The sequence below is a fragment of the Bradyrhizobium sp. UFLA06-06 genome (assembly GCF_054820065.1).
On record NZ_JADFUD010000070.1, the window covers coordinates 1 to 42,286 of the forward strand.

Below are 42,286 nucleotides of genomic sequence, written 5' to 3' on the forward strand. Positions count from 1 at the left end.
GTTCGTCGGCAGCGTCAGATGTGTATAAGAGACAGGTCCAGAACGGGCTCGCCTCGGGCAGCGGCTCGGTCTCGAAGACGTCGAGCGAGGCGGCGCCCAACGTGCCGTCATCGAGCGCGCGCAGGATGTCGGCCTCGTTCTGCAAGCCGCCGCGGCCGGCATTGATGATGACGGGCGCGCCGAGCGGGCTCTCGCGGTTCAGCTTCGCGAACGCGTCGCGGTTCAGCACATGCCTTGTGTCCGGCGTCAGCGGCAGCAGGCAGACCATGATGTTGGTCTCGCGCAGGAATGCGTCGAGCCCGTCCGCGCCGTGATAGCAGGCGATGCCGTCGATCCGCTTCTCGCTGCGGCTCCAGCCGACGACGCGAAAGCCGAGCGCGCGCAGTGCCTGCGCCGAGGCGGCGCCGAGCGTGCCGAGCCCCATCACGCCGACGGTGATCGCGCTCGCCGCCCATTGATAGTCCGGAGCCCAGCGCTTCACCCGCTGCGACTCGCGCAAATAGAGCTCCTGGCGGTGATGCATCAGTACATGCAGCACGACATATTCGGTCATGCGGTCGGTGAGATCGGAGACCGCGACCCGCACCAGCGGCACATCCGGCAGCGAGCGATCGGCCATCAACGCGTCGACCCCGGCGCCGAGATTGAAGATGACGCGCAGGTTCTTGAACGCCGCGAGCTCGCCCGGCCTCGGCTTCCACACCGCGGCGTAATGCACCTCGGCGGGATCGAGCGCGCCGTCCGGCAGCAGCACCACGCGGCGGTCCGGGCAGACCGCGTCGAACCGCGCCTTCCAGCGCGCCGACGACCAGTTTTCCGAGCCGCCATTGATCAGCAGCGCGAGTGCGCCCTTACCCATCCCGATACCTCCAACATCAATGTGATGTATGTCACATAACGGGTCGAGCCCGCACTCATCTCCTGCCATCAACAGGGGAGAACTTCCATGCGCAAACTGATCCTGATGTCGGCTTTCATCCTCGCTGCCGGCGCCACGGCCCACGCCGATCAAAGCCGAGGCTTCGTGCTCGCAAACGCTGATGCGCCGGCGCAGGCGCAACCGGCCGTTGCTCCAGCGCAGGGCGAGGCCCAGCGGGCCCCATCACAGGCCCAGGCGCAACCCGTGGAGTCCCCGCGGCAGCAGGCGTCCCGTCCGGTGACGAGGAGCCACGTCCGCCATCGCGAGAGCGATGAAGCCGAGGCGCGCCGGATCGCCGCCCGCTACGGCGCTTATTGGTAACCGCACGTTCATCGTCGCGGCGACGTCCTGACATGCCGTCGCCGCGGCTGAGGTCCAGTTTGTCGAAGCTCGTGATGGAGCCTCGATCAAAATCCATCGCCGGCATCCGGAACCTAAATTTCTTTCGCGCCCCCTGTCGGCAGCGGGCATAATCGTTCGTTCTTGCAATGAACGGAGATGCCTTTTCGATGCTGTACGCCATCCTCTGCTATCATGACGAAGACATGGTCGGTTCCTGGAGCAAGGAACACGACGCCTCCGTCATGCAGAAACTGTCCGTCGTGCAGGACAAACTCGCCAAGCAGGGCAAGCTCGGCCCGGTGGCGCGGCTGTTGCCGACCACCGCGGCGACCACGCTGCGCAAGGAAAATCCGCCGCTGGTGCTGGACGGCCCGTTCGCCGAAACCAAGGAGCAGCTGCTCGGCTTCTATCTGGTCGAGGGCAAGAACCTCGACGAGGTGCTGGACATCGCGCGCGACCTCGGCGAGGCCAATCCCGGCGGCACCTATGAGATCCGCCCGGTCGGCTACTTCAATCAGGGGGGTACCAAGGCGTGAGCGTGACCGACACCGCCTGGATCGATGCTGCGTTGACGTCCGCGCGTCCCCAGGCGGTCGGCGCCCTGCTGCGCTACTTCCGCAATCTCGACACCGCCGAGGAGGCGTTCCAGAACGCCTGCCTGCGGGCGCTGAAGAGCTGGCCGCAGAACGGCCCGCCGCGCGATCCCGCGGCGTGGCTGATCATGGTCGGCCGCAACGTCGCGATCGACGAGGTCCGCCGCAACAAGAAGCAGCAGCCGCTGCCCGACGACGACCAGGCGATCTCCGACCTCGACGACGCCGAGGACGAGATCGCCGAGCGGCTCGACGGCTCGCACTACCGCGACGACATCCTGCGGCTGCTCTTCATCTGCTGTCACAAGGATCTGCCGGCGACGCAGCAGATCGCGCTCGCGCTGCGCATCGTCTCAGGTCTCACGGTGAAGCAGATCGCGCGCGCCTTCCTGGTCTCGGAAGCGGCGATGGAGCAGCGCATCACGCGGGCCAAGGCGCGCGTCGCCGATGCCAACGTGCCGTTCGAGACGCCGGGTGCGGTCGAGCGCAGCGAGCGGCTCGCCTCGGTCGCGGCGATGATCTATCTGATCTTCAACGAGGGCTATTCGGCGAGCGGCGACACCGCCGAAATCCGCGCGCCGCTGTGCGAGGAGGCGATTCGCCTCGCCCGCCTGCTGCTGCGGCTGTTCCAGAGCGAGCCCGAAATCATGGGGCTCACCGCGCTGCTGTTGCTGCAGCACGCCCGCGCCGAGGCGCGCTTCGACGCCGACGGCCAGGTGATCCTGCTCGACGACCAGGACCGCAGCCTGTGGAATCAGAAGCAGATCGCCGAGGGCCTCGCGCTGATCGACAAGGCGATGCGCCACCGCCGCAGCGGTCCCTATCAGGTGCAGGCGGCGATTGCAGCGCTGCACGCCCGTGCGGAGAAGCCCGAGGATACCGACTGGACCCAGATCGATCTGCTGTACGGCGCGCTCGAGGTCATGCAGCCGTCGCCGGTGATCACGCTCAACCGCGCCGTTGCGGTTTCCAAGGTGAAGGGGCCGGAAGCCGCGCTCGAGATGATCGAGCCCCTGGCGCCGCGGCTTGCCAACTACTTCCATTATTTCGGCGTGCGCGGCGCCTTCCTGATGCAGCTCGGCCGCAACGAGGAGGCCCGCATCGCCTTCGACCGCGCCATCGCGCTCGCCAACACCACCGCCGAAGCCGCCCACATCCGCATGCATATCGACCGCCTGATGCGCGACAGCCAGCCGCGCAACGCGAAGGCGGGGAAATAGTCGTCAGGCTGTCGCGCGGCCGTCATGTGCGGCCCTGAGCCCGTATCGCTTCCTCCCCGAAAGCGATGCTTCCCTCGAAGCCCCGATTGCCGCCCGGCATCGAAACGCCGCCGCTGCTGCCATTGCCTGCTTCCCTGCGGCGCACCTCCGCAGTAGCCTGCGTGAATTGCACACAAAACCATTGCCCGGAGAATGAAATGATTGATCGCCCGCTCGATAAATCGGTGCATTCAGCGCAAGGCAATCGCCAAATAAATCGCCGCGATCTCCTGTTGAACGGCAGCTCGGTCCTGGCCATGCTTGCGTTGGCCTCAATTGCGCCTGCGAACCCCACGTCTGCCGCCGCGCAATCGACCGCGCCGCGCCCGCACATCGTTTACATCGTCGCGGACGATCTCGGATGGAAGGACGTCGGACTTCACGGCTCCGACATCAAGACCCCAAATATCGACAAGCTTGCGCAGGACGGGGCCCGGCTCGAGCAATTCTACGTCCAGCCGATGTGCACCCCAACCCGCGCAGCATTGATGACCGGCCGCTATCCGTGCCGCTACGGCTTGCAAACCCTGGTCATTCCGACGCCCGCCAAATACGGCTTGCCAACCGATGAATGGCTGCTGCCGCAGGCGCTCAAGGAAGCGGGCTACAGGACCGCCATGGTCGGCAAGTGGCATCTTGGGCACGCCGACCGCAAGTTCTGGCCGCGTCAACGCGGGTTTGATTACCACTATGGATCGATGGTGGGCGAGGTCGATTACTTCACCCATTCATCGGCAAATGTGCGCGACTGGTATCGCAACGACAAGCCGGTGAACGAGCCGGGCTACGTCACTCAATTGTGGGGCGCGGATGCCGTCGCGCAAATCGACGCCCATGATCCAAAGACACCGCTGTTTCTGTATCTAGCCTTTACCGCTCCGCACTCGCCCTACCAGGCTCCGAAGGAATACATCGACAGGTACCGTCACATCGAAGATCCGACGAGACGCACCTACGCCGCCATGATCACGTGCATGGACGACGAGATCGGCAAGCTGGTCTCCGCGCTCGAACGGAAGAAGATGCGCGAGGACACCTTGATCGTCTTCATGAGCGACAATGGCGGCAACCAGACCGCGCTCCTTGCCGGGGATGCCGACGTGTCGAAGCTGAAGCTGCCGGCCGACAACGGTCCTTACCGCGGCGGAAAAGGCATGTTGTACGAAGGCGGGACGCGCGTCGCCGCGTTCGCGAACTGGCCCGGGCAAATCAGCGCCGGCGAGGTGAGGGGGATGATGCACGTCGTCGACATGTTCCCGACGCTCGCCGGCCTCGCCGGCGCCAACCTCGCCAAGCCAGGCAAGGGAAAGCCGCTTGATGGGCTGGACGTCTGGGCCACCGTCAGCAAAGGCGCCCCCTCGCCCAGGCAGGAGGTGGTCTACAACATCGAGCCATTCCGCGGCGGTGTGCGCGCAGGTGACTGGAAGCTGATCTGGCGGACGCCGCTTCCTTCGGCGATCGAGCTGTACAATATCCCGCAAGACCCATCGGAAAAAACCAACCTGGCCGAAAGCAACTCTCAGAAGGTCAGGGAGTTGCAGTCCCGCATCGAACAACTCGCCAGGGAGAGCGCCAAGTCTCTGTTTCTTGCCGATGCGTTCGCGGCGGTCAAAGGGGCGGCTCACGGGCCGCCTTCGCTGCCCAGCGAGGAAGCCTTTTTCACGCAAGGTGACTGAGGGCGAGGGGCCGCGGGGCCGACCCCGTTGAAGGGGCAAACCTCTTTGGATCTGGCCGGATGCTCGTGACTCGAGCTCCCGCACCGGGAGCCTCGATCATGCGTTGCGACGACATGCAAAAATCTTCACCGGGGTTGTCGGCCACGCATTCCGCCGTTCGTCATGAAGGCAGAGAGCATCACCAAGCGTTACGGAGCCTGTCATGCCGACGATCGTCGACACCGAAGTCTCAAAGCCCGCCCGCATCACCGGACGCGTCATGAGCGGCGTGGTCGTCCTGTTCCTGCTGTTCGACGGCGCGATCAAGCTGGTGCCGTTGTCGGTCGTCACCGAGACCATGGACAGGATGGGCTTCGGCGCGAGCGATGCGCTGGCGCGCAGCCTCGGCATCATCACCATCGTCTGCACGCTGCTCTACTCGGTGCCGCCGACCTCGATCCTCGGCGCGATCCTGCTCACCGGCTATCTCGGCGGCGCGATCGCATCACATGTGCGGATCGGCAGCCCGCTGTTCACCCACACGCTGTTCGGGCTCTATCTCGGCCTGATGTTGTGGGGTGGGCTCTATCTGCGCGACGGCAATCTGCGCGCGCTGCTTCCGTTTCGCCGCTGAATTTTTCTTCAATCGATCCCTGTGGAGCCCGTCATGTTCGAGACCATTGCCATCATCGCGATTGTCCTCGGCGTCGCGATCGCCGTCATCCTCGTCCTCGCGGCGACCAAGCCGGGCACGCTCCGCGTCACGCGTGCGATCAGCATCAACGCGCCGGCCGAGCGGATCTTTCCATTGGTCGACGATTTCCATCAGTGGACGCTCTGGTCGCCCTACGAGAACCGGGATCCGGCCATGAAGCGGATCTATGGCGGCGCCGGGCGCGGGCAGGGTGCGGTCTACGCCTGGGACGGCAACAAGAATGTCGGCGCCGGCCGCATGGAGATCCTGCAATCCTCCGCGCCGTCGAAGATCGTCATCAAGCTCGACTTCATCAAGCCGTTCGAAGGCCACAACACCGCCGAGTTCACAATGCTGCCGCAGGGAGATGCGACCAGCGTCACATGGACCATGTATGGTCCGGCCGTCTTCATGTCGAAGGTGATGCAGGTGTTCATGAACCTGGATCGCATGATCGGCAGGGATTTCGAGGTCGGTCTCGCCAATCTGAAGAAGCTGACTGAAAAGTAGCGCGTTTTCGCGCGAAGTGGTTACCGGTTCGCGTCAAGAAAACGTGTCAAGATAACAATCCAGAGCCTTCGTTCCGATACCATCGGGACGAGGCTCGAATGACCCAAGGGAGCATGCGATGCAGGTCAACCCCTATCTCTCCTACGACGGCAATTGCGGCGCCGCGCTGAAATTCTACGAGAAGGTTCTCGGCGCCCGGATCGAGGACACCTTCCCCTACGGCGAGGGCAGTGCGGAGATGCAGACGCCGCCCGGCTGGAAAGACAAGATCATGCACGCCCGCCTCACGATCGACGGCGAGATCATCATGGCGTCCGACGCCCCGCCCGGCCACTTCCAGAAGCCGCAGGGTTTTCACGTCGCGTTGCAGGTCGAGGATCCCGCGGAGGCCGAACGCCGCTTCAAGGCGCTGTCCGAGGGCGGCACGGTGACGATGCCGTTCGGCAAGACCTTCTTCTCCAACGGCTTCGGCATGTGCGTCGATCAGTTCGGCATCCCCTGGATGGTGAACTGCCCGCAGGGGATGTAACCCCGAGCAGCCTGATTGCCCCGTCATCCCCGCGCAACGGCTCCGCCGTTGTCGCTGGAGGTGGCCGCTTCTTCAGCGGCCCTCGAAGGATCGACGGCCACCGGCGGGGCCGTTCATCCTTCGAGGCTCGCAAGGGCTCGCACCTCAGGATGACGGTCCGGTAGCGTCGGCGGGTCAAGAAAGACGCAATCCACGCCGCTACCTGCACCGCGGATAAATCGCCGCGAGCTCGCGGCCGCGCAGCAATAGCAGGCGCGAGGTCAGGCCGCCGCGGCGGACGATCCAGCCGCGCACCGGTGCCGGATAGGCTTGCAGCACCGCCACGGACGCTTCCGGCTCTGCATAGGTGCGGCCGCGCCGGTCAATCGAGCGCGCGGCGTGGAAGCCGAGCACGGCGCGCCGCGTCACGCAGATGCGGTCGCCCGGCACCATCGAGAGCACCAATGTGCAGGCCGACAGGCAGGGCCCGTCGATCACGACGCGCTCGCCCGATTCGCGCACCTTGTCGAACAGTTCGATGAACGGGCCGACCTGCCCGCCGGGGCTGGCGAGGATACGAACATCGGCTTGCGCGCAGCTAACCGTTGCGCAGAGAGCTGCCGCCGCGACAAGTATTTTCATGCGCGCAATCCCTGCCACGATGCGATCGAGGTGCCGCCGCATCTGAAGCCGCAAGGCTCGCGCCGGAATAGGGCATCGTCAAGACCGATGTCCCGGTCGCGACAGCAGGTGGCTCAGGCCGCGCGGTTCTTGAGCGCCCCCACGATCGCAGTGAGCACGGCGCCGGCAACGCCGCCGCCCGCGACCTGGCCGATGATGCTGCCGATATCAGGCGTCGCGCCGGAATTGGCGAGCAGGGGGATCAGCATGCCCAGAAGCTGTCCGCCTGCGCCGCCGCCGATGGCGCCTGCGATGGTGTTACCGAGCGTGCCGAGATCGATGTTCTTGGCCGCTCCCGCCGCGACATTGCCGCCGACGGCTCCGCTGATGACTTGAATGATCAGATTGATGAGAACGCCCGACATGAGGTGATTTCTCCCCGGTATCTGGTTCAGCACGGCTGAGACGCCGGTCGGCGTCTCACCGCCGCGAAGGTTAGGCCTTAAGCGCGTAGAGGTCATGCTGCGCACGCGAAGATTGCGGCCCGTGCCGACGCTATGCACCGGCTTTTTGAGGGAACCCTCCGGCTCTCCCGAGAGCCTCAGCCCGCGCCGGAGACGCCGGCCTCGGCAAAGGTCGCCATGCCGCCATGACAGGCGAGCGCCGCGCGCAACAAAAGGATCGCAACCCCCGCGCCGGAGCCTTCGCCGAGCCGCATGTTAAGATCGAGCAAGGGGGCGAGTTCGAGCTCGCGCAGCAATTCGCGGTGGCCGAGTTCGGCCGACACATGTCCGGCGCGGCAATGCGCGAGGCCGTCGGGTTGAAGCCGCGCCAGCGGCAGCACCGCGGCTGTCGCCACGAAGCCGTCGAGCAGCACCGGAATGCAGCGTGCGCGCGCCGCCAGCACGGCGCCCGCGATCGCCGCGAGCTCGCGTCCGCCGAGCGACATCGCGGTGACGAGCGGATCGTCGATCACGCCGCGATGCAGCTTGAGCGCCGCATCGATCGTGGTGCGCTTGCGTATCAGCCCGGCATCGTCGACGCCGGTGCCGCGGCCGGCCCAGCGTACGCCGCGCCCGCCCATCAACGCGGCGCACAGCGTCGCGGCGACCGTGGTGTTGGCGATGCCCATCTCGCCGACCACGAGCAAATCGCATTGCTCGGGCACCGTGCGCCAGCCGGTATCGAGCGCGACCAGGAAATCGGCGGCGTCCATCGCCGGCCCGGTCGTGAAGTCGCGGGTCGGGCGCGCCAGCTCGAGCGGCTCGACGCGCAGCTCGGCACCGGCAAGCTTGGCGATCTGGTTGATCGCAGCGCCGCCGGCGGCGAAGTTCGCCACCATCTGCGCGGTGACCTCGGAGGGATAGGCTGAAACGCCGCGCTCGGCGATGCCGTGATTGCCGGCGAACACGGCGATGGTGACGTGATCGAGCCGGGGCATCTCGCGCCGCTGCCAGCGCGCCAGCCAGATCGCAACCTCTTCCAGGCGGCCGAGGCTTCCCGGCGGCTTGGTCAGGTTCTGCTGACGCTGCGTGGCGGCCGCGGCACTGGCCTCGTCGCCCTGCGGCAGGTCGCGACAAAAGCCGCGGATGTCGTCTAGAGTACTGAACTGCATGCGATTCCCTCGTCGAGCGGGCCGCAAGCTAATGCATGATCCGGAAAAGTGTGAAGCGGTTTTCCTCGCGACAAATGCGTAGCATTTGCGCGGAGATCATGCCCTAACAGGAAGCTAAAGCGCGATGAGATCGAGCCCGATCTCGTCGCGCTTTAGCCCAATTTCCAGGCCTTCACCATGAATCAATGGCTCGACGAACTCAGGACCGCCACCGCCTTCCTGACCCGCTTGCCGATGCCGCATCCGGACGGCGCGCGGCCGGAGAGCTTTGCCCGGGCGCAGCGGCTGTTTCCCCTGGTCGGGGCCGCCATCGGGGCGGCGATCGGCCTGTTTTGCCTGCTGCTGCGGGCGATCGGTGTGCCGGATCTGGCCACCGCCGCGCTCGCGCTCGGCGGCGGTGCGCTGCTCACCGGCGCGCTGCATGAGGACGGGCTCGCCGATGTTGCCGACGGGTTCGGCGGCGGCCGCGATGTCGCGGCCAAGCTCGAGATCATGCGCGACAGCCGGCTCGGCACCTATGGCGCGCTGGCGCTGGTGGTGAGCTTTGCCGCCAAGCTCGCGGCTCTCGCGGCAATTCCGAATGGTCTCGTTGTGCAGAGCCTGATATCTGCGCACGCGCTGGGCCGCGGCGTGCTGCCATGGATCGCGATCAGCCTGCCCTATGCGCGCAAGGACGGGCTCGCCGCCAATGCCGGTAGGCCCGATGGGACAATTGCCGTGGTCGCGGCTGGCCTGGCGCTGCTGATCGCAGTCCTCGCCTTGCCGTTCGGCAGCGCGCTGCTGGCGGCGATCGTGGCCGGTGCGAGCGCACTGATCATGGTGCTCGTGGCAAAGCGGCAAATCGGCGGCCAGACCGGCGATGTGCTCGGCGGCGCCGAGCAGGTCGCGGAGACCGCGATCCTGGTGCTGCTTGCGGCGCGGTTAGGTTAGGGCGTCGATGGACAGTGAAACGCGTCTTTGGCTGATCCGCCACGCGCCGGTCGACGGCCCGCGCGGCGTGATCCATGCCCCGGATGCGCCCGCGGACCTCAGCGATGCCGCGGCATTCGCGTCGTTGCAGGCGCGGCTGCCGGCTCACGCTCTCGCGGTGTGCAGTCCGGCGCGGCGCACCCGCGAGACCGCCGCAAAGCTCGGCCTGACGGCAGCGGAGGACCACGCCTTTCGCGAGCAGGATTTTGGCGACTGGACCGGCCGGCGCCACAGCGAGATCGAAGCCGAGCTCGGCGCGGCCTATCGCGCGTTCTGGCAATCGCCGGGCAACAACCGGCCGCCGGGCGGCGAAAGCTTTGCCGATCAGATCGTGCGAGCGCGGGCAGGGCTCGCGCGCCTGCCGGCCGGCGACGTCGTGCTGGTCGTGCATTCCGGCACCATCCGCGCGATCCTGGCGATCGCGCTCGAGCTCGCGCCGGAGCTCGCGCTGCGCTTCGTCATCGATCCGCTGTCATTGACGCGGATCGACCGGCTGGCTGGCGCGTGGCGCGTGGTCGCTGTGAACGGACGCTAAGACAATTGCGCTAATGTTAGTTCCGTCATCCTGAGGTGCGAGCCTTGCGGCGCAATTGCGCCGCTGGGCGAGCCTCGAAGGATGAATCGGCCACCAGCCGGGCCGTCGACCCTTCGAGGGCCGCTGAAGAAGCAGCCACCCCAGCGACAAAGGCGAAGCCTTTGCGCGGGGGTGACGGTGATAGATTGAGCGCGTAGCGTCGGTTCTGTCATTGCGAGGGGCGATGGACTGCTTCGCTTCGCTCGCAATGACGGGAGGACTTGCGTGTCCTCAGCCATTCCGTCGCGCGCCGCGCAGGGTCGGCAGGCCGATGCCGGCGGCGTCGAAGCCGCCGTCGACGGCGAGGATCTGTCCGGTGATGTAGCTGGCGCGATCCGAGCACAGGAAGAAGATCGCTTCCGCCAGCTCCTCCTCCAGCCCATAGCGGTTGAGCGGGATGGCGTCATGATAGTCGGCGCGGATCTCCGGCGTGTGGACGGCCTTGGCCATCGCGGTCTCGACCGGGCCGGGCGCCACGCCGTTGACGCGGATGCCGAGCGAGGCGAGCTCGACCGCGAGCTGCTTGGTGAGATGCGCGAGGCCGGCCTTGCTGGTGCCGTAGGCCGAGCGCAGCGTCGAGGCGCGCACCGCCGAGATCGAGGTGATGTTGACGATCGCGCCGGCTCCATGCTCGCGCATTATCGGCGCGGCCGCCTTGGTGCACAAGAACGGGCCGGTGAGGTTGACCGCCATGATCCGGCTCCAGTCGGCGTCCGAAGTCTCCAGCACCGGCGTGAACACGGCAATGCCGGCATTGTTGACCAGCGCGTCGAGCCGGCCGAACCGGTCGGTGATCGCAGAGATCGCGGCTGCCACACTAGCGGCATCCGATACGTCGCAGGTGAGCGCCAGCGTGTCGTCGGGCTGTCTCAGCGCCGCGACCGCCGCGCGCAGCAATTCGCCCTCGATATCGAGCAGCGCGACGCGCCAGCCGTCGGCGAGAAAGCGTTTCGCCGCGGCAAGCCCGATGCCACGCGCGGCGCCGGTCACGAGTGCGACTTTGGGGGAGGCGGAATTCATCGGATGGTCCATCGGTTCGGGCAGGAAGTCCCGACCGTCTGCGACCTTTACTCCGACGTGTCAACCCGACGGCGACACGCGGCATGCTCTCTCTCCGTCACCCTGAGGCGCGAGCGCAGCGAGCCTCGAAGGGTGTACGGCCACCAGCCGGGGAGTGTGGAGTATCGGCTTCCGACTGCACGCCCGACCCTCTCGCCGTCATCCTGAAGAGCCCGCAAAGCCGCGCGTCTCGAAGGATGCACGGCCCCCAGCCGGGGCCGCCCATCCTTCGAGGATCGCACCGTGGCTTACGCTGCGAGTTCGGCAGAGGCGCGCTGCATGTTGGTGGACATGTCCTGCGTCACGATGCTCTGCTCCTCGACCGCGGCGGCGGTGGAGGTGATGTATTCGTTGACGCCGGCGATCGCCGCCTTGATCTCGGACAGCGAGCTCACCACTTCGGCGGCGATCGAGTTCAGCGCGTCGATTTCAGAGGAGATCGTGTCGGTCGCCTGCTTGGCCTGATTGGCGAGGCTCTTCACCTCGGAGGCGACCACCGCGAAGCCGCGGCCGGCTTCGCCGGCGCGCGCCGACTCGATCGTGGCGTTGAGCGCCAGCAGGTTGATCTGCCCGGTGATGCTCGAGATCATCTCGACGATGCCGCTCATCGCCTGAGCTGCGGCATTGAGCTTCTGCGCCTGTCCGTCGGCAGCCTCGACCCGGCCGGTGGCGACCGCGGCGTTCTGCTTCGACTTGGTCATGGTTTCCGAGATCTCGCGGATCGAGGCGCTCATCTCCTCGCTGCCGGCGGCGACCGCCTCGATCAGGCCGCGCGCGCTGTCTGCCTTCTTGCGGCCGATCGCCTGCGCGGTGATGTCGGTGGCGTACTTCACCACCTTGTAGGGCTTGCCGTTGAGATCGAGGATCGGGTTGTAGGAGGCCTGGATCCAGATCTCGCGGCCGCCCTTGGCGATGCGCTTGTATTCGGCGGCCTGAAATTCGCCGCGGTTCAGCGCCCCCCAGAACTCGCGGTAGCCGGCCGCGCTCGCCTCAGCGGGCTCGACAAACATGCTGTGATGCTTGCCCTGGATGTCGGCAAGCGAATAGCCCATCGCGGCGAGGAAGTTCGGGTTCGCGGTGCGGATCGTGCCGTCCATGTTGAACTCGATCACCGCCTGCGACTTGCCGATCGCATCGATCTGGCCGTCATTGTCGGCGGTTTTCACCTTCTGCTGGGTGACGTCGGTGGCGAACTTGACGACCTTGAACGGCTTGCCGCGGTCGTCGAGGATCGGGTTGTAGGTGGCGAGGATCCAGATTTCCTTGCCGCCCTTGCTGAGCCGCTTGAATTCGCCGGCCTCGAACGTGCCCCGGTTCAGCCGTGCCCAGAAGTCGCGATAGGCCGCGCTGTCGCGGTCGGCCGGCGGCACGAACATGCTGTGGTGCTTGCCCTGGATCTCGGCGAGCGAGTAGCCGAGCGCGCTTAGAAAATTCTCGTTGGCATTGACGATGGTGCCGTCCATGTTGAACTCGATCACCGCCTGCGCCCGGCCGATCGCGGCGATCTTGCCGGCCTCCTCCATGCTGTGAATCTTCTGCGCCGTGATGTCGGTGGCGAACTTGATCACGCCGACCGGCTTGCCACTTTTGTCCAGGATCGGGTTGTAAGAGGCCTGGATCCAGATCTCGCGGCCGCCCTTGCCGATGCGCCTGTATTGCGCGGCCTGAAACTCGCCGCGGTTCAGGTTGGCCCAGAACGCGCGATAGTCCTGACTGTCGCGAATGGCCGGATCGACGAACATGCTGTGGTGCTTGCCCTTGATCTCGTCGAGCGTGTAGCCCATCGCATTCAGGAAGTTCTCGTTGGCGTCGACGATGGTGCCGTCGAGCTTGAACTCGATCACCGCCTGCGACTTGCCGATCGCGGCAGTCTGCGCCAGCGCATTCTCGATCTTGGCCTTGTTGCTGAAACTGAACATCAGGGCTCCGTGAAGGTCCAAATGAAAGGGATAGGGAAAAGCGGATCGCGGCAACTCACGGAAAGGTTGCAGCGAGCCGTTTAGCATCGGTAAAGCCTGCTGCTCGCGCGCGCCTGGCACGAACTGCACAATGCGCCGATGCACCCGCGCATCTATTTCAACTTGCGGCGTATTTTTTCAGTATGCACGTTATCATCCGTATCTGCATGCGATGTTCACCGTAATCTTACGGGCGAAAATCGAGGACGACTTTGGTCTGATGCGGATGATCGCAACGCGTTCACTTCAGCAGCGCTGATAGGCCTATTACGAAGTTTGATATTACCGGCCGCTTCGCCGATCGATCTCGCTCTCTGATTCGCGTCCTCGACGAAGGCGCGTCGAGGTTCGAGTATCTGCTCACCGCGATCGCAAAATAATCGTGGCACGAGATGTCGGCCGGGCGGCCTCCGATTCGTCCTCCGGGCACTGGTTCCATGATGGAGTTCCGATGTCGCTCACCCTGCATTACCACCCGCTGTCCTCGTTCTGCTGGAAGGCGCTGATTGCGCTCTACGAGAACGGCACGCCGTTCAAGCCGAACAAGGTCAATCTCGGCGATCCCGCCGAGCGCGCGGCGCTGCTCGCGCTATCGCCGATCGGCCGTTTTCCCGTGCTCCGCGACGAGACGCGGGGCGAGACGGTGCCCGAATCGAGCATCGTCATCGAATATCTCGACCGGCATTATCCCGGTGCCGTCAGGCTGATCCCCGAGGATCCGGACCTCGCGCTGCAGACCCGGCTGCGCGACCGCTTTCTCGATCTCTATGTCCATCTGCCAATGCAGAAGGTGGTCGGCGACCGCCTGCGGCCTGCCGATCGCAAGGACCCCCATGGCGTCGCCGAGGCGCGGGCGCAGCTCCGCACCTCCTATGCGATCCTCGATCAGCAACTGATCCTTGATCAGCAACGCGCGCAGGGCGGCTGGATGATGGGCGAGCATTTCTCGTTGGCCGATTGCGCGGCCGCGCCGACGATGTTCTACGGCAACAAGGTCGAGCCGTTCGGAGATGGCCATCGGCAACTGGCCGTCTATCTCGAGCGGCTGATGGCGCGGCCGTCCTTCGCGCGCGTCCTGAAGGAGGCCGAGCCCTATTTCGGCATGTTCCCGCAGGAAACCTGAAGCAAGCCGGCCTCCGATCCGGTTCCAAAAATAAATTGTGGCGTGATGTCGCTTTCGCGCCGTCTCGCTCGTCATCTCCCTGAGGCCCGGGTTTCCGGAGCGCTGGCCGCTCCGGAGGCCCGGGCAATACGTGTGGGAGACGACATGGCTGCAGCTGGCAACAGGGCGGAGATCATCCGCTCCCTTTTCGCCGCCTACCTCGCCGATGACCGCGCGAGTGTCGAGGCGGCGTTCGCGGAGGATTTCCGCTTCTCGACGCCCTATGGCGAGAACATCGACAAGCCGACCTATTTCGCCGAGTGCTGGCGCGACTCCGGCTGGATCGGCCGCCACGAGATCGAGCGCATCATGGTCGACGGCGTCGAGGCCTTCGTCACCTATCGCTGCGTCGCGCGCGACGGCAAGAGCTTTCGCAACACCGAGTTCTTCGTGTTCGACGGCGACAAGGTGTCGCGCATCGACGTCTATTTCGGCCCGTCGCACCAGGACGGAGAGCTCGTCAGGCAAGAACGCTGAGGGCTGTGGCGCGCGATGCAATGACCTCCGAAATAATTTCGCAAACCCTGTCGGCGTGGCAAGCCCCGCGTCGTCCTTGAGACGAGCACCGGAGATACCGGCAAAGCAGCTGAACAAGACAACGGAGCAGGACGATGAAGTTCATGGTGATCGTGAAGGCGAGCAGGGATACCGAGGCCGGCGTGATGCCGAGCACCGAACTGCTCGCCGCGATGGGCAAGTTCAACGAGGAGATGGTCAAGGCCGGCGTCATGCAGGCCGGCGAGGGCCTGCACCCGACCAACAAGGGCGCGCGGGTCAAATATGCCGGCGGGCAGAGCACCGTGAGCCACGGACCGTTCAGCCTGACCGGCGATCTCGTCTGCGGCTTCTGGCTGATCGAGACCAAGTCGCTCGATGAAGCGATCGACTGGATGAAGCGCGCGCCGTTCGACGTCGGCTCCGAGATCGAAATCCGCCAGGTGTTTGCCGCGGAGGATTTCGGCGAGGCGCTGACGCCCGAGCTGCGCGAGCGGGGAGAGCGCCTGCGCGCACAGGTGGGCAGGAAATGACACCCGACGTCATTCCGCGATATCGCGCCGGCGATGCGCTCCGAATACATGATCTCCGTCGCAAGTCGTGGATTCCGGGCCGGCGCCGTGTGGGGCTTCCCGGCATGACGAGGGTGAAGATTGCGAGTGATTCAACAGGCAAGGAAATCCGACCAATGCGTTTCATGATGCTGATGATCCCGCTCGGCTACGAGTCCGCGCCGGCCAAGCTCGAGCTCGACCCCGAACGGGTCGCCGCGATGATGCGGTACAATCAGGCGCTGAAGGACGCCGGCGTGCTGATCACGCTGGAAGGCCTGCATCCGCCGGCTGCAGGTGCGCGCGTCAAGTTCGACACCGGCATGCCGGTCGTGATCGACGGCCCGTTCACCGAGGCCAAGGAAGTGATCGGCGGCTTCTGGATGATCGAGGTCGCCTCGCGCGCCGAGGCAATCGAATGGGCCAGGAAATGCCCGGCCACCGCGAACGAGATGATCGAGATCCGCCAGGTGCAGGAGATGGCCGATTTCTCCGAGGAGGTGCAGCAGGCCGCCGCGACCTTCGAGCATCCGCAGGGCGGCTGGGGCAAGGCGCTGCGCTGACACCGCATGATCCGGCCTTGCAACACGTAGCGATGCCGCCGCACGGCGTCATCGCGCCAGCAAACGATCGTCAAACCAGCAACGACTACAATGGAGACGCAAGATGAGCACCAACACCTTCCTCGCCGTCTATCTCGGTGGCGGCAGCACCGGCTCGCGCATGGCCGCCTGGAACGCGCTGCCCGAGGCCGAACGGCGCGCCAAGGAGCAGCAGGGCATGGCGGCCTGGGGCGCCTGGGTCGAGAAGCACCATGACGTGATCGTCGAGATGGGCGGACCGCTCGGCAAGACCAAGAAGGTCGGGCAGGGCGGCGTCACCGACATCGCCAATCTGATGACCGGCTTCACCGTGGTGCGCGCGCCCTCGCATGAAGCGGCGGCAAAGCTGTTCGAGAACCACCCGCATTTTTCGATCTTCCCGGGCGAAGCCGTGGAAATCATGCCGGTGCTGCCGATCCCCGGGCGATAGGCAATCGTTTCCGGCCATGGGCTCCCTGAACCTCTCCCGCTTGCGCGCGGGGAGGTCGTCGCGCGCAGCGCGGCGGATGGAGGCCCTCTCCACTGTGTAACTCGCGGAGAGGCCTCCGCTCGCGATTGGCGAGTCAGGTCACGCCGGCCCGAGCAAATCTGAAAGCCCTGAAGTGGAGGTCTTGCGCCATGGCGAAGCTCGTCTTCGGACTGAACCAGTCGCTCGACGGCTATGTCGATCATCAGGCGATGGTGCCGGACACCGGGCTCTTTCGTCATTTCATCGAGCAGGTGCGCGGTGTGGCCGGCATGTTGTATGGCCGGCGCATGTACGAGGTGATGCGCTATTGGGACGACGACCTTCCTGATTGGGATGCGGAGGAGCGCGACTATGCGGCAGTGTGGCGGAGACGGCCAAAGTGGGTCGTGTCGCGCTCGCTGAAATCCGTCGGACCCAACGCGACACTGGTCGAGGGGGACCTTGAGGCGGCGGTGCGCGGGCTGAAGGCCCGGCTCGACGGGGAGATCGAAGTCGCCGGGCCGGACCTGGCGGGGACTCTGACCGAGCTTGGCCTGATTGACGAGTATCGACTGTACCTCCGGCCCATCGTGCTGGGGCGCGGCAAGCCATTCTTCGTCGGGCCCCGCGCGCCGCTCCGCCTGGTGGCAAGCGACCGGATAGGCGAAAAAACGATCAGGTTGACCTACGTCCCCGCCTAGTCATGCAACGCGCCTGACGGCGTTGCGCGGAAGCCCCCGACTGACTGGTCCGTTAATCTTGATTGACGCGCCGCCGCCCCGCTAGTGACCTTTACCGCCGGCTCATGTAAAAGCCGTTCACATGAGCTGGCGCAAGGACCAAGGCCGCGCCGAGCGCGGCTATCATCACGGCAATCTCAAAGAGGCGTTGCTGCAGGCCGCCCTCGACCTGATCTCGAAGAAGGGGCCGGCCGGCTTCACCTTCGCCGATGCCGCGCGGATGGCCGGCGTCAGCCCCGCCGCGCCGTACCGCCACTTCCGCGACCGTGACGAGTTGATCGCCAGCATCGCGCAACGCGGCTTCGAGCAGTTTGAATCGCTGCTGACGCAGGCCTGGGACGACGGCCGCCCCGACACCGTCACGGCGTTCGAGCGCGTCGGCAAGGCCTATCTGGCCTTCGCCCGCGAGGAGCCCGCGTTCTATTCGGCGATGTTCGAATCCGGCCTGCCGGTCGATTCCAATCCGACCCTGATGGCCGCGAGCGAGCGCGCCTTTGCGATCATCCGCGCCGCTGCCGAACGGCTCGCGGCACTGGCGCCGCCCGGCATGCCGCGTCCGCCGGCGATGATGATGGCGCTGCACATCTGGGCGATGTCGCACGGCGTCGCCTCGCTGTTCGGCCGCGGCGATGCCGCGCGGCGCAAGCTGCCGATGTCGCCGGAGGACCTGCTCGAGGCCGAAGTGCTGATCTATCTGCGCGGGCTGGGCTTCCCGACCGACCGCAGGCCTGGAACCGCGGCAGCCGACGAAAAGCCGGCCGGTCCGTGGGGCAAGCCGAAATAAGGTTCAACGGCAGAGCCAAAAATAATCCGAAGGGTGCGTCATCCGCGCTGCTTGACTTTCCCAAGGGATCCGCTACCTATGTAAATGTTATTTACATTCACAACGGCGTGATGCCGTGATGGAGAAGGAAATGGCCTACACCGCTGATGTCAATCGCTGGCGCGGCCCCGTCGAAGAGCCCTACCGTCCCTACTTCTACGCGACGCCGTGGCATCCCCTGAAGATCGCCGGGATCATCCTCGGCTTCATGATCTGGTGGCCGATCGGCCTCGCCCTTCTCTTTTTCACACTCGGGAGCAGAAAGATGGCCTGTTGGAGTCACAACGACATGGATCGCTGGCAGAACAAGATGGAGCGGATGCAGGACAAGATGGAGCGGATGAAGAGCCGCATGGAGCGCCGCGGCTTCCCGTTCGGCGGCTTCGGTCCGCCCTCCAGCGGCAACCGCGCCTTCGACGAGTACCGTCAGGACACGCTGCGCCGTCTCGAGGAGGAGCAGGTCGAGTTCAAGAACTTCCTCGATCGCCTGCGTCACGCCAAGGACAAGGAAGAGTTCGACGCCTTCATGGCGCAGCACAAGACCCGTCCGACCCCGCCGAGTGACCAGCCGCCGCAGGGCTGATCGTGCGAGGCAAGCACTGAGCCCTCAGGCGATGTGCCCCCATAGAACCTGATGGCCCTGAGCCGCCCGTTTGCGATGAGCAAGCGGGCGGTTTGCATTTTGGGGCGGTGACGCCCACTCTATCGTTTGGGAATCCGGACGATGAGGTGAAGACCATGGCGGGATCGGTGACTGTGACGGCTGGCGATCTCTGGCTTGCGATCCGGCGCGAAGCGGCAGCCGCGATCGCGGCTGATCCCTTCCTCGAGGCGTCGGCCGCCTTCATCCTCGATCAGGGTGACCTCGGCGGCGCGCTCGCCTTTCTGATCGGCCGGCATATCGGCCGCGCGGAAGAGGATCGTGCGCAGTTTATGCGCGCGGCCCGCGAAGCCTATGCGGCCGAGCCCGCGCTGGTCGATGCCGCGGCCACCGATCTCACAGCCATCGTGCGCCGTGATCCGGCGATCACGGGCTTCCTGCCGCCGCTGCTCAACTTCAAGGGCTTCGTCGCGCTGCAAGCCTGGCGGGTATCGAACTGGCTGTGGCGCGAGGACCGCCCCGACCTTGCGCTCATGATGCAAAGCGCGACGGCGGACCAGTTGCAGATCAGCATTCACCCGTCGGCCCGGATCGGAACCGCTGTGTTCCTCGATCACGGCACCGGCATCATCATCGGCGCGCTGGCCTCGGTCGGCGACGAGGTCACGATTTTGCAGAACGTCACCATCGCGCGGCATCAGGATGATCCGCGCCGCGCGCCGAAGATCGGCCGCGGCGTGCTGCTCAGCGCCGGCGCCACCGTGATCGGACATCTCTCGATCGGCGATTTCGCCAGGATCGGCGCCGGCGCGCTTGTCACGACGGATGTGCCCGCCGGCTGCACCGCCGTCGGCGTCCCGGCGCGGCTAACGAATTGCGCGGAGGCGGGGACGTTTTCGTGAGGTGAGCACTCTCGGCCGGGTCGCCCCTTGCGTCGCTACGCCGGCACGAGCATATCGGCGAGTTGCGTAAAACTGTCCGCGTGGAGGTCGATCCAGGATTCCGGAAGCAGGTGCACCAGATCCTTCGTCAGGTGAGCCACGGTGGCTGGCTCCCTCTCCCGCTTGCGGGGGAGGGTGGGGTGGGGGCTCTCTCCGCGAGTCACGCTGTGGAGAGAGCCCCCCACCCGCCGCGCTTCGGACGACGCTTCGCGTCGCGCGTTGCGCGCCGGCCTAAGAGCGAGCTTCGCTCGTCTCGACCCCGCAAGCGGGAGAGGCGGACGGAGTTCGCGGATAGCGACCGCCCCCTCACACATTCGACCCATGGATCGCGTCGATCACCGCGTCGGTGACTTCCTTGGTCGTCGCCTTGCCGCCGACGTCGGGCGTCAGCACGCCGGCGGCGCACACCTTCTCCACCGCCGCCATCAGGCGCGCCGCGGCGTCCTTCTCGCCGAGATGCTCCAGCATCTGCGCACCGGTCCAGAAGGTCGCGACCGGGTTGGCGATACCCTTGCCGGTGATGTCGAAGGCCGAGCCGTGGATCGGCTCGAACATCGAGGGGTAGCGGCGCTGCGGGTCGATGTTGCCGGTCGGCGCGACGCCGAGGCTGCCGGCCAGCGCGCCGGCAAGGTCGGAGAGAATATCGGCGTGCAGATTGGTCGCGACGATGGTGTCGAGGCTCCTCGGATTGAGCGTCATCCGCACCGTCATGGCGTCGACCAGCATCTTGTCCCAGGTGACGTCGGGGAAGTCCTTCGCCACCTCGGCGGCGATCTCGTCCCACATCACCATGCCGTGGCGCTGCGCGTTCGACTTGGTCACCACGGTGAGGAATTTGCGCGGCCGCGACTGCGCCAGCTGGAACGCATAGCGCATGATCCGCGTCACGCCGACGCGGGTGAAGACGGCGACTTCGGTGCCGACTTCCTCCGGCAGGCCCTTGTGTGCGCGGCCGCCCATGCCGGCATATTCGCCCTCGGAATTCTCGCGCACGATGACCCAGTCGAGATCGCCGACGCCGACATTGCGCAGCGGCGAGGCGACGCCGGGCAGGATCTTGGTCGGCCGCACATTGGCGTACTGGTCAAAGCCCTGGCAGATCGGCAGGCGAAGGCCCCACAGCGTGATGTGGTCGGGCACATCGGGCGCGCCGACCGCGCCGAAATAGATCGCGTCGAAGTTCTTCAGCTCCGCGAGCCCGTCGGCCGGCATCATCACGCCGTGCTTCTTGTAGTAGTCCGAGCCCCAGTCGAAGGTTTTGACGTTGAAGCTGATGTCGCCGCTGCGCTTCGCCAGCGCCTCCAGCACGCGGACGCCCGCGGAGATCACTTCGGGGCCGATGCCGTCGGCGGGGATGGCGGCGATGGAATGGGTACGCATGGGTTGTCTCCGGATGAGTGGTTAGCGGGTTCGCACGGGATTGGGTTGCGGTTCGGATTGTGCCGGCGCGCTCTGCGCGCGCGACAGCAGCAGCGTGAGCACGGCCGAGAGCACCAGGAGGCCGGCGACGAAATAGAGGCCGCCCTCGAAACTGCCGGTGCGTTCCTTGATCCAGCCGATCATCGCCGGCCCGACGAAGCCGCCGAGATTGCCGATCGAGTTGATGGTGGCGATTCCGGCCGCGGCGGCCGAGCCCGACAGGAACATGGTCGGCATGCTCCATAGCGGCGGCTTCGATGAGGAGATGCCGATATTGACCAGCGTCAGCGCCGCGATCACGGCGGCAAGGCCGGTCCACAGCCCGGCAAGCGCAAGTCCCGCCGCGGCTATCAGGCAGGCCAGCACCACGTGCCAGGTGCGCTCGCCGGTACGGTCGGAATGCCGCGCCCACAACACCATCGCGATCACGGCAACCGTCGCCGGTACCGCGTTGAGGAAGCCGACCTGGATCGACGACAGGCCGAACGCCTTGATGATCTGCGGCGCCCACACCCCAAGTGTGTAGAGCCCGGCCGAGGTGCCGAAATAGACCAGCGCCAGCGCCAGCACGCGCGGGTCGGCGAGACCGCGCCAGATGCTGTGGCTGGCGGTTGAGGCCTTGCCGTCGGTCTCGGCCTTCATGGTCTTGACCAGCCAGGCGCGCTCGTCGTCGGCAAGCCATCTGGCCTGCTCCGGCCGGTCGGTCAGGAAGCCCAGCACGACGAAGCCGAGCAGCACGGCGGGCACCGCCTCCAGCACGAACAGCCATTGCCAGCCCTTGAAGCCGAGCATTCCGTCCATCTCCAGCAGCGCACCTGAGAGCGGCGAGCCGAGCACGGTCGAGAGCGGCGCCGCCGCCATGAACAGCGCGGTGACGGCGGCGCGCTGCCGCGCCGGGAACCAGTAGGACAGATAGAGGATGATGCCGGGGAAGAAGCCGGCCTCCGCAGCGCCGAGCAGGAAGCGCAGCACATAGAAGCTGGTCGCGCCCTGCACCAGCGCCATCGCCGCCGAGACCAGGCCCCAGGTGATCATCACCCGCGCGATCCAGATCCGCGCGCCGATCTTGTGCAGGATGATGTTGGAGGGTACCTCGAACAGGAAGTAGCCCCAGAAGAAGATACCGGCGCCGAAGCCATAGACGGTCGGCGACAGGCCGATGTCCTTGTTCATGGTCAGCGAGGCGAAGCCGATATTGACGCGGTCGATGAAGGCCACGAAGTACAGCAGCATGATGAACGGCACGATGCGCAGTGAGATCTTGCGCAATACGCGCGTGCCAAGCTCGCTTTCCATGGGCTTCTTCCCCGGGTTCGTCTTGTTTGTTGGGACGGCGCCTGTCGCGCGCTATCGGAAAGCCTAGAAGCTCGCGCCCTTTCGCTTCAAGCCGCGCCGGTTTATACAAAAAAATGATATAATCGGGCCCGGTCTCACTTGGCGTCATGCCCGGCCTTGTGCCGGGCATCCACGTCTTGGCGGCAAAGAAAGACGTGGATGGCCGGGACAAGCCCGGCCATGACGAACGCAGGGCATAAGGAAGCGACGTCTTGGAACTGCACCAGCTTCGCTGCTTTGTCGCGGCTGCCGAGGAACTGCATTTCGGCCGCGCCGCGCAGCGCCTGCAGATGATGCCGTCGGCGCTGGGTCGCCACATCAAGCTCTTGGAAGAGGATCTCGGGGTGCGGCTGTTCGCGCGCACGACGCGCGCGGTGTCGTTGACCGAGGACGGGGCTGTGCTGCTGCGCGAGGGCCGCGCGCTGCTCGGCCGCGCCGAGGCGATCGAGAACGGCTTTCGCCGCCGCCTGCGCAAGCCACAGGCGCGGCGGTTCCGGATCGGCGCGATCGACAGCGCCGCGGCCGGCCTCTTGCCGCCGTTGCTGCGCGACGTTCGCGCCGCCTATCCGGACGTCGCGGTGCAACTGCTCGAGGAGAAGACCATCCGCCTGCTGCCGAAGCTCTTGTCGGGCGCGCTCGACCTTGCGTTCGTGCGCCCGCCGGAGCGGCCCGACCGGCGCATCGAGTTTGTCCCGCTGCTGCAGGAGACCGCCGTGGTGGCGCTGTCGCACAAGCACGCGCTGGCGCGGCGCAAGCAGATCGTGCTGCCCGACATCGCGGATCAGCCCTTGATCGTGCCGGAGCGCCGCTCGCGGCCGCACAGCCACGATCTGACGACAAAACTGTTCGACGAGGCCGGGCTGACGCCGCGCATCCAGGAGATCGCCGACGAGAAGCAGACCATCGTCAACATGGTCGCAGCGCGGCTCGGCGTCGCCATCGTGCCGCGCTGGACCGCGCGGATGGCGATCCCCGGCGTCCGCTTTGTGCCGCTCCGCCTGAAGCGCGGCAGCAGCGCCGGCCGGCTGCCGCTCGCCGCCGCCTGGCTCAAAGGCTCCCGCGATCCGGTCCGCGACCAGGTGATCGCGGTGCTCCAGGCACGGTTGAAGAGTTACGTGCGCGAGGCGTGAGAGCGCTTCGTTGCGTGATGCCTCGACGGCCGATGAATGATTTTGGCCGGTTGACCTAGGTCAATATGACCTGCGCTGGCCAGGGTGAGCGTGCCCGGCATGGCGAAGCGTCAGGACTGGGTCATGATCGCAGGGTGCGTCGCTACCGCTTTGGCGGTGGTGGCGCTCGTCGCCCTTTTCTCTGCCTGAGCTGTGTCGCCCCCGTAATGTTACGGGGGTGTCCAGCTAGGTCGCGGAGATAACTGGGTAATTCCCAAAGCTCGAACACCGCTGGCACAAACTGCACTGGCTTGCCGAGTTCCTCCCGGCATAGCTTCCCCTTCCAACGTAGGGCGGCGTTATGGGCAACCTACTTTACAGCGTGTTTGTCGTGCTGATGGGGCTAAGCCCGGTCATCCTCATGGCGATTGCCATGTTCCTATATTGAGGGCCGGAGCTGTGTCTTTCGGCGTGCCAACCACCAATCCGCTCCGCTGGCGTGCTTAGTGAACAAATCCGCGATGCCTTAACCTGGTGAAAGGTTGGTGTCAGCGCGGGCGTGTACGCTCGCGCCCATGAATCGGGACCTGCTGTATTTCCGCCTCTCGCTCGTCTGGATGGCGATCACCGCCGCCATGCTGGTCTATGTGCTGGTCGCATAAGGGCTGACTCTCCGTCGCCGAAGGCCTTCCGCCGGTATTTTCCGCACGCGCCAATCGATAACATGCCGCCAGAATGCGAAGCTGCGTCACCATTAAAGCTGTCATCGCCCGGCTCGACCAAGCGATCCAGTACATCCCGTCATCCTGAGGTGCGAGCTCTTGCGAGCCTCGAAGGATGCACGGCCACCAGCCGGGCCGTCGCCCTTCGAGGCTCGCTCCGCTCGCACCTCAGGGTGACGGGATGGGCAGCTTTGGGTCTAGCTCGCATAGACAAGCTGGTAGACAAGCGACTTGCCCCCGCCGCAGCTCAAATCCCCCCCGGTTTTGCGGATCGGCCATGAGTTCCTCGTTTGTAGACTCGCGTTATGTTATAATATAACAGTCGTTCCATGGCGCATACGCACACCCACGAGCACCACCATCACGGCCACGCCCCCCACGGGCACAGCCACGCCCCGCACGCGCATCCGGCGCAGGCCGCGCACTGGTCGATCCTGCGCATGCCCGTGCCGGTCCGGCTGCTCGCGGCGCTTGCGGTCAGTGCCGGCCTGTGGGCGGTCGTCTGGCTGGCGATGAGGTGAGACCGGTGGCTGCTCTTGTTACCTTCCGCGACGTCACGCTCGGCTACGACCGCCACCCGGCGGTGCATCATCTCAATGGTGCCGTCGAGGCGGGTGCGCTGCTCGCCGTGATCGGCCCGAACGGCGCCGGCAAGTCGACCCTGCTGCGCGGCATCGCCGGCGTGCTCAAGCCGCTGTCCGGCGTGATCGATCTCGACGGGCTGGATCACCGCGACATCGCCTATCTGCCGCAGTCTGCCGACATCGACCGCAGCTTCCCGATCTCGGTGTTCGACTTCGTCGGCACCGGGCTGTGGCGCTCGACCGGCTTCTTCGGCGGCATCGGCAGGGCCGCGCGCGAGAAGATTTTGGCGGCGCTCGCCGCGGTCGGCCTCAACGGTTTCGAGAACCGACCGATCGGCACGCTGTCCGGCGGCCAGACCCAGCGCATGCTGTTCGCGCGCGTGCTGTTGCAGGACGCCCGCCTGATCGTGCTCGACGAACCCTTCAACGCCATCGACGCCAAGACATCAGCTGACTTGCTGGCGCTGGTGAAGCGCTGGAACGGCGAGGGGCGCACCGTGCTGGCGGCACTGCACGACCTCGACATGGTGCGTAACAATTTCCCGGAGACGCTGCTGCTGGCGCGCGGCCCGGTGGAATGGGGACCGACCGCCGAGGCGCTGACGGCGGACAATCTGATGGTCGCGATGCGGATGTGCGAGGCGTTCGACGACAGCGCCGCGGCCTGCGCCGCCGATCCACGCTCGCGGGCCGCTTGACGCCGATGCTTTCAGACGCGCTGGTCACGCCCTTCACCGAATTCGAGTTCATGCGCCGCGCGCTGGCGGCGGTGATCGCATTGTCGCTCGGCGGTGCGCCGATCGGCGTGTTCCTGATGCTGCGGCGGATGAGCCTGGTCGGCGACGCCATGGCGCATGCGATCCTGCCGGGGGCTGCGATCGGCTTCCTGCTGTCCGGGCTCAACCTGTTCGCGATGACGACCGGCGGCCTGATCGCCGGCTTTGCCGTGGCGCTGCTCGCGGGCCTCGTCGCCCGCACCACCGAATTGAAGGAGGACGCCTCGCTCGCGACCTTCTATCTGGTCTCGCTCGCGCTCGGCGTCACGATCGTTTCGATCAAGGGCACCAATATCGACCTGCTGCATGTGTTGTTCGGCAACATCCTGGCGATGGACGACCAGACCCTGCTGGTGATCGCGTTCAACGCCACCCTCACGCTGCTGGTGCTCGCAGTGATCTATCGCCCGCTGGTGATCGAATGCGTCGATCCGGTATTTTTGCGCACCGTGAGCCGGGCCGGCGCGCCGGCGCATCTCGCCTTCCTCGCACTCGTCGTGGTCAACCTCGTCAACGGCTTCCACGCGCTCGGCACGCTGCTCGGCGTCGGACTGATGATCCTGCCCGCGGGCATCGCGCGGTTCTGGTCGCGCGACATCACCACCATGATCTGCATCGCGGTCGCGAGCGCGATTGTGTCGGGCTATGCCGGGCTGGTGCTGTCGTACCAGACCCGGATTCCTTCCGGTCCCGCGATCATCCTGGTCGCGGCGGGGCTCTATATTGTGTCGCTGCTGTTCGGCAATGTCAGCGGCCTGGTGCGGCAGCTGTTTCCCGGCCGCCATCTCGAGGCGTGAGTACGATGCGGCGATTGTTCGGTTTGATTGGTCTGGCGCTGCTGCTGGCGAGCGGACCGGCGCGCGCCGTGGAGCGCATCAATGTCGTCGCGAGCTTCTCGATCCTCGCCGACATGGTGCGCAATGTCGGCGGCAATAATGTCGACGTGACGGCGCTGGTCGGGCCCGACGGCGATGCCCATGTCTACGCGCCGACGCCGGCAGACGCCAAGAAGGTCGCCGACGCCAAGCTCGTGGTCATCAACGGCCTCGGCTTCGAAGGCTGGATGCCGCGGCTGCTGCAGGCCTCGGGCAGCAAGGCGCCGATCGCGGTGGCGACCAAGGGGATCATGCCACGAAAGATGGGTGGCCATGACGACCCGCATGCCTGGCAATCCGTGGCCAATGCGAAGATCTACGTCGTCAATATTCGCGACGGGCTGATCGCCGCGGCCCCTGACCAGGCGGCCATCTTCAAGGCCAATGCCGACGCCTATCTGGCCAAGCTCGAGGCGCTCGACCGCGAGGTGCACGAGGCGGTGGCGAAAGTGCCGGAGGCGCGGCGCAAGGTGATCTCGACCCATGGCGCCTTCGGCTATTTCGCCGACGCCTACGGGGTCACGTTCTTCTCGCCGCTCAGCGTGTCCACCGATTCCGAGCCCAGCGCGCGCGATATCGCCGCGATCATCGCCCAGATCAAGGTTGCGAAAATTCCGGCAGTTTTTCTCGAAAATATCAGCGATCCCCGCCTGATCGAGCGGATCGCGGCCGAGACCGGCGCCCGGGTCGGCGGCACCCTGTATTCGGACGGTTTGACGGCCGAAAAGGGCGATGCACCCACTTACATTGATATGGTCAGGCACAATATAAAGGCCCTGACCAGCGCGCTCGCCGACTAGGGCAGGGGCCCTCCCTGCCGGGATTGAGCGCGGCCCCAAGTTCCTTCGGAGTTGTTATGGCTGAAGCTTCGCAAAAAATTCCTGTGACCGTGCTGACGGGCTATCTCGGCGCCGGCAAGACCACGCTGTTGAACCGCATCCTGTCGGAAAACCACGGCAAGAAATACGCCGTCATCGTTAATGAATTCGGCGAGATCGGCATCGACAACGACCTCATCATCGGCGCCGATGAGGAAGTGTTCGAGATGAACAATGGCTGCGTCTGCTGCACCGTGCGCGGCGACCTCGTCCGCATCATGGACGGCCTGATGAAGCGCAAGGGCAAGTTCGACGCCATCATCGTCGAGACCACCGGCCTTGCCGATCCGGCGCCGGTCGCGCAGACCTTCTTCGTCGACGAGGACGTGCAGAAGAACGCCCGGCTCGACGCGGTTGTGACCGTCGCCGATGCCAAATGGCTGAGCGACCGCCTCAAGGACGCGCCGGAGGCCAAGAACCAGATCGCGTTCGCCGACGTCATCGTGCTGAACAAGACCGACCTGGTCTCCAAGCCCGAGCTCGCCGAGGTCGAGGCCCGCATCCGCGGCATCAATCCCTATGCCAAGCTGCACCGCACCGAGCGTTGCCAGGTCGGACTGACCGATGTGCTGGAGCGCGGTGCATTCGATCTCGACCGCATCCTGGAGATCGAGCCGGATTTCCTCGAGGCCGGCGACGATCACGATCACGATCATCATCACCATGACCATGATCATCACCACCACCATGATCACGACCATGGCCATGGCGGGTTGAAGCATTATCACGACGAGGAGATGCAGTCGCTGTCGCTGCGCTCGGAGAAGCCGCTCGACCCGACCAAGTTCATGCCCTGGCTGCAGCAGCTCGTCGCCACCGAGGGCCAGAAGATCCTGCGCTCGAAGGGCATCCTCGCCTTCACCGGCGATGACGACCGCTACGTGTTCCAGGGCGTCCACATGATGCTGGAGGGCGACCATCAGCGGAAATGGAAGGACGGCGAGAAGCGCGAGAGCCGTGTCGTGTTCATCGGTCGCGAACTGCCCGAGCAGGCGATTCGCGACGGCTTCGAGCAGTGCATCACCACGTGATGAAAGAGTTCGATCCGGGCGAGGCCCCTTCTTCCATCGTTTCGATCACCGACCGCGTCAAGCCGTTGCCGCTCGGCGCGGCGGTGAGCTCGGTGCATTTCCTTGGCGACCGCGCGTTCTTCGTCGGCGCCGAGGAGGGTGTTGCGATCGCGACCGCCGACGGCGAGATCACACGGACGGAGACGCATTTCGGCGCCATCCTGTGCGCCGCCTCCGACGGCAAGCGGCTCGTCACCGGCGGTGACGACGGCAAGCTGATCGCGATCGACGCCAAGGGCGAGACCTCTGTCATTGCGACCGACGCCAAGCGGCGTTGGATCGACAATGTCGCGCTGCACAGCGACGGCACCGTGGCGTGGTCGGCGGGCAAGACCGCCTTCGTGCGCAATCCCAAGGGCGAAGAGAAAACCTTCGAGGTGCCGTCGACCGTCGGCGGGCTTGCTTTTGCGCCGAAGGGCCTGAGGCTCGCGATCGCGCATTACAACGGCGTGACCTTGTGGTTTCCCAACATGGCGGCCAATCCGGAATTTCTGGAATGGGCCGGCTCGCATCTCGCCGTCATGTTCAGCCCGGACAACAAATTCCTCGTCACCGCGATGCACGAGCCCGCGATGCATGGCTGGCGGCTCGCCGACAACCGGCACATGCGGATGAGCGGCTATCCCGGCCGCGTCCGCTCGATGTCATGGAGCGTCGGCGGCAAGGGGCTCGCGACCTCGGGCGCCGATACCGTGATCGTCTGGCCGTTCACCAGCAAGGACGGGCCGATGGGCAAGGAGCCGGCGATGCTGGCGCCGATGCCGGCGCGGGTCGCGGTGGTCGCCTGCCATCCGAAGAACGACATCATGGCGGTCGGCTATGCCGACGGCACCGTGCTGATGGTCCGCCTCGAGGACGGCGCCGAGATCCTGGTGCGCCGGAACGCCGGCACGGCGGTTTCGGCGCTCGGATGGAATGCCAAGGGCACGCTGCTCGCCTTCGGCACGGAAGATGGTGACGCGGGCATCGTGGAACTGTAAGAGATCGCGGCAGACGAAGCGTTTTCGAGCGAAGTGGGTACCGGTTCGCGTGAAGAAAACGCGTCAAAAGACGAAGCTCGCGCCGGGGCCGCAGCGTCATGCGATTTCTCACCACGTTCCAGCTCGCCGACTTCATCGACACGCTGGTCAGCCTGACCACGGCCTTTGTGTTTGGCACCCTGATCGGCGCCGAGCGACAGTACCGGCAGCGCACCGCGGGCCTGCGCACCAATGTGCTGGTCGCGGTCGGCGCTGCAGCCTTCGTCGACCTCGCGATGCATCTGGCCGGCGCCGACGGCGCGGTCCGGGTGATCGCCTATGTGGTGTCGGGGATCGGCTTCCTCGGCGCCGGCGTCATCATGAAGCAGGGCATGGATGTGCGCGGCCTCAACACCGCGGCGACGCTGTGGGCCTCGGCCGCGGTCGGCTCCTGCGCCGGTGCTGACCTCGTGGCGCAGGCGGCGGCGCTGACCTTGTTCGTGATCGCGGGCAACACGCTGCTGCGTCCGCTGGTCAACGCCATCAACCGCATCCCGCTGAACGAGAAGGCCTCGGAGGCGACCTACTATTTCAAGCTCGCCGTGACTCCCGAGGCGTTGCCCGACATGCGCGACCGCCTGGTCGAGAAGCTGGAGGCCGCGAACTATCCGGTCGCCGATGTCGACGTGGTCGAGGCCGGCGACGACTTCCTCGAGATCGTGGCGACGCTGGTCTCGACCGCGGTCGAGCCCAACGAATTGAACGCCGTGGTGGTCGACCTGCAGCATCAGCCCGGCGTGCGGCACGCGACCTGGGAGGTCAGCACCACGGATTGAGCCGCGGTTCCCGCAGGCGCCGCTTCGGAACCATGCCGTGGCCGGATCGTTGACCCCGCGGACAAGGCGCAGGTGAACGAGATGGCTGTGGATCGGACCAGGTTGCGAATCGACATGCTGATCGCCTCGACGCTGGTGGCTGCGGGCGTTGCGATCGCGGTGCTTTCGCTGCACGCGATCAATGCGGCCCCGCCGCAGGAGATCGCGCAGGCGACCCAGCCGCTGCAACCGACGCCGACGCCCGAGCCGCAGAAGACGGCGCCGCCGGCCGAGTCGAAGCCGGGCGGCGAGCGGCCGACCACGCCGGCGCCGCAGCCCGCGCGTCCCGACGACGAGGCACAGAAGTCCGGCGCCAAGCCGGTGCTGCCGCCCGCGCCCGCGGAGAAGACCGCGCCGCCGATCGAGAAAAAGTAGGCACGCCGCGGCCCGCATTGTGACGCGGATTTGACGGACGCTGCCGATTATACGGTCTCGCCTCCGCCGCCGACGCCCTCCATAATCTGTCGTCTTGCCAACGACAGATGGGGCCTGCCATGAAGATCGAGGACGTCCGGCGCACCGCCTATTCGATGCCGCTCACCAACCCGTCGTTTCCGCCGGGGCCCTACCGGTTCTTCGACCGCGAATATTTCATCATCACCTACAAGACCGACCCGGAAGCGCTCGCCGCCGTGGTGCCGGAGCCGCTCGAGGTCGCCGAGCCTGTGGTGAAGTACGAGTTCATCCGCATGCCGGACTCGACCGGGTTCGGCGACTACACCGAGACCGGGCAGGTGATCCCGGTTCGCTTCAGGGGCGAGGAGGGAGCCTACACCCACGCGATGTATCTCGACGACGAGGGTCCGATCGCCGGCGGCCGCGAGCTGTGGGGATTTCCGAAGAAGCTGGCAAAGCCCAGGATCGAGGTCGAGAGCGACGTGCTGGTCGGCTCGCTGCATTACGGCTCGGTGCTCTGCGCCTCCGCCACCATGGGCTACAAGCACCGCAAGGTCGACCTCGACACCGTGCTGAAATCGATGACAGCGCCGAACTTCATTCTGAAAATCATCCCGCACGTCGACGGCAGCCCGCGGATCTGCGAGCTGGTGCGGTTTCATCTGGAAGACATCACGCTGAAGGAGGCCTGGACCGGTCCCGCCGCGCTCGGGCTGTTTCCGCACGCGCTGTGCGACGTCGCCCGCCTGCCGGTGCGCGAGGTGGTCTCGGCGCTGCATTTCAAGGCGGACCTGACGCTCGGCCTCGGCTCGGTCGCGTTCGACTACATGGCGAGATGACGAGGTCATTCCGCGGCATCGCGTCAGCGATGAACAGCGGTGCGCACTCGCGCACCGGAGAATCTCGCGCAGTCATCTCGAGATCCCGGGTCTGCGCGCCGAAGCGCGCATCCCGGAATGACCCTTCGGGTCAGCGCACCAGAATATTCTTGAACTGCCAGGGATCGCTGGTGTCGATGTCTTCCGGGAACAGTCCCGGACGATCCGTCAGCGGGGTCCAGTCGGTGTAGAAGCCCTTCACGGGGCCGAGATACGGCATCTGGATTTCCAGCAGACGATCGAAGTCCATCTCGTCGGCCTCGACGATGCCTTCGTTCGGGTTTTCCAGCGCCCACACCATGCCGCCGAGCACGGCGGACGTCACCTGCAGGCCGGTGGCGTTCTGATAGGGCGCGAGCTTGCGGGTCTCCTCGATGGAGAGCTGCGAGCCGTACCAGTAGGCATTGTTGTCATGGCCGAACAGCAGGACGCCGAGCTCGTCGATGCCATCGACGATCTCGTTCTCGTCGAGGATGTGGTGCTTCTCCTGCATCTTCGCTGCGCGGCCGAACATTTCATGCAGCGACAGCACGGCGTCGTCGGCCGGGTGATAGGCATAGTGGCAGGTCGGCCGATAGATCGCCGTGCCCGATGCGTCACGCACCGTGAAGTAATCGGCGATCGAGATCGACTCGTTGTGGGTGACGAGGAAGCCATACTGCGCGCCGCGGGTCGGGCACCAGGTGCGCACGCGCGTGTTGGCGCCGGGCTGCATCAGATAGATGGCGGCGCCGCAGCCGGCTTCGTGGGTATGCGCATTCTCGGGCATCCATTTCTCATGGGTGCCCCAGCCGAGTTCGGACGGCTGCACGCCTTCCGACAGGAAACCTTCCACCGACCAGGTGTTGACGAAGACGTCAGGCTCTTTCGGCGACTTGGAGCGCTGGGTGTCGCGCTCGGCGATGTGGATGCCCTTCACGCCGGCCTGCCGCATCAAGTCCGCCCATTCGGCCTTGGTCTTCGGCTTCGGGGCATTGAGCTTCAGATCGGCGGCGACATTGAGCAGCGCCTGCTTGACGAAGAACGAGACCATGCCGGGATTGGCGCCACAGCAGGAGACGGCCGTCGTCGAGCCCGCGGGGCGCGCCTTCTTGGCGGCCAGCGTCACTTCGCGAAGCGCGTAGTTGGAGCGCGCTTCCGGGCCCTTCGACGAATCGAAATAGAAGCCGAGCCAGGGCTCGTTGACGGTGTCGATGTAGAGAGCGCCGAGTTCGTTGCAGAGCTCCATGATGTCGGTCGAGCCGGTATCGACCGACAGATTGACGCAAAAGCCCTGGCCGCCGCCTTCAGTGAGCAGCGGGCTCAGCAGGTCGCGATAATTGTCCTTGGTCACGGCCTTCTGGATGAATTTGACGTTGTGCTTCTCGCAATGCGCCTTGCGGCCCTCGTCCTTGGGGTCGATCACGGTGACGCGCGACACGTCGTAGTCGAGATGCCGCTCGATCAAAGGCAGCGTGCCTTTGCCGATCGAGCCGAAGCCGATCATGACAATGGGACCTGTGATCTTCGCGTAGATCTGCGAGGCGGGGCTCATCATTTTCTCCAGGAGAGTGCCTAGCGGCGGATAGAGTGGATCAGGGGTTGCGACGCTTCGCGGTGACTTCGATCTCGACCTTCATCTCGGGCTTGTAGAGCCCCGCGACGATCAGCATCGTTGCGGCCGGGCGGATGTCGCCGAGGACCTCGCCGCAGACCGCGAAATGGGCATCCACGTCACGGGCATCGGTGAGGTAGTAGGTCGCGCGAACGATGTCGGCCATCGCAAAGCCTCCCTCCTTGAGGGCGGCCTCGATGGTCTTGAAGCAGTTCCGTGACTGGCTCGTGACATCCGATGGCATGGTCATCGTGGCGTAGTCATAGCCGGTGGTTCCCGCGACGAAAGCGAAGTCGCCGTCGATCACGGCGCGGCTGTAGCCGGCGGTCTTCTCAAAGGGCGAGCCGGTGGAAATCAGGCGGCGGGACATCTGGACCTCGACTGAAAATGGCTTTGCGCGGGGTTTACGGGCATTTTTGCCGCCCGCGCAACCCCTTCTTGGTTCAGGCCTGGTGCGGCCGGCACTAGTGGGACTGCAACGTGGCGTCCGGCGGCGATGGCGGCGTGCCGGTCCAGCGCCGGACCAGGATATCCCTGACGATCATCACCGAGATCAGGATCAGCATGACCGTGGTGACGAGGCCGCGCCAACGCGGGCGCGCGCGGTCGGTGATGGGAAGGTGCTCCGACATGACGGCCCGCCTTACGCCGCGTGCGGCACGGCGAGCGGTGCCTTCCGGGTCCGGGATCGCGTCCGCGATGCCTTGGCCTCGGGCAGCGGCGCGCCGGTCGGCGTGATCATGCCCCAGGCGCAGTCCAGCGCGCCGGCGACAAGCTCGAGGCCGAGCAGCCGCTCGCGCTCGAACGTGCCCGGCAGCGACAGCTCGCCGGTCTTGGCGGCGGTGAAGCCGAAGCGGGCGTAGTAGGGCGCATCGCCAAGCAGGATCACGGCGCCGTGGCCGCGCGCCTTGGCGACCGCCAGCGCACGCTGCATCAGCGCGGCGCCGACGCCGAGGCCGCGGCAGCCGTCGTCGACTGCCAGCGGCCCCAGCATCAGCGCGCTGCGGCCCCCCGCGCTGACGTGCCACAACCGCACGGTTCCAACCAGCCGGCCGTCCTGGCGCACGGCCGCAAGGCTCAGGCCTTCGGCGGGCGCGCGTCCGTCGCGCAGGCGCTGGCAGGTGCGCGTATGGCGATTGCAGCCAAAGCAGGCATCCAGCAGCGCTTCGCGTGCGACGACGTCCGAGCCACGCTCCGCACGGATCGCGAACGGGGCGGCATCTCGGATGAGGGCAACGGGGGTGTTCCGTTTTGCAGTCATGGCACGTCAGTCCCCGCTTGCAACGGCATGTCGTACGCCGCGGCAAGCGTCGTTCAGGAAAATCAAAAATGATCGGGGAGGAGCCGGCGGGGCCGGCTCCCGGTTTATCGGGCCTCGAAAAGGAGGCGGGTCAGATGTGGTAGGTCTTCAGCGGCGGAATGCCGTTGAACGCCACCGACGAGTAGGTCGACGTATAGGCGCCGGTGCCTTCGATCAGCAGCTTGTCGCCGATCTCGAGCGTCACCGGAAGCGGATACGGCAGCTTCTCGTACAGCACGTCGGCGCTGTCGCAGGTCGGGCCCGCGAGCACGCACGGCGTCATATCCGCCCCGTCATGCGGGGTGCGGATGGCGTAGCGGATCGATTCGTCCATCGTCTCGGCGAGACCGCCGAACTTGCCGATGTCGAGATAGACCCAGCGCACCTCGTCCTCGTCGCTCTTCTTCGAGATCAGAACGACTTCGGTCTCGATGATTCCGGCATTGCCGACCATGCCGCGGCCCGGCTCGATGATCGTCTCCGGGATCTGGTTGCCGAAATGCTTGCGCAGCGCGCGGAAGATCGACCGGCCATATTGCACGACCGGCGGGACATCCTTGAGGTACTTGGTCGGGAAGCCGCCGCCCATGTTGACCATGGTGAGGTTGATCCCGCGCTCGGCGCAGTCACGGAACACGGTCGACGCCATCGCGAGCGCGCGATCCCACGCCTTCACCTTGCGCTGCTGCGAACCGACATGGAACGAGATGCCGCACGGCTCCAGACCCAGGCGCTTGGCGAGGTCGAGCACCTCGACCGCCATCTCCGGGTCGCAGCCGAACTTGCGCGACAGCGGCCACTCGGCGCCGGCGCAGTCATAGAGGATGCGGCAGAACACCTTGGCGCCGGGGGCGGCGCGGGCGACCTTCTCGACCTCGGCGGCGCAGTCGACCGCGAACAGGCGAATGCCGAGCGCGAAGGCACGCGCGATGTCGCGCTCCTTCTTGATCGTGTTGCCATAGGAGATGCGGTCCGGCGTCGCACCGGCGGCCAGCGCCATCTCGATCTCCGCGACGGTCGCGGTGTCGAAGCAGGAGCCGAGCGAGGCCAGCAGCGAGAGCACTTCGGGCGCAGGATTAGCCTTCACCGCGTAGAACACGCGGCTGTCCGGCAGCGCCTTCGCGAAGGTCTGGTAGTTGTCGCGCACGACTTCGAGGTCGACGACGAGGCACGGCTCGGTGTCGAGACCATCCTGGCGGCGGTTGCGCAGGAATTCCTGGATACGTTCAGTCATGGCACTCTCCAACGGCCCCAGCGACGGGATCCGCATCAACGTGACGTCGGGTAAGAGCGCTTCGGCCACATCGCGCGATGGAGGCGCGTTGAGGCCAAGAGACTCAAACCAGACTGTGCTGCCGTGGATTGGTTGGGAGAGTTTCCCGCCCGCTCACCTGGCAATGAAGGACAAGCCTTTTCAGTAGCCCGGGCCGGCGTTGGACCGCCGGTAGAGACCAAAAAAGCCCGATCCGTCGTTGCTTTAAGTCGCGTCCCCCGTTGAGAGCGGGGTGCGCCGGTTCGCCTCCGGCTGCCAGTCACGGTTGCAAAGAGTGGTGAGACCTTCAACGGCATCCCTGGAGAGAGATGCTGGCCGCCTCGTGTCCTGATGGACGTAAGCGACCCTCGGTTCTTCCACCCCTTGGCGGCTGTCCGGCCTCTTGTCCGGATACCTACCGACTGACACACGACCACAGGCACGTGCGAAATTGGGCAAGGCAGGAAATAAGTCTTTTGACTTCGCGGCGCAAGAATTTTTTTGCGATAGCGGCAAATTTCCCTAACGCGTGCTTGCGATGTCGCGCGCAGCACGCGTCGGAGGCGCTGAAGATGAACGGCTGTTAAGAATGACTAACGAAGCGTGTGTGCGTTTTAGCCCTGTGCCGCAGCGCTTTCTTGAATCGCTCAAGCTCACGCGCGACGCGTGAACGGCTCGACGCGCTGCGCGGCGCGGATGAAGGCGATCATGATCAAGACGCCGATGCCGAACAGCACCGCCTGCAGGATGTGCGCGGCGACATCGTCGAGTCCGAGCAGGATCGCGAGCGCCCAGCCGCCGGCGAACGCCGCGCCGAACACTTCCGCGCCGATCAGGATCGCCGCCGAGATCACGGTGATGACGCTCGGCCAGACGATGGTGCGGTTGCCTGAGGTGGAGGGCTGCATGGTCATGGAATAGGTCCTGTTCAGGGGGCGCAATCTCTCCGAAAAGTGCCCATCTATCAAGCGCAAAAGGCCCAAAAATGCCGTATCGCGTGATATAGATTGGGCAGCATTTTCAAGGCGAAAAACGGGACATTCGATGTCAGGAACCAGCGCAGACGCCAAGGTCGAGACTTTGGCCAACCCCCTCCTGAAGGCATGGCAGACGCCGCTCGAGACGCCGCCCTTCGCCGAGATCAAGCCGGAGCATTTCCTGCCCGCTTTCGAGCAGGCCTTCGCCGATCATTCGGCGGAAGTGACTGCGATCACCCACGATCCGGCGCTGCCCGACTTCGACAACACCATCACGGCGCTGGAGCGCTCCGGCAAGCTGCTGTCGAAGGTCTCGGCGGTGTTCTACGATCTGGTCTCGGCGCATTCGAGCCCGGCGATCTTGGAGATCGACAAGGAAGTGTCGCCCCGAATGGCGCGGCACTGGAATCCGATCATGATGAACGCTGTGCTGTTTGGCCGCATCGCCATGCTGCACGAGAAGCGCGCCTCGCTCGGCCTGACCGGCGAGCAGATGCGGCTGCTGGAACGCACCTACACCCGCTTCCGCCGCTCCGGCGCCGGCCTCGACGATGCGGCAAAGGCCCGCATGGCCGAGATCAACGAGCGCCTCGCCCATCTCGGCACCTCGTTCAGCCACCATCTGCTCGGCGACGAGCAGGAGTGGTCCATGGAGCTCGGCGAGGACGACCGCGCCGGTCTCTCCGACACATTTGTGGCGGCTGCCAAGGCTGCGGCGGAAGAGCGCGGCATGCCAGGCAAGGCGATCGTGACGCTGTCGCGCTCCTCGGTCGAGCCGTTCCTGCAAAGCTCGTCGCGGCGTGATCTGCGCGAGAAGGTCTACAAGGCCTTCACGGCGCGCGGCGACAATGGCAACGCCAACGACAACAACGCGACCATCGTGGAGATCCTGAGACTCCGCGAGGAGACCGCCAAGATCCTGGGCTTCCCGACCTACGCCGCCTACCGCCTCGAGGATTCCATGGCGAAGACGCCGGAGGCCGTGCGCGGCCTCTTGGAGCGGGTCTGGAAGCCGGCGCGGGCGCGGGCGCTCGCCGACCGCGACGCGCTGCAGGCGCTGATCGCGGAGGAGGGCGGCAATTTCACCTTGGCGTCCTGGGACTGGCGCTACTACGCCGAGAAGCTGCGCCAGCGCCGCGCCAATTTCGACGATTCCGCGATCAAGCCCTATCTGGTGCTCGACCACATGATCGAGGCCGCGTTCGACTGCGCCACCCGCCTGTTCGGAGTCACCTTCGAGGAACGCAAGGACGTCCCGGTCTGGCATCCAGATGTCCGGGTCTGGGAGGTCAAGGGCCGCGACGGCCAGCACAAGGCGCTGTTCTACGGCGACTACTTCGCGCGGCCGTCAAAACGTTCCGGCGCCTGGATGACCTCGCTGCGCGACCAGCAGAAGCTAGACGGCGCCGTCGCGCCGCTGGTCATCAATGTCTGCAACTTCGCCAAGGGCGCCGACGGCGCGCCGTCGCTGCTGTCGCCCGACGATGCGCGGACCCTGTTCCACGAGTTCGGCCATGGCCTGCACGGCATGCTGTCCAACGTGACCTATCCATCGCTGTCCGGAACCAGCGTGTTCACCGACTTCGTCGAGCTGCCCTCGCAGCTCTACGAGCACTGGCAGGAGCGGCCCGAGGTGCTGCAGCGCTTCGCCCGCCACTACCAGACCGGGGAGGCGCTGCCGGACGACCTGCTCAAGCGCTTCCTCGCCGCACGCAAGTTCAACCAGGGCTTTGCCACCGTGGAGTTCGTCTCCTCGGCGCTGGTCGATCTCGAATTCCATACCCAGCCGGCGGCGGCGAGCTGGGACGTCCGCGCCTTCGAACAGAAGGAGCTGGAGAAGATCGGCATGCCCGCCGAAATCTCGCTGCGGCACCGGCCGACCCAGTTCGGCCACATCTTCTCCGGCGACCACTATGCCTCCGGCTACTACAGCTACATGTGGTCGGAGGTGATGGACGCCGACGCCTTCGGCGCCTTCGAGGAGGCCGGCGACATCTTCGATCCCGCGACCGCCAAGCGGCTGCATGACGACATCTATTCGTCGGGCGGCTCGCGCGATCCCGAGGAGGCCTATGTCGCCTTCCGCGGCCGCGAGCCCGAGCCGGACGCGCTTTTGCGCCGTCGCGGCCTGCTCGAGACATCAGAGGCGGCCTGACGGTGCGGCCGTCCCTCAACCGGCTGGTTGCCGGGCTCGTGCTCGCGGTGTCCGTCGTGCTCGGCACGGCGGCCGCCGAGGCCCATCCGCATGTCTGGATCGTCGCCAAGAGCGAGCTGATCTACGCGCCCGACGGCACCATCACGGGGGTCCGCCACGCCTGGACCTTTGACGACATGTTCTCGACCTATGCGCTGCAGGGTATCGAGACCAAGGTGAAGGGCGCCTACAGCCGCGAGGAGCTGGCGCCGCTGGCGCAGACCAATGTCGAGTCGCTGAAGGAATACGCCTACTTCACCTTCGCCAAGGGCGACGGGAAGAAGCAGAAGTTCACTGAACCGGTCGACTACTTCCTCGAATACAAGGATTCGGCGCTGACGCTGCACTTCACCTTGCCGCTGAAGACGCCGTTCAAGGCGAGGCAGCTCTCGCTCGAAGTGTTCGACCCGACCTATTTCATCGACTTCCAGTATGCCGAGAAGGAGCCGGTCAAGCTGGTCGGCGCCGCGGCGGACTGCAAGATGCAGTTCGAACGGCCGAACAGTGACGGCACCGCCGCCGCGCAGAAGCTCGGCGAGCAGACCTTTCTCGACGGTGGCAACGGCAATTTCGGTATGATGTTCGCCAACAAGGTCTCGGTGGAGTGCCCATGACGCCGATCGTCTTGCGCATGACGCGCGGCCTCGCCGTGTCCGCGGCCGTGCTGGCGGCATTTGCGCTGCTCGATGGCGCCGTTCATGCGCTGCTGGCGCAAAATCCGTTCGGCGCGCCGCGCGCGGCGGAGCCGCAGGGCGGCCTGGTCGGCTGGCTCTTGGCCAAACAGTCGGAGTTTTATCGCGAGATTTCCCAGACCATCCGCGCCGCGAAATCCGACGGCTCGGCGGTCTGGACGCTGCTCGTGATCTCCTTTGCCTACGGGATTTTCCATGCCGCCGGCCCCGGCCACGGCAAGGCGGTGATTTCCTCCTACATGGTCGCCAACCGCGAGACCGCGCGGCGCGGCATCGTGTTGTCGTTCGCCTCGGCGCTGATGCAGTCGGTGGTCGCCGTTCTCATCGTGGGCATCTGCGCGTGGCTGCTCAACGCGACCGCGAAGACCATGTGCGGGGCGGAGAAGGCGATCGAGATCGCAAGCTACGCGCTGATCGCGGCGTTCGGCGCCCGGCTGGTGTGGGTCAAGGGCGGCGGCTTCTTCCGCGCGCTGCAGATGCCGCGCCCGGCGCTGGCGATCGCCGGCGCGCATCGGCACGATCACGACCATCATGACCACGATCACCACGACCATGGCCATGATCACCATCATCGTCACGCGCATGACGATCGTGGCCATCATCATCACGGCCACGATCACGGTCATGACGCGCAACACGTCCATGACGAGCATTGCGGCCATTCGCACGGGCCGACGCCGGCCGAGCTTGCCGGTCCTGGCGGCTGGCGGCGGGGGCTCGGCGCGATCTTGACCGTCGGGATCCGGCCCTGCTCGGGCGCGCTCCTGGTGCTGGTGTTCGCGCTGGCGCAGGGCCTGTTCTGGGCCGGCATTGCCGCGACCTTCGTGATGGGGCTCGGCACCGCCATTACGGTGGCGGCGATCGCGCTGGTCGCGGTGTCGGCGCGCGGCGTGGCGGAGCGGCTGAGCGCGGCGCGCGACGGCGGCGGCATGGTCATCATGCGCGGCCTGGAGTTCGCCGCCGCGGGCCTTGTGCTGCTGTTCGGGCTCGGCCTGCTGTTCGGCTACGTCGCCGCCGAGCGGGCGACGTGTTTGTAGAGCCCCACTCCAGGTAATCCGTCATCCCCGCGCAAAGGCGAAGCCTTTGCGCGGGGATGACGGAGAGGGGGCGGATTCGCACTCAACTCGTCAGATATCCCCTGATCGCCGGCAGCAGGAAGATCGCGATGTTGATCGCGAAGCCGATGCTCCAGAGGATCGAGCGCAGCGTCGGGCGGTTGCCGATATAGGTGAAGACGTAGGCGATCCGCACGATCAGGAACAGCACAGCGAGCTCGTCGATCAGCCGCAGCGGGCCGACGCGGAATTCGGCGAGCAGCACGGCGAAGGCGAAGAACGGGAAGGCCTCGATGCCGTTCTGGTGCGCGCCGAGCGCCCGCGAGCGGATCGGATCGTCGTAGAAGTCGGGATCGCGCGGCCTGGCGTTGTCGAAGCTGCGGAAGCCGGTCCACTTCACCGATACGATCGTCAGCAGCGAGAGCATCAGCGTCCCGAAGACGCACCATTCGGCGATCGTCATGGTTCCCCCTTATTCCGCACGGGAACGTAGCCAACCCGCACTCGGCTTGACAAGGTTGGAGCAACGCGCGAAGCCCAAAGCTCCCAAGCGAAGGATATCTAGCGCAAGGCCATGAGCACGGTGATCCCCTTCGAGAGCGCGAAGCCTGCCGGCGCGCCGAAGCCGGAACGCGTCGGCGTGCTCCTGGTCAATCTCGGCACGCCCGATACGGCGGATGCCGCCGGCGTGCGGGTCTATCTCAAGGAATTCCTGTCCGATCCGCGGGTGATCGAGGATCAGGGCCTGCTCTGGAAGCTGATCCTCAACGGCATCATCCTGCGCGTCCGGCCGGCCCGCAAGGCGCGCGACTATCTGAAGATCTGGAACACCGAGAAGAACGAGTCGCCGCTGAAGACCATCACGCGCTCGCAGGCCGACAAGCTGGCGGAGGCGATCGCCGATCACGACCACGTCGTGGTCGACTGGGCGATGCGCTACGGCAACCCTTCGATCAAGGAGCGCATCGAGGCGCTGGCGGCGCAGGGCTGCGGCCGGCTCCTTGTGGTGCCGCTCTATCCGCAATATTCCGCCGCGACGTCGGCGACCGTCTGCGACGAGGCGTTTCGCGTGCTGGCCGGCATGCGCGCGCAGCCGATCCTGCGGGTGACGCCGCCCTATTACGACGATCCCGATTACATCGAGGCGCTCGCGGTCTCGATCAATGCGCATCTTGCGACCTTGCCGTTCCAGCCCGAGATCATCGTCGCCTCGTTCCACGGCATGCCGAAGGAATATGTCGACAAGGGCGATCCGTATCAGGCGCAATGCATCGCCACGACCAATGCGCTGCGCAAGCGGCTCGGGCTCGATGCCAACGGGCTGATCCTCACCTTCCAGTCGCGCTTCGGCAAGGCCGAGTGGCTGCAGCCCTATACCGACAAGACGGTCGAGAAGCTGGCCAAGGACGGCGTGCGGCGCATTGCCGTGGTGACGCCCGGCTTCTCCGCCGATTGCCTGGAGACGCTGGAGGAGATCGCGCAGGAGAATGCCGAGATCTTCCGGCACAATGGCGGCGAGCAGTTCGCGGCGATCCCCTGCCTCAACGACAGCGACGGCGGCATGGACGTGATCCGCCAGCTCGTGCTGCGCGAGCTTCAGGGCTGGATCTAACAAGGCTGGATCAAGCGAGGCTGGACCTGATTGTTAACGATCAGTGACACCGGACACGGCTATTCACTTGCATCTGGTAGTCGGACGGCAGCTTC

General features: G+C 65.7%; 47 protein-coding genes. 32 read left to right on the forward strand and 15 right to left on the reverse strand.

Going from position 1 to position 42,286, the window contains the following annotated elements:
- Window positions 1-859: 2-hydroxyacid dehydrogenase (locus IF803_RS35975; RefSeq protein ID WP_461195493.1), on the reverse strand; the 859-nt coding region annotated here is incomplete at its 3' end.
- 87 nt (window positions 860-946) lie between these two features.
- On the opposite strand from IF803_RS35975, the gene IF803_RS35980 reads away from it, so the two are divergent.
- From IF803_RS35980 to IF803_RS36010, 7 genes are all read left to right on the forward strand, one after another.
- Window positions 947-1,240, forward strand: a complete 294-nt coding sequence (locus IF803_RS35980; RefSeq protein WP_461195494.1) for a hypothetical protein — start codon at window positions 947-949, stop codon at window positions 1,238-1,240.
- Between the two features lie 188 nt (window positions 1,241-1,428).
- Window positions 1,429-1,797 carry a YciI family protein gene (locus IF803_RS35985; RefSeq protein WP_028332829.1) on the forward strand — a complete coding sequence of 123 codons (369 nt, stop codon included), beginning with the start codon at window positions 1,429-1,431 and terminating at the stop codon, window positions 1,795-1,797.
- Window positions 1,794-3,074, forward strand: coding sequence for an RNA polymerase sigma factor (locus tag IF803_RS35990; protein ID WP_304498579.1), 1,281 nt, complete (start codon window positions 1,794-1,796; stop codon window positions 3,072-3,074). The genes IF803_RS35985 and IF803_RS35990 overlap by 4 nt, the downstream gene beginning before the upstream one ends.
- Window positions 3,075-3,271: 197 nt before the next feature.
- Window positions 3,272-4,789: an arylsulfatase B gene (locus tag IF803_RS35995; RefSeq protein WP_461195495.1), complete on the forward strand. Its 1,518-nt coding sequence runs from the start codon at window positions 3,272-3,274 to the stop codon at window positions 4,787-4,789.
- 202 nt (window positions 4,790-4,991) lie between these two features.
- Entirely contained in the window at window positions 4,992-5,402 is a 411-nt protein-coding gene (locus IF803_RS36000; RefSeq protein ID WP_461195496.1) for a DoxX family protein, read from the forward strand.
- 33 nt (window positions 5,403-5,435) lie between these two features.
- Window positions 5,436-5,972, forward strand: coding sequence for an SRPBCC family protein (locus tag IF803_RS36005; protein ID WP_461195497.1), 537 nt, complete (start codon window positions 5,436-5,438; stop codon window positions 5,970-5,972).
- Between the two features lie 118 nt (window positions 5,973-6,090).
- Window positions 6,091-6,501, forward strand: a complete 411-nt coding sequence (locus tag IF803_RS36010; RefSeq protein WP_028343957.1) for a VOC family protein — start codon at window positions 6,091-6,093, stop codon at window positions 6,499-6,501.
- Window positions 6,502-6,699: 198 nt separating this feature from the next.
- Here the strand turns inward: IF803_RS36010 and IF803_RS36015 are convergent, their stop codons facing one another.
- The 3 genes from IF803_RS36015 to cobT form a co-directional block, all read right to left on the reverse strand.
- Window positions 6,700-7,122, reverse strand: a complete 423-nt coding sequence (locus IF803_RS36015; protein WP_069275915.1) for a S49 family peptidase domain-containing protein — start codon at window positions 7,120-7,122, stop codon at window positions 6,700-6,702.
- A gap of 113 nt (window positions 7,123-7,235) precedes the next feature.
- Window positions 7,236-7,526 (reverse strand): hypothetical protein, encoded by a 291-nt coding sequence (locus IF803_RS36020; protein ID WP_016842535.1) that lies wholly within the window; start codon window positions 7,524-7,526, stop codon window positions 7,236-7,238.
- A 176-nt stretch (window positions 7,527-7,702) separates the two neighbouring features.
- The gene (gene cobT, locus IF803_RS36025; RefSeq protein WP_461195498.1) at window positions 7,703-8,716 is read right to left on the reverse strand and encodes a nicotinate-nucleotide--dimethylbenzimidazole phosphoribosyltransferase; all 1,014 of its coding nucleotides are present in this window, start codon (window positions 8,714-8,716) and stop codon (window positions 7,703-7,705) included.
- A gap of 177 nt (window positions 8,717-8,893) precedes the next feature.
- Between cobT and cobS the strand changes: the two genes are divergently transcribed.
- Complete coding sequence (gene cobS / locus IF803_RS36030; RefSeq protein ID WP_411781932.1) at window positions 8,894-9,646, forward strand: adenosylcobinamide-GDP ribazoletransferase; 753 nt, start codon at window positions 8,894-8,896, stop codon at window positions 9,644-9,646.
- Between the two features lie 7 nt (window positions 9,647-9,653).
- A complete protein-coding gene (locus IF803_RS36035) occupies window positions 9,654-10,220 on the forward strand; it encodes a histidine phosphatase family protein (protein ID WP_461195499.1) in 567 nt (188 codons plus the stop codon).
- A 270-nt stretch (window positions 10,221-10,490) separates the two neighbouring features.
- On the opposite strand, the gene IF803_RS36040 is transcribed toward IF803_RS36035, so the two are convergent.
- Both IF803_RS36040 and IF803_RS36045 read right to left on the reverse strand, forming a co-directional pair.
- The gene (locus IF803_RS36040) at window positions 10,491-11,279 is read right to left on the reverse strand and encodes an SDR family NAD(P)-dependent oxidoreductase (protein ID WP_461195500.1); all 789 of its coding nucleotides are present in this window, start codon (window positions 11,277-11,279) and stop codon (window positions 10,491-10,493) included.
- 287 nt (window positions 11,280-11,566) lie between these two features.
- Window positions 11,567-13,237, reverse strand: coding sequence for a methyl-accepting chemotaxis protein (locus IF803_RS36045; protein ID WP_461195501.1), 1,671 nt, complete (start codon window positions 13,235-13,237; stop codon window positions 11,567-11,569).
- Window positions 13,238-13,727: 490 nt separating this feature from the next.
- Between IF803_RS36045 and IF803_RS36050 the strand changes: the two genes are divergently transcribed.
- The 9 genes from IF803_RS36050 (at window position 13,728) to IF803_RS36090 (ending at window position 19,600) form a co-directional block, all read left to right on the forward strand.
- On the forward strand, window positions 13,728-14,399 hold the full coding sequence (locus IF803_RS36050; protein WP_461195502.1) for a glutathione S-transferase family protein: 672 nt from the start codon (window positions 13,728-13,730) through the stop codon (window positions 14,397-14,399).
- Window positions 14,400-14,543: 144 nt separating this feature from the next.
- Window positions 14,544-14,915 carry a nuclear transport factor 2 family protein gene (locus IF803_RS36055; protein WP_461195503.1) on the forward strand — a complete coding sequence of 124 codons (372 nt, stop codon included), beginning with the start codon at window positions 14,544-14,546 and terminating at the stop codon, window positions 14,913-14,915.
- A 134-nt stretch (window positions 14,916-15,049) separates the two neighbouring features.
- On the forward strand, window positions 15,050-15,466 hold the full coding sequence (locus tag IF803_RS36060; RefSeq protein WP_028341378.1) for a YciI family protein: 417 nt from the start codon (window positions 15,050-15,052) through the stop codon (window positions 15,464-15,466).
- 155 nt (window positions 15,467-15,621) lie between these two features.
- The gene (locus IF803_RS36065; protein WP_038384380.1) at window positions 15,622-16,047 is read left to right on the forward strand and encodes a YciI family protein; all 426 of its coding nucleotides are present in this window, start codon (window positions 15,622-15,624) and stop codon (window positions 16,045-16,047) included.
- 103 nt (window positions 16,048-16,150) lie between these two features.
- Window positions 16,151-16,516: a YciI family protein gene (locus tag IF803_RS36070; protein ID WP_028341377.1), complete on the forward strand. Its 366-nt coding sequence runs from the start codon at window positions 16,151-16,153 to the stop codon at window positions 16,514-16,516.
- Between the two features lie 188 nt (window positions 16,517-16,704).
- Window positions 16,705-17,235, forward strand: coding sequence for a dihydrofolate reductase family protein (locus IF803_RS36075; protein WP_461195504.1), 531 nt, complete (start codon window positions 16,705-16,707; stop codon window positions 17,233-17,235).
- A gap of 121 nt (window positions 17,236-17,356) precedes the next feature.
- On the forward strand, window positions 17,357-18,058 hold the full coding sequence (locus IF803_RS36080; RefSeq protein WP_304498593.1) for a TetR/AcrR family transcriptional regulator: 702 nt from the start codon (window positions 17,357-17,359) through the stop codon (window positions 18,056-18,058).
- A gap of 130 nt (window positions 18,059-18,188) precedes the next feature.
- Entirely contained in the window at window positions 18,189-18,680 is a 492-nt protein-coding gene (locus IF803_RS36085) for a DUF2852 domain-containing protein (RefSeq protein WP_028341374.1), read from the forward strand.
- Between the two features lie 155 nt (window positions 18,681-18,835).
- The gene (locus tag IF803_RS36090) at window positions 18,836-19,600 is read left to right on the forward strand and encodes a serine O-acetyltransferase (RefSeq protein ID WP_461195505.1); all 765 of its coding nucleotides are present in this window, start codon (window positions 18,836-18,838) and stop codon (window positions 19,598-19,600) included.
- 345 nt (window positions 19,601-19,945) lie between these two features.
- Here the strand turns inward: IF803_RS36090 and IF803_RS36095 are convergent, their stop codons facing one another.
- Complete coding sequence (locus IF803_RS36095) at window positions 19,946-21,019, reverse strand: tartrate dehydrogenase (RefSeq protein ID WP_028341372.1); 1,074 nt, start codon at window positions 21,017-21,019, stop codon at window positions 19,946-19,948.
- Between the two features lie 21 nt (window positions 21,020-21,040).
- Entirely contained in the window at window positions 21,041-22,354 is a 1,314-nt protein-coding gene (locus IF803_RS36100; RefSeq protein ID WP_461195506.1) for an MFS transporter, read from the reverse strand.
- A gap of 251 nt (window positions 22,355-22,605) precedes the next feature.
- Here IF803_RS36100 and IF803_RS36105 point away from each other — a divergent pair, with 251 nt between their 5' ends.
- The 10 genes from IF803_RS36105 to IF803_RS36150 all read left to right on the forward strand — a co-directional run bounded on the left by IF803_RS36105 (window position 22,606) and on the right by IF803_RS36150 (window position 31,476).
- Window positions 22,606-23,523, forward strand: a complete 918-nt coding sequence (locus tag IF803_RS36105) for a LysR family transcriptional regulator (protein ID WP_461195507.1) — start codon at window positions 22,606-22,608, stop codon at window positions 23,521-23,523.
- Window positions 23,524-24,553: 1,030 nt separating this feature from the next.
- Entirely contained in the window at window positions 24,554-24,745 is a 192-nt protein-coding gene (locus IF803_RS36110) for a hypothetical protein (protein ID WP_461195508.1), read from the forward strand.
- A gap of 5 nt (window positions 24,746-24,750) precedes the next feature.
- Window positions 24,751-25,506 carry a metal ABC transporter ATP-binding protein gene (locus IF803_RS36115; protein WP_304498598.1) on the forward strand — a complete coding sequence of 252 codons (756 nt, stop codon included), beginning with the start codon at window positions 24,751-24,753 and terminating at the stop codon, window positions 25,504-25,506.
- Between the two features lie 5 nt (window positions 25,507-25,511).
- On the forward strand, window positions 25,512-26,381 hold the full coding sequence (locus IF803_RS36120; RefSeq protein WP_028341367.1) for a metal ABC transporter permease: 870 nt from the start codon (window positions 25,512-25,514) through the stop codon (window positions 26,379-26,381).
- Between the two features lie 5 nt (window positions 26,382-26,386).
- Window positions 26,387-27,259: a metal ABC transporter substrate-binding protein gene (locus IF803_RS36125; protein ID WP_461195509.1), complete on the forward strand. Its 873-nt coding sequence runs from the start codon at window positions 26,387-26,389 to the stop codon at window positions 27,257-27,259.
- Window positions 27,260-27,315: 56 nt separating this feature from the next.
- Window positions 27,316-28,368: a CobW family GTP-binding protein gene (locus IF803_RS36130; protein ID WP_461195510.1), complete on the forward strand. Its 1,053-nt coding sequence runs from the start codon at window positions 27,316-27,318 to the stop codon at window positions 28,366-28,368.
- Complete coding sequence (locus tag IF803_RS36135; RefSeq protein ID WP_304498601.1) at window positions 28,368-29,387, forward strand: WD40 repeat domain-containing protein; 1,020 nt, start codon at window positions 28,368-28,370, stop codon at window positions 29,385-29,387. The genes IF803_RS36130 and IF803_RS36135 overlap by 1 nt, the downstream gene beginning before the upstream one ends.
- 98 nt (window positions 29,388-29,485) lie before the next feature.
- On the forward strand, window positions 29,486-30,202 hold the full coding sequence (locus IF803_RS36140; protein WP_461195511.1) for an MgtC/SapB family protein: 717 nt from the start codon (window positions 29,486-29,488) through the stop codon (window positions 30,200-30,202).
- 81 nt (window positions 30,203-30,283) lie between these two features.
- Window positions 30,284-30,616 carry a hypothetical protein gene (locus tag IF803_RS36145; RefSeq protein ID WP_461195512.1) on the forward strand — a complete coding sequence of 111 codons (333 nt, stop codon included), beginning with the start codon at window positions 30,284-30,286 and terminating at the stop codon, window positions 30,614-30,616.
- A 119-nt stretch (window positions 30,617-30,735) separates the two neighbouring features.
- Complete coding sequence (locus tag IF803_RS36150) at window positions 30,736-31,476, forward strand: acetoacetate decarboxylase (protein ID WP_212055965.1); 741 nt, start codon at window positions 30,736-30,738, stop codon at window positions 31,474-31,476.
- 130 nt (window positions 31,477-31,606) lie between these two features.
- Here the strand turns inward: IF803_RS36150 and IF803_RS36155 are convergent, their stop codons facing one another.
- From IF803_RS36155 to IF803_RS36180, 6 genes are all read right to left on the reverse strand, one after another.
- A complete protein-coding gene (locus IF803_RS36155; protein ID WP_461195519.1) occupies window positions 31,607-33,049 on the reverse strand; it encodes a homospermidine synthase in 1,443 nt (480 codons plus the stop codon).
- A 40-nt stretch (window positions 33,050-33,089) separates the two neighbouring features.
- Window positions 33,090-33,479 (reverse strand): RidA family protein, encoded by a 390-nt coding sequence (locus IF803_RS36160; protein ID WP_028332860.1) that lies wholly within the window; start codon window positions 33,477-33,479, stop codon window positions 33,090-33,092.
- A gap of 94 nt (window positions 33,480-33,573) precedes the next feature.
- Window positions 33,574-33,741, reverse strand: a complete 168-nt coding sequence (locus tag IF803_RS36165) for a hypothetical protein (RefSeq protein ID WP_461195513.1) — start codon at window positions 33,739-33,741, stop codon at window positions 33,574-33,576.
- Between the two features lie 11 nt (window positions 33,742-33,752).
- Entirely contained in the window at window positions 33,753-34,370 is a 618-nt protein-coding gene (locus IF803_RS36170) for a GNAT family N-acetyltransferase (protein WP_461195514.1), read from the reverse strand.
- A 130-nt stretch (window positions 34,371-34,500) separates the two neighbouring features.
- Window positions 34,501-35,643 carry a type III PLP-dependent enzyme gene (locus IF803_RS36175; RefSeq protein WP_461195515.1) on the reverse strand — a complete coding sequence of 381 codons (1,143 nt, stop codon included), beginning with the start codon at window positions 35,641-35,643 and terminating at the stop codon, window positions 34,501-34,503.
- Between the two features lie 671 nt (window positions 35,644-36,314).
- Window positions 36,315-36,575, reverse strand: a complete 261-nt coding sequence (locus tag IF803_RS36180; RefSeq protein WP_028341358.1) for a hypothetical protein — start codon at window positions 36,573-36,575, stop codon at window positions 36,315-36,317.
- A 130-nt stretch (window positions 36,576-36,705) separates the two neighbouring features.
- Between IF803_RS36180 and IF803_RS36185 the strand changes: the two genes are divergently transcribed.
- From IF803_RS36185 to IF803_RS36195, 3 genes are read left to right on the forward strand one after another with little or no spacing between them, the layout of a single operon-like run.
- Window positions 36,706-38,793 carry a M3 family metallopeptidase gene (locus IF803_RS36185; RefSeq protein WP_028341357.1) on the forward strand — a complete coding sequence of 696 codons (2,088 nt, stop codon included), beginning with the start codon at window positions 36,706-36,708 and terminating at the stop codon, window positions 38,791-38,793.
- 2 nt (window positions 38,794-38,795) lie between these two features.
- The gene (locus tag IF803_RS36190) at window positions 38,796-39,446 is read left to right on the forward strand and encodes a DUF1007 family protein (protein WP_461195516.1); all 651 of its coding nucleotides are present in this window, start codon (window positions 38,796-38,798) and stop codon (window positions 39,444-39,446) included.
- Window positions 39,443-40,561: a nickel/cobalt transporter gene (locus IF803_RS36195; RefSeq protein ID WP_461195517.1), complete on the forward strand. Its 1,119-nt coding sequence runs from the start codon at window positions 39,443-39,445 to the stop codon at window positions 40,559-40,561. The genes IF803_RS36190 and IF803_RS36195 overlap by 4 nt, the downstream gene beginning before the upstream one ends.
- Before the next feature lie 82 nt (window positions 40,562-40,643).
- On the opposite strand, the gene IF803_RS36200 is transcribed toward IF803_RS36195, so the two are convergent.
- Window positions 40,644-41,042 carry an MAPEG family protein gene (locus IF803_RS36200; protein WP_016842609.1) on the reverse strand — a complete coding sequence of 133 codons (399 nt, stop codon included), beginning with the start codon at window positions 41,040-41,042 and terminating at the stop codon, window positions 40,644-40,646.
- Between the two features lie 111 nt (window positions 41,043-41,153).
- On the opposite strand from IF803_RS36200, the gene hemH reads away from it, so the two are divergent.
- A complete protein-coding gene (gene hemH / locus IF803_RS36205) occupies window positions 41,154-42,191 on the forward strand; it encodes a ferrochelatase (protein WP_461195518.1) in 1,038 nt (345 codons plus the stop codon).
- Window positions 42,192-42,286 lie beyond the last annotated feature (95 nt).

What these genes read in the sequence shown, in the direction of transcription:
- IF803_RS36035 (WP_461195499.1), top strand. Translation starts at nt 9,654, where the DNA reads ATGGACAGTGAAACGCGTCTTTGGCTGATCCGCCACGCGCCGGTCGAC.
- IF803_RS35995 (WP_461195495.1), top strand. Translation starts at nt 3,272, where the DNA reads ATGATTGATCGCCCGCTCGATAAATCGGTGCATTCAGCGCAAGGCAAT.
- IF803_RS36140 (WP_461195511.1), top strand. Translation starts at nt 29,486, where the DNA reads ATGCGATTTCTCACCACGTTCCAGCTCGCCGACTTCATCGACACGCTG.
- cobS (WP_411781932.1), top strand. Translation starts at nt 8,894, where the DNA reads ATGAATCAATGGCTCGACGAACTCAGGACCGCCACCGCCTTCCTGACC.
- IF803_RS36200 (WP_016842609.1), bottom strand. Translation starts at nt 41,042, where the DNA reads ATGACGATCGCCGAATGGTGCGTCTTCGGGACGCTGATGCTCTCGCTG.
- IF803_RS36170 (WP_461195514.1), bottom strand. Translation starts at nt 34,370, where the DNA reads ATGACTGCAAAACGGAACACCCCCGTTGCCCTCATCCGAGATGCCGCC.
- IF803_RS36065 (WP_038384380.1), top strand. Translation starts at nt 15,622, where the DNA reads ATGCGTTTCATGATGCTGATGATCCCGCTCGGCTACGAGTCCGCGCCG.
- IF803_RS36075 (WP_461195504.1), top strand. Translation starts at nt 16,705, where the DNA reads ATGGCGAAGCTCGTCTTCGGACTGAACCAGTCGCTCGACGGCTATGTC.
- IF803_RS36085 (WP_028341374.1), top strand. Translation starts at nt 18,189, where the DNA reads ATGGCCTACACCGCTGATGTCAATCGCTGGCGCGGCCCCGTCGAAGAG.
- IF803_RS36040 (WP_461195500.1), bottom strand. Translation starts at nt 11,279, where the DNA reads ATGAATTCCGCCTCCCCCAAAGTCGCACTCGTGACCGGCGCCGCGCGT.
- IF803_RS35985 (WP_028332829.1), top strand. Translation starts at nt 1,429, where the DNA reads ATGCTGTACGCCATCCTCTGCTATCATGACGAAGACATGGTCGGTTCC.
- IF803_RS36145 (WP_461195512.1), top strand. Translation starts at nt 30,284, where the DNA reads ATGGCTGTGGATCGGACCAGGTTGCGAATCGACATGCTGATCGCCTCG.
- IF803_RS36125 (WP_461195509.1), top strand. Translation starts at nt 26,387, where the DNA reads ATGCGGCGATTGTTCGGTTTGATTGGTCTGGCGCTGCTGCTGGCGAGC.
- IF803_RS36095 (WP_028341372.1), bottom strand. Translation starts at nt 21,019, where the DNA reads ATGCGTACCCATTCCATCGCCGCCATCCCCGCCGACGGCATCGGCCCC.
- IF803_RS36080 (WP_304498593.1), top strand. Translation starts at nt 17,357, where the DNA reads ATGAGCTGGCGCAAGGACCAAGGCCGCGCCGAGCGCGGCTATCATCAC.
- IF803_RS36155 (WP_461195519.1), bottom strand. Translation starts at nt 33,049, where the DNA reads ATGAGCCCCGCCTCGCAGATCTACGCGAAGATCACAGGTCCCATTGTC.
- IF803_RS36100 (WP_461195506.1), bottom strand. Translation starts at nt 22,354, where the DNA reads ATGGAAAGCGAGCTTGGCACGCGCGTATTGCGCAAGATCTCACTGCGC.
- IF803_RS36150 (WP_212055965.1), top strand. Translation starts at nt 30,736, where the DNA reads ATGAAGATCGAGGACGTCCGGCGCACCGCCTATTCGATGCCGCTCACC.
- IF803_RS36110 (WP_461195508.1), top strand. Translation starts at nt 24,554, where the DNA reads ATGGCGCATACGCACACCCACGAGCACCACCATCACGGCCACGCCCCC.
- cobT (WP_461195498.1), bottom strand. Translation starts at nt 8,716, where the DNA reads ATGCAGTTCAGTACTCTAGACGACATCCGCGGCTTTTGTCGCGACCTG.
- IF803_RS36175 (WP_461195515.1), bottom strand. Translation starts at nt 35,643, where the DNA reads ATGACTGAACGTATCCAGGAATTCCTGCGCAACCGCCGCCAGGATGGT.
- IF803_RS36005 (WP_461195497.1), top strand. Translation starts at nt 5,436, where the DNA reads ATGTTCGAGACCATTGCCATCATCGCGATTGTCCTCGGCGTCGCGATC.
- IF803_RS36195 (WP_461195517.1), top strand. Translation starts at nt 39,443, where the DNA reads ATGACGCCGATCGTCTTGCGCATGACGCGCGGCCTCGCCGTGTCCGCG.
- IF803_RS36120 (WP_028341367.1), top strand. Translation starts at nt 25,512, where the DNA reads ATGCTTTCAGACGCGCTGGTCACGCCCTTCACCGAATTCGAGTTCATG.
- IF803_RS36165 (WP_461195513.1), bottom strand. Translation starts at nt 33,741, where the DNA reads ATGTCGGAGCACCTTCCCATCACCGACCGCGCGCGCCCGCGTTGGCGC.
- IF803_RS36135 (WP_304498601.1), top strand. Translation starts at nt 28,368, where the DNA reads ATGAAAGAGTTCGATCCGGGCGAGGCCCCTTCTTCCATCGTTTCGATC.
- IF803_RS36130 (WP_461195510.1), top strand. Translation starts at nt 27,316, where the DNA reads ATGGCTGAAGCTTCGCAAAAAATTCCTGTGACCGTGCTGACGGGCTAT.
- IF803_RS36070 (WP_028341377.1), top strand. Translation starts at nt 16,151, where the DNA reads ATGAGCACCAACACCTTCCTCGCCGTCTATCTCGGTGGCGGCAGCACC.
- IF803_RS36015 (WP_069275915.1), bottom strand. Translation starts at nt 7,122, where the DNA reads ATGAAAATACTTGTCGCGGCGGCAGCTCTCTGCGCAACGGTTAGCTGC.
- IF803_RS36090 (WP_461195505.1), top strand. Translation starts at nt 18,836, where the DNA reads ATGGCGGGATCGGTGACTGTGACGGCTGGCGATCTCTGGCTTGCGATC.
- IF803_RS36180 (WP_028341358.1), bottom strand. Translation starts at nt 36,575, where the DNA reads ATGACCATGCAGCCCTCCACCTCAGGCAACCGCACCATCGTCTGGCCG.
- IF803_RS36185 (WP_028341357.1), top strand. Translation starts at nt 36,706, where the DNA reads ATGTCAGGAACCAGCGCAGACGCCAAGGTCGAGACTTTGGCCAACCCC.
- IF803_RS36000 (WP_461195496.1), top strand. Translation starts at nt 4,992, where the DNA reads ATGCCGACGATCGTCGACACCGAAGTCTCAAAGCCCGCCCGCATCACC.
- IF803_RS36010 (WP_028343957.1), top strand. Translation starts at nt 6,091, where the DNA reads ATGCAGGTCAACCCCTATCTCTCCTACGACGGCAATTGCGGCGCCGCG.
- IF803_RS36160 (WP_028332860.1), bottom strand. Translation starts at nt 33,479, where the DNA reads ATGTCCCGCCGCCTGATTTCCACCGGCTCGCCCTTTGAGAAGACCGCC.
- IF803_RS36020 (WP_016842535.1), bottom strand. Translation starts at nt 7,526, where the DNA reads ATGTCGGGCGTTCTCATCAATCTGATCATTCAAGTCATCAGCGGAGCC.
- IF803_RS36055 (WP_461195503.1), top strand. Translation starts at nt 14,544, where the DNA reads ATGGCTGCAGCTGGCAACAGGGCGGAGATCATCCGCTCCCTTTTCGCC.
- IF803_RS36060 (WP_028341378.1), top strand. Translation starts at nt 15,050, where the DNA reads ATGAAGTTCATGGTGATCGTGAAGGCGAGCAGGGATACCGAGGCCGGC.
- IF803_RS36045 (WP_461195501.1), bottom strand. Translation starts at nt 13,237, where the DNA reads ATGTTCAGTTTCAGCAACAAGGCCAAGATCGAGAATGCGCTGGCGCAG.
- hemH (WP_461195518.1), top strand. Translation starts at nt 41,154, where the DNA reads ATGAGCACGGTGATCCCCTTCGAGAGCGCGAAGCCTGCCGGCGCGCCG.
- IF803_RS35980 (WP_461195494.1), top strand. Translation starts at nt 947, where the DNA reads ATGCGCAAACTGATCCTGATGTCGGCTTTCATCCTCGCTGCCGGCGCC.
- IF803_RS36050 (WP_461195502.1), top strand. Translation starts at nt 13,728, where the DNA reads ATGTCGCTCACCCTGCATTACCACCCGCTGTCCTCGTTCTGCTGGAAG.